General features: G+C 72.3%; 45 protein-coding genes and 3 pseudogenes. 25 read left to right on the plus strand and 23 right to left on the minus strand.

The features are described from left to right. From ACIQ8B_RS15105 to ACIQ8B_RS15120, 4 genes and pseudogenes are all read left to right on the plus strand, one after another. A pseudogene (locus ACIQ8B_RS15105) lies at nt 1-825 on the plus strand (glucose-6-phosphate isomerase); the annotation flags it as partial. 6 nt (nt 826-831) lie between these two features. Continuing rightward, entirely contained in the window at nt 832-1,716 is an 885-nt protein-coding gene (gnd, locus tag ACIQ8B_RS15110; protein ID WP_106411429.1) for a phosphogluconate dehydrogenase (NAD(+)-dependent, decarboxylating), read from the plus strand. 5 nt (nt 1,717-1,721) lie between these two features. Beyond that, nucleotides 1,722-2,324, plus strand: a complete 603-nt coding sequence (locus tag ACIQ8B_RS15115; protein ID WP_403547117.1) for a histidine phosphatase family protein — start codon at nt 1,722-1,724, stop codon at nt 2,322-2,324. Nucleotides 2,325-2,639: 315 nt separating this feature from the next. Continuing rightward, nucleotides 2,640-5,027, plus strand: coding sequence for an ATP-binding cassette domain-containing protein (locus tag ACIQ8B_RS15120; protein ID WP_403547119.1), 2,388 nt, complete (start codon nt 2,640-2,642; stop codon nt 5,025-5,027). 92 nt (nt 5,028-5,119) lie between these two features. Here the strand turns inward: ACIQ8B_RS15120 and ACIQ8B_RS15125 are convergent, their stop codons facing one another. Then, a complete protein-coding gene (locus ACIQ8B_RS15125) occupies nt 5,120-5,569 on the minus strand; it encodes a PPOX class F420-dependent oxidoreductase (RefSeq protein WP_403547121.1) in 450 nt (149 codons plus the stop codon). Between the two features lie 48 nt (nt 5,570-5,617). Here ACIQ8B_RS15125 and ACIQ8B_RS15130 point away from each other — a divergent pair, with 48 nt between their 5' ends. Further along, entirely contained in the window at nt 5,618-6,844 is a 1,227-nt protein-coding gene (locus ACIQ8B_RS15130) for a serine hydrolase (protein WP_290010977.1), read from the plus strand. Nucleotides 6,845-6,880: 36 nt separating this feature from the next. Here ACIQ8B_RS15130 and ribA read toward each other — a convergent pair whose 3' ends face one another. After that, complete coding sequence (gene ribA / locus ACIQ8B_RS15135; protein ID WP_290010978.1) at nt 6,881-7,540, minus strand: GTP cyclohydrolase II; 660 nt, start codon at nt 7,538-7,540, stop codon at nt 6,881-6,883. Between the two features lie 42 nt (nt 7,541-7,582). Between ribA and ACIQ8B_RS15140 the strand changes: the two genes are divergently transcribed. Continuing rightward, complete coding sequence (locus tag ACIQ8B_RS15140; protein WP_403547123.1) at nt 7,583-8,350, plus strand: creatininase family protein; 768 nt, start codon at nt 7,583-7,585, stop codon at nt 8,348-8,350. A gap of 173 nt (nt 8,351-8,523) precedes the next feature. Here the strand turns inward: ACIQ8B_RS15140 and ACIQ8B_RS15145 are convergent. The 5 genes and pseudogenes from ACIQ8B_RS15145 to ACIQ8B_RS15165 form a co-directional block, all read right to left on the minus strand. Further along, a pseudogene (locus ACIQ8B_RS15145) lies at nt 8,524-9,489 on the minus strand (lysylphosphatidylglycerol synthase transmembrane domain-containing protein); the annotation flags it as partial. Further along, entirely contained in the window at nt 9,486-10,532 is a 1,047-nt protein-coding gene (locus ACIQ8B_RS15150) for a class I SAM-dependent methyltransferase (protein ID WP_403547125.1), read from the minus strand. The pseudogene ACIQ8B_RS15145 and the gene ACIQ8B_RS15150, both read right to left, overlap by 4 nt. Continuing rightward, nucleotides 10,529-11,758: a glycosyltransferase family 4 protein gene (locus tag ACIQ8B_RS15155; protein ID WP_403547456.1), complete on the minus strand. Its 1,230-nt coding sequence runs from the start codon at nt 11,756-11,758 to the stop codon at nt 10,529-10,531. Before ACIQ8B_RS15155 ends, ACIQ8B_RS15150 begins: the two co-directional genes overlap by 4 nt. Before the next feature lie 17 nt (nt 11,759-11,775). Continuing rightward, a complete protein-coding gene (locus ACIQ8B_RS15160; RefSeq protein ID WP_403547127.1) occupies nt 11,776-12,174 on the minus strand; it encodes a 6-pyruvoyl trahydropterin synthase family protein in 399 nt (132 codons plus the stop codon). Nucleotides 12,175-12,289: 115 nt separating this feature from the next. Beyond that, nucleotides 12,290-13,285, minus strand: coding sequence for a zinc-binding alcohol dehydrogenase (locus tag ACIQ8B_RS15165; protein WP_403547129.1), 996 nt, complete (start codon nt 13,283-13,285; stop codon nt 12,290-12,292). Between the two features lie 108 nt (nt 13,286-13,393). Between ACIQ8B_RS15165 and ACIQ8B_RS15170 the strand changes: the two genes are divergently transcribed. Continuing rightward, nucleotides 13,394-14,167: a CDP-alcohol phosphatidyltransferase family protein gene (locus ACIQ8B_RS15170; protein WP_403547131.1), complete on the plus strand. Its 774-nt coding sequence runs from the start codon at nt 13,394-13,396 to the stop codon at nt 14,165-14,167. A gap of 226 nt (nt 14,168-14,393) precedes the next feature. On the opposite strand, the gene ACIQ8B_RS15175 is transcribed toward ACIQ8B_RS15170, so the two are convergent. After that, nucleotides 14,394-14,939, minus strand: a complete 546-nt coding sequence (locus tag ACIQ8B_RS15175; protein WP_403547133.1) for a hypothetical protein — start codon at nt 14,937-14,939, stop codon at nt 14,394-14,396. Between the two features lie 233 nt (nt 14,940-15,172). Between ACIQ8B_RS15175 and ACIQ8B_RS15180 the strand changes: the two genes are divergently transcribed. Then, nucleotides 15,173-15,778: an HD domain-containing protein gene (locus tag ACIQ8B_RS15180; protein WP_403547135.1), complete on the plus strand. Its 606-nt coding sequence runs from the start codon at nt 15,173-15,175 to the stop codon at nt 15,776-15,778. A 70-nt stretch (nt 15,779-15,848) separates the two neighbouring features. Here ACIQ8B_RS15180 and betT read toward each other — a convergent pair whose 3' ends face one another. The 3 genes from betT to ACIQ8B_RS15195 form a co-directional block, all read right to left on the minus strand. Next, complete coding sequence (betT, locus tag ACIQ8B_RS15185) at nt 15,849-17,969, minus strand: choline BCCT transporter BetT (protein WP_403547137.1); 2,121 nt, start codon at nt 17,967-17,969, stop codon at nt 15,849-15,851. 171 nt (nt 17,970-18,140) lie between these two features. Further along, nucleotides 18,141-19,712, minus strand: a complete 1,572-nt coding sequence (locus ACIQ8B_RS15190) for a GMC family oxidoreductase (RefSeq protein ID WP_403547139.1) — start codon at nt 19,710-19,712, stop codon at nt 18,141-18,143. Between the two features lie 87 nt (nt 19,713-19,799). Continuing rightward, nucleotides 19,800-21,278: an aldehyde dehydrogenase family protein gene (locus tag ACIQ8B_RS15195; RefSeq protein ID WP_403547141.1), complete on the minus strand. Its 1,479-nt coding sequence runs from the start codon at nt 21,276-21,278 to the stop codon at nt 19,800-19,802. A 794-nt stretch (nt 21,279-22,072) separates the two neighbouring features. Here ACIQ8B_RS15195 and ACIQ8B_RS15200 point away from each other — a divergent pair. Together ACIQ8B_RS15200 and ACIQ8B_RS15205 are read left to right on the plus strand one after the other, a co-directional pair. After that, the gene (locus ACIQ8B_RS15200; RefSeq protein WP_403547143.1) at nt 22,073-24,931 is read left to right on the plus strand and encodes an ABC transporter substrate-binding protein; all 2,859 of its coding nucleotides are present in this window, start codon (nt 22,073-22,075) and stop codon (nt 24,929-24,931) included. 685 nt (nt 24,932-25,616) lie between these two features. Further along, a complete protein-coding gene (locus ACIQ8B_RS15205) occupies nt 25,617-26,531 on the plus strand; it encodes a YceI family protein (protein WP_290010991.1) in 915 nt (304 codons plus the stop codon). Nucleotides 26,532-26,729: 198 nt separating this feature from the next. On the opposite strand, the gene ACIQ8B_RS15210 is transcribed toward ACIQ8B_RS15205, so the two are convergent. Continuing rightward, nucleotides 26,730-27,794 (minus strand): GNAT family N-acetyltransferase, encoded by a 1,065-nt coding sequence (locus ACIQ8B_RS15210; protein ID WP_403547145.1) that lies wholly within the window; start codon nt 27,792-27,794, stop codon nt 26,730-26,732. A 30-nt stretch (nt 27,795-27,824) separates the two neighbouring features. Here ACIQ8B_RS15210 and ACIQ8B_RS15215 point away from each other — a divergent pair, with 30 nt between their 5' ends. Continuing rightward, complete coding sequence (locus ACIQ8B_RS15215; protein WP_403547147.1) at nt 27,825-28,292, plus strand: MarR family winged helix-turn-helix transcriptional regulator; 468 nt, start codon at nt 27,825-27,827, stop codon at nt 28,290-28,292. A 124-nt stretch (nt 28,293-28,416) separates the two neighbouring features. Continuing rightward, on the plus strand, nt 28,417-29,229 hold the full coding sequence (locus ACIQ8B_RS15220) for a M23 family metallopeptidase (protein ID WP_403547149.1): 813 nt from the start codon (nt 28,417-28,419) through the stop codon (nt 29,227-29,229). On the opposite strand, the gene ACIQ8B_RS15225 is transcribed toward ACIQ8B_RS15220, so the two are convergent. Next, nucleotides 29,213-29,542, minus strand: a complete 330-nt coding sequence (locus ACIQ8B_RS15225; RefSeq protein WP_403547151.1) for a hypothetical protein — start codon at nt 29,540-29,542, stop codon at nt 29,213-29,215. The genes ACIQ8B_RS15220 and ACIQ8B_RS15225 overlap by 17 nt on opposite strands. 447 nt (nt 29,543-29,989) lie before the next feature. On the opposite strand from ACIQ8B_RS15225, the gene ACIQ8B_RS15230 reads away from it, so the two are divergent. From ACIQ8B_RS15230 to ACIQ8B_RS15240, 3 genes are all read left to right on the plus strand, one after another. After that, nucleotides 29,990-32,773 carry a glycosyl hydrolase gene (locus tag ACIQ8B_RS15230; RefSeq protein ID WP_403547153.1) on the plus strand — a complete coding sequence of 928 codons (2,784 nt, stop codon included), beginning with the start codon at nt 29,990-29,992 and terminating at the stop codon, nt 32,771-32,773. A gap of 58 nt (nt 32,774-32,831) precedes the next feature. Continuing rightward, a complete protein-coding gene (locus tag ACIQ8B_RS15235; RefSeq protein WP_403547155.1) occupies nt 32,832-33,212 on the plus strand; it encodes a hypothetical protein in 381 nt (126 codons plus the stop codon). An 85-nt stretch (nt 33,213-33,297) separates the two neighbouring features. Further along, nucleotides 33,298-33,960, plus strand: coding sequence for a hypothetical protein (locus ACIQ8B_RS15240; RefSeq protein WP_403547157.1), 663 nt, complete (start codon nt 33,298-33,300; stop codon nt 33,958-33,960). Here ACIQ8B_RS15240 and ACIQ8B_RS15245 read toward each other — a convergent pair. From ACIQ8B_RS15245 to ACIQ8B_RS15255, 3 genes are all read right to left on the minus strand, one after another. Then, the gene (locus tag ACIQ8B_RS15245) at nt 33,918-35,111 is read right to left on the minus strand and encodes a trypsin-like serine protease (RefSeq protein ID WP_403547159.1); all 1,194 of its coding nucleotides are present in this window, start codon (nt 35,109-35,111) and stop codon (nt 33,918-33,920) included. The two genes, ACIQ8B_RS15240 and ACIQ8B_RS15245, sit on opposite strands and share 43 nt — an antisense overlap. A gap of 427 nt (nt 35,112-35,538) precedes the next feature. Then, nucleotides 35,539-35,853 (minus strand): hypothetical protein, encoded by a 315-nt coding sequence (locus tag ACIQ8B_RS15250; protein WP_403547161.1) that lies wholly within the window; start codon nt 35,851-35,853, stop codon nt 35,539-35,541. 62 nt (nt 35,854-35,915) lie between these two features. After that, nucleotides 35,916-37,121 carry an erythromycin esterase family protein gene (locus tag ACIQ8B_RS15255; RefSeq protein ID WP_403547163.1) on the minus strand — a complete coding sequence of 402 codons (1,206 nt, stop codon included), beginning with the start codon at nt 37,119-37,121 and terminating at the stop codon, nt 35,916-35,918. Nucleotides 37,122-37,191: 70 nt separating this feature from the next. Here ACIQ8B_RS15255 and ACIQ8B_RS15260 point away from each other — a divergent pair, with 70 nt between their 5' ends. Beyond that, complete coding sequence (locus tag ACIQ8B_RS15260) at nt 37,192-37,929, plus strand: TioE family transcriptional regulator (protein ID WP_403547165.1); 738 nt, start codon at nt 37,192-37,194, stop codon at nt 37,927-37,929. A 40-nt stretch (nt 37,930-37,969) separates the two neighbouring features. On the opposite strand, the gene ACIQ8B_RS15265 is transcribed toward ACIQ8B_RS15260, so the two are convergent. Further along, nucleotides 37,970-38,992 (minus strand): alpha/beta hydrolase, encoded by a 1,023-nt coding sequence (locus tag ACIQ8B_RS15265; RefSeq protein WP_403547167.1) that lies wholly within the window; start codon nt 38,990-38,992, stop codon nt 37,970-37,972. A 214-nt stretch (nt 38,993-39,206) separates the two neighbouring features. Between ACIQ8B_RS15265 and ACIQ8B_RS15270 the strand changes: the two genes are divergently transcribed. Further along, on the plus strand, nt 39,207-39,371 hold the full coding sequence (locus tag ACIQ8B_RS15270; protein ID WP_403547169.1) for a hypothetical protein: 165 nt from the start codon (nt 39,207-39,209) through the stop codon (nt 39,369-39,371). 62 nt (nt 39,372-39,433) lie between these two features. Here the strand turns inward: ACIQ8B_RS15270 and ACIQ8B_RS15275 are convergent, their stop codons facing one another. Then, nucleotides 39,434-41,056: a phosphodiester glycosidase family protein gene (locus ACIQ8B_RS15275; protein WP_403547171.1), complete on the minus strand. Its 1,623-nt coding sequence runs from the start codon at nt 41,054-41,056 to the stop codon at nt 39,434-39,436. Nucleotides 41,057-41,397: 341 nt separating this feature from the next. Between ACIQ8B_RS15275 and ACIQ8B_RS15280 the strand changes: the two genes are divergently transcribed. From ACIQ8B_RS15280 to ACIQ8B_RS15300, 5 genes are all read left to right on the plus strand, one after another. Then, nucleotides 41,398-41,916, plus strand: coding sequence for a hypothetical protein (locus ACIQ8B_RS15280; RefSeq protein WP_403547172.1), 519 nt, complete (start codon nt 41,398-41,400; stop codon nt 41,914-41,916). Then, nucleotides 41,916-43,307 (plus strand): hypothetical protein, encoded by a 1,392-nt coding sequence (locus ACIQ8B_RS15285; protein ID WP_403547174.1) that lies wholly within the window; start codon nt 41,916-41,918, stop codon nt 43,305-43,307. The genes ACIQ8B_RS15280 and ACIQ8B_RS15285 overlap by 1 nt, the downstream gene beginning before the upstream one ends. Further along, the gene (locus ACIQ8B_RS15290) at nt 43,304-44,734 is read left to right on the plus strand and encodes a VWA domain-containing protein (protein ID WP_290011005.1); all 1,431 of its coding nucleotides are present in this window, start codon (nt 43,304-43,306) and stop codon (nt 44,732-44,734) included. Before ACIQ8B_RS15285 ends, ACIQ8B_RS15290 begins: the two co-directional genes overlap by 4 nt. Before the next feature lie 97 nt (nt 44,735-44,831). Continuing rightward, on the plus strand, nt 44,832-45,956 hold the full coding sequence (locus ACIQ8B_RS15295; protein ID WP_290011006.1) for an AAA family ATPase: 1,125 nt from the start codon (nt 44,832-44,834) through the stop codon (nt 45,954-45,956). Then, nucleotides 45,953-48,880 (plus strand): hypothetical protein, encoded by a 2,928-nt coding sequence (locus ACIQ8B_RS15300; RefSeq protein WP_403547176.1) that lies wholly within the window; start codon nt 45,953-45,955, stop codon nt 48,878-48,880. The genes ACIQ8B_RS15295 and ACIQ8B_RS15300 overlap by 4 nt, the downstream gene beginning before the upstream one ends. A gap of 34 nt (nt 48,881-48,914) precedes the next feature. Here ACIQ8B_RS15300 and ACIQ8B_RS15305 read toward each other — a convergent pair whose 3' ends face one another. After that, nucleotides 48,915-49,415 carry a hemerythrin domain-containing protein gene (locus tag ACIQ8B_RS15305; protein ID WP_403547178.1) on the minus strand — a complete coding sequence of 167 codons (501 nt, stop codon included), beginning with the start codon at nt 49,413-49,415 and terminating at the stop codon, nt 48,915-48,917. A gap of 120 nt (nt 49,416-49,535) precedes the next feature. Continuing rightward, a complete protein-coding gene (locus ACIQ8B_RS15310) occupies nt 49,536-50,393 on the minus strand; it encodes a helix-turn-helix transcriptional regulator (RefSeq protein ID WP_403547180.1) in 858 nt (285 codons plus the stop codon). 127 nt (nt 50,394-50,520) lie between these two features. Here ACIQ8B_RS15310 and ACIQ8B_RS15315 point away from each other — a divergent pair, with 127 nt between their 5' ends. Next, a complete protein-coding gene (locus ACIQ8B_RS15315) occupies nt 50,521-50,730 on the plus strand; it encodes a 4-oxalocrotonate tautomerase family protein (RefSeq protein ID WP_290011010.1) in 210 nt (69 codons plus the stop codon). Between the two features lie 294 nt (nt 50,731-51,024). On the opposite strand, the gene fusA is transcribed toward ACIQ8B_RS15315, so the two are convergent. Beyond that, nucleotides 51,025-53,073 carry an elongation factor G gene (gene fusA, locus ACIQ8B_RS15320; RefSeq protein ID WP_403547182.1) on the minus strand — a complete coding sequence of 683 codons (2,049 nt, stop codon included), beginning with the start codon at nt 53,071-53,073 and terminating at the stop codon, nt 51,025-51,027. 435 nt (nt 53,074-53,508) lie between these two features. Here fusA and ACIQ8B_RS15325 point away from each other — a divergent pair, with 435 nt between their 5' ends. Beyond that, nucleotides 53,509-54,918 carry an MFS transporter gene (locus ACIQ8B_RS15325; protein WP_403547183.1) on the plus strand — a complete coding sequence of 470 codons (1,410 nt, stop codon included), beginning with the start codon at nt 53,509-53,511 and terminating at the stop codon, nt 54,916-54,918. Between the two features lie 485 nt (nt 54,919-55,403). On the opposite strand, the gene ACIQ8B_RS15330 is transcribed toward ACIQ8B_RS15325, so the two are convergent. Together ACIQ8B_RS15330 and ACIQ8B_RS15335 are read right to left on the minus strand one after the other, a co-directional pair. Continuing rightward, nucleotides 55,404-55,508 (minus strand): hypothetical protein, encoded by a 105-nt coding sequence (locus ACIQ8B_RS15330; RefSeq protein ID WP_403547185.1) that lies wholly within the window; start codon nt 55,506-55,508, stop codon nt 55,404-55,406. Nucleotides 55,509-55,579: 71 nt separating this feature from the next. Beyond that, nucleotides 55,580-55,660, minus strand: a pseudogene (locus ACIQ8B_RS15335) (hypothetical protein); the annotation flags it as partial. Nucleotides 55,661-56,048: 388 nt separating this feature from the next. Between ACIQ8B_RS15335 and ACIQ8B_RS15340 the strand changes: the two are divergent. Then, nucleotides 56,049-56,516 carry a hypothetical protein gene (locus tag ACIQ8B_RS15340; RefSeq protein WP_403547187.1) on the plus strand — a complete coding sequence of 156 codons (468 nt, stop codon included), beginning with the start codon at nt 56,049-56,051 and terminating at the stop codon, nt 56,514-56,516. Nucleotides 56,517-56,702: the final 186 nt, after the last annotated feature.

Genomic DNA, 56,702 nt, shown 5'->3' on the forward strand with positions numbered 1-56,702 from the left:
TCGTACGACTCGGCGATCGGGCTGTCGTTGATGATCGCGATCGGTCCGGACCGGTTCCGGGAGATGCTGGACGGCTTCCGGATCGTCGACGAGCATTTCCGCACCGCCCCGCCGGAGGCCAACGCACCGCTGCTGCTCGGTCTGCTGGGGGTCTGGTACAACAACTTCCACGACGCGCAGTCGCACGCGGTGCTGCCGTACTCGCACTACCTGTCGAAGTTCACCGCCTATCTCCAGCAGCTCGACATGGAGTCCAACGGCAAGTCGGTGGACCGCCAGGGCCGCCCCGTGACCTGGCAGACGGGTCCGGTCGTGTGGGGCACGCCGGGCACCAACGGGCAGCACGCCTACTACCAGTTGATCCACCAGGGCACCAAGCTGATCCCCGCCGACCTGATCGGCTTCGTCCGCCCCGTCGCGGAGCTGAGCGACGGGCTGAAGGCGCAGCACGACCTGCTGATGGCCAACCTGTTCGCGCAGGGACAGGCGCTCGCGTTCGGCAAGACCGCCGAGGAGGTGCGCGCCGAGGGTGTGCCCGAGGAGCAGGTGCCGCACCGCACCTTCCGGGGCGACCACCCCACCACGACGATCCTGGCCACCGCGCTGACCCCCTCGGTGCTGGGCCAGCTCGTCGCCCTCTACGAGCACAAGGTGTTCGTGCAGGGCGCCATCTGGAACATCGACTCCTTCGACCAGTGGGGCGTCGAACTCGGCAAGGTGCTCGCCAAGCGCGTGGAGCCCGCGCTCACCGAGGGCGCCGACGTCCCCGGCCTCGACCCGTCCACGGCCGCGCTGGTGGCCGCCTACCGCGAACGCAGGAAGTGAACTGACATGCAGATCGGTCTTGTTGGTCTCGGCAAAATGGGCGGCAACATGCGCCAGCGCCTCCGCAACGCCGGCCACACCGTCATCGGCTTCGACACCAACCCCGAAGTGTCCGACGTGCCGCACCTGTCCGACCTGGTCGGCCAGCTCGAAGGGCCGCGCGCGGTGTGGGTGATGGTCCCGGCCGGCGCCGCCACCCAGAACGTCATCGACCAGCTCGGCAGCCTGCTCAAGCCCGGGGACACCGTCGTGGACGGTGGCAACTCCCGCTGGACGGACGACGAGAAGCACGCCAAGGAGCTGGGCGCCCGGGGCATCGGCTTCGTCGACGCGGGCGTCTCCGGCGGCGTGTGGGGCCTGGAGCACGGCTACGCCCTGATGGTCGGCGGCGACGAGGAGCACGTGGAACGGCTCCAGCCGATCTTCCGCGCCCTCAAGCCGGACGGCCCGTACGGGTACGTCCACGCGGGCAAGGTCGGCGCCGGGCACTTCGCGAAGATGGTCCACAACGGCATCGAGTACGCCATGATGCAGGCCTACGCCGAGGGCTGGGAGCTGCTGGAGAAGGTCGACTCGGTGGACAACGTCCGTGAGGTGTTCCGCTCCTGGCAGGACGGCACCGTCATCCGCTCCTGGCTGCTCGACCTGGCCGTCGGCGCCCTCGACGAGGACGAGCATCTCCACCGCCTGCGCGGCTACGCCGAGGACTCGGGCGAGGGCCGCTGGACGGTGGAGGCGGCCATCGACAACGCCGTGCCGCTGCCCGCGATCACCGCGTCCCTGTTCGCCCGGTTCGCCTCCCGGCAGGAGGACTCGCCGCAGATGAAGATGATCGCCGCGCTGCGCAAACAGTTCGGCGGCCACGCCGTCGAGTCCGCGAAGAAGGCGTAAGGCCCATGGGGGACCTGCTGCTGGCGCGGCACGGCGAGACGGAGTGGAGCAGGGCGGGCCGCCACACCGGCGGCACCGACCTGCCGCTGACGCCCGCCGGTGAGGCCCAGGCCCGATCCCTGGCCCCGCTGCTGGCGGACCGTGCCTTCACCCTGGTCCTCGCCAGCCCGCTGGCCCGCGCCCGCCGCACCGCCGAGCTGGCGGGCCTGGCCGGCGCCGAGCCGGAGCCGGACCTGCGCGAGTGGGACTACGGCGCGTACGAGGGCGTGACCACCGCGGACATCCGCGCCACCCGGCCGGACTGGGACCTGTGGACCGACGGGGTGCCGCCCGGCGAGCGGTTCCCCGGCGAGTCCCCGGATCAGGTCGGCGCCCGCGCCGACCGGGTGCTGGCCCGGGTCGCCGGGGCCCTGGGGCGGGGGGACGTGATGCTGGTCGGCCACGGTCATCTGCTGCGGGTCCTCACCGCCCGCCGCCTGGGCCTCCCCCCGTCCGACGGCCGCCTGTTCCGCCTGGAGACGGGCACCCTGAGCCGTCTGTCCCTGGAGCACGGCTCCCCGGTGATCGCGGAGTGGAACACCCGGCCGCCCGCGCCCGCACAGGGCTGACCGCTCGACCGTCACGGCGCGTCCCGCCGGCCCCTTCCGGCCGGCTGGACGCGCCGTCGCCGTCTCCGGGGCGTGTCGACGGCGCGTCAGCGACCGATCAGGAATCGAGAAGCACAGGCGGGGGCCGTCCGCCTAGGCTGTCGGTGGCGCGCGGCGCCCGGGGCGGGGGGGACCCGCCGGGCCGGCTGTGGACCACGGCCGTGAACGCGCCGCCACGGGCCGGCCGGACGCACCTCGCCGCCGGCCGGGACGAGCCGGGGAACGCCGGCGGGGACCGCGACGACGGCCCCGCCCGACGGATGGAGAACCACGACCATGGTCACGAGCACGGGCCCGCAGCGGCCGGGCGGTCACGTCGCCGACAGCCACGACCTGATCCGCGTGTACGGGGCGCGCGAGAACAACCTCAAGGACGTCAGCGTCGAGCTGCCCAAGCGCCGCCTGACCGTGTTCACCGGCGTGTCCGGCTCGGGCAAGAGCTCGCTGGTCTTCGACACCATCGCCGCCGAGTCGCAGCGGATGATCAACGAGACGTACAGCGCCTTCGTGCAGGGGTTCATGCCCACGCTGGCCCGTCCCGAGGTCGACGTGCTCGAGGGCCTCACCACGGCGATCACCGTCGACCAGCAGCGGATGGGCTCCGACCCGCGCTCCACGGTCGGCACCGCCACCGACGCCAACGCGATGCTGCGCATCCTTTTCAGCCGGCTCGGCAAGCCCTACTTCGGCCCGCCCGGGGCGTTCTCCTTCAACGTGGCCTCGGTGTCGGCGAGCGGCGGCTTCACCGTCGACCGCGGCGCCGAGAAGACCAAGACGGAGAAGGTGACGTTCTCCCGGACCGGTGGCATGTGCACCCGCTGCGAGGGCCGCGGCACCGTCACCGACATCGACCTCACCCAGCTCTACGACGACTCCAAGTCGCTGAGCGAGGACCCCTTCACCATCCCCACCTACACCGGCGGCGGCTGGGTGGTGCGGGTCATCGCCGAGTCGGGCTTCTTCGACCCGGACAAGCCGATCCGGAAGTACACCAGGAAGGAACTCCACGACTTCCTGTACCGCGAGCCCACCAAGGTGAAGATCGGCGGGGTCAACCTCACCTACGAAGGGCTGATCCCCAAGCTGCAGAAGTCGATGCTCAGCAAGGACCGCGAGGCGATGCAGCCGCACATCCGGGCCTTCGTGGACCGGGCGGTCACCTTCACCGACTGCCCCGAGTGCGACGGCACCCGGCTCACCGAGGGCGCCCGCTCCTCGAAGATCGAGGGCATCAGCATCGCCGACGCCTGCGCCATGGAGATCAGGGACCTGGCCGAGTGGGTGCGCGGCCTCGACGAGCCGTCCGTGGCGCCGCTGCTCACCGCGCTGCAGCACACCCTCGACTCGTTCGTGGAGATCGGCCTGGGCTATCTCTCGCTGGACCGGCCGTCGGGCACCCTGTCCGGCGGTGAGGCGCAGCGGGTCAAGATGATCCGGCACCTCGGCTCGTCGCTCACCGACGTCACGTACGTCTTCGACGAGCCCACCATCGGGCTGCACCCGCACGACATCCAGCGGATGAACGACCTGCTGCTGCGGCTGCGCGACAAGGGCAACACGGTGCTCGTGGTCGAGCACAAGCCGGAGGCCATCGCGATCGCCGACCACGTCGTCGACCTGGGTCCCGGCGCCGGCACCGAGGGCGGCACGGTCTGTTTCGAGGGCACCGTCGAGGGGCTGCGGGCCAGCGGCACGATCACCGGCCGCCACCTCGACGACCGCGCCTCTCTCAAGGACACCGTCCGCGAGCCCGCCGGCGCCCTGGAGATCCGCGGCGCCTCGGCGAACAACCTGCGGAACGTCGACGTCGACATCCCGCTCGGCGTGCTCACCGTCGTCACCGGCGTGGCCGGCTCCGGCAAGAGCTCCCTGGTGCACCGCTCGATCCCGTCCGACCAGGGCGTGATCGCGGTCGACCAGACCCCGATCCGCGGCTCCCGGCGCAGCAACCCCGCCACCTACACCGGACTCCTCGAGCCGATCCGCAAGGCGTTCGCCAAGGCCAACGGCGTGAAGCCCGCGCTGTTCAGCGCCAACTCCGAGGGCGCCTGCCCCACCTGCAACGGCGCCGGGGTCGTCTTCACCGACCTGGGCATGATGGCCGGCGTCTCCACCACCTGCGAGGACTGTGGCGGCAAGCGGTTCGACGCGTCAGTGCTGGAGTACCGCTTCGGCGGCCGCGACATCAGCGAGGTGCTCGGGATGTCGGTGACCGACGCGGAGGAGTTCTTCCGCGAGGGCGAGGCGCGGCTGCCGGCCGCCCACAGGATCGTGCAGCGGATGGCGGACGTCGGGCTCGGCTACCTCACCCTCGGCCAGCCGCTCACCACCCTCTCCGGCGGTGAACGCCAGCGCCTCAAGCTCGCCACGCACATGGGCGAGAAGGGCGGGGTGTACGTGCTCGACGAGCCGACCACCGGTCTGCACCTCGCCGACGTCGAACAGCTCCTCCGGCTGCTCGACCGGCTGGTCGACTCCGGCAAGTCGGTGATCGTCATCGAGCACCACCAGGCCGTCATGGCGCACGCCGACTGGATCATCGACCTGGGCCCCGGTGCCGGCCACGACGGCGGACGGGTCGTCTTCGAGGGCACCCCGGCCGAGCTGGTCGCCGCCCGCTCCACGCTGACCGGCGAGCACCTCGCGCAGTACGTCGGCGCCTGAGCGACCGGGTGCGCCGGGGCCTGCCCGGCTCGGGGGTGTCCGGCACATGCGCGCGCCACCGCGGGCATGTGCCGGCTCCCGGGCCCCGGCGCCTACGCCCCGGCGCCGCGGCGCGGGATGCCGTACGCCCGTTCGACGCGCAGCCGCAGCACCAGCCGGCGGTCGCGAACCATCGCCGCCCGGTACCCCTCCCAGTCCTCGTGCTCGCCGTTGACGTCCCGGTACAGCCGGATCAGCTCCTCCACCGTCTCGTCGTACGGCTGCCCGGCGACCGGCGACAGCTCGGCGGTGCCCTCGGCCACCGTGTAGGCCCAGCGGTCCGGGGTGGTGACGTGGTAGGACGCCCGGGGGTCGCGCCGCAGGTTACGGGTCTTCGCCCGGTCCTCGGTGAGGGAGACGCGGATGATCCGCTCGTCGGGGTAGTAGGCGTGCATGACGTTGGACAGCTGGGGCCGTCCGTCGCGTTTCAGCGTGACGAGCACTCCGTCGTGCCCCTCGGAGAGCAGGGCGAGCAGTGCGTTCTGTTCTGCGTCCTGGGTCATGCTTCGATCAACGGCCCGTACCGGGCCGGCGTTCCCCGGAGGTGTGCGATGGCGGTACTGCGGCAGGAGGCCGACCCCGGCGAGGCCGGGCTGGACGCGGACGCGCTGGAACGGCTGGACCGGGAACTGGCCCGCCGGGTCGACGACGGGGAGATGCCCGGCTTCCTGGTGGCCGTCGCCCGTGCGGGGCGCGTGGCGCATCTGACGGCGTACGGGGCGCGGGACGTGGCGGCCGGACTGCCGGTGGAGAGCGACACCCTGTGGCGGATCTACTCCATGACCAAGCCGGTCACCACCGTGGGCGCGCTGATGCTGGTGGAGGACGGGCTGCTGTCCCTGGACGACGAGGTGGGCCGGCACCTCCCGGCGTTCGCGGAGCCGCGCGTGTACGTGGACGGCTCGGGCGAGGAGGTGCGGACGCGTCCGGCGTCCGGCCCGCTGCTGGTGCGGCACCTGATGACGCACACCGCCGGACTGACGTTCGCCTTCTACCACGCCCATCCGGTCGACGCGCTGTACCGCGCGGCCGGGCTGGAGTCGTCGGTGGCACCGGGCACGGACCTCGCCGGGACGACGGACGTGTACGCCGGCCTGCCGTTGCTGTTCGACCCGGGCACGCGGTGGAACTACTCCGTCGCCACGAACGTGCTCGGCCGGATCGTCGAGGTCGTCTCCGGGCGCCCCCTCGACACGTATCTGACCGAGCGTGTCTTCCGGCCGCTCGGCATGACGGACGCCGGGTTCGAGGTGAGCGACGCGCAGGCGGACCGGCTCGCGGAGCTGTACGGCGAGACGGACGCGGGCGGCATCGAGCCGATCGCCGGACTGCCTCTGCGGGGCCGCCCCCGCTTCCTGTCCGGCAGCGGCGGCATGGTGGCCTCCGCCCACGACATGCACCGCTTCATGGAACTGCTGCGCCGCGACGGCGAACTCGACGGCACGCGGCTGCTCCGCCCGGAGACGGTCCGGCTGATGACCCGCAACCACCTCCCGGGCGGCGCCGATCTGCGCGCCGCGGGCGTCCCCCCGCACGACGACCCCGGCAACGAGGGCGTCGGGTTCGGCCTCGGCGTCTCCGTGGTCGTCGACCCGTCGCGCACCCGGGAACCGTCCGGTCCCGGCGCCTACGGCTGGAGCGGGGTGGCCACCACCACCTTCTGGGTCGACCCCGGCCGCGACCTGACCGTGCAGTTCTACACGCAGGTGCGGCCCAGGTCCTCCCACACCGTCTTCCGCGACCTCAAACGGCTGGTGCACGAGGCACTCGCCGGATGACTCCTCGCGGTGGCCGGTCCGCCGGCCGGCGGGGCGTCAGGACAGGTGCGCCACCGCGTCCAGGTGCGGCAGGTGGTGGTCGAGCCGCTCCCGCTTGGTGCGCAGGTAGGTGATGTTGCTCTCGCACGGCTCGATCAGCAGCGGCACCTGCTCCTGGACCTGCACGCCGTGCCGCACCAGCGCCTCCCGCTTGCGCGGGTTGTTGGACATCAGCCGCACCGACCGCACACCCAGGTCCTTGAGCATCCCGGCGGCGACGGCGTAGTCACGGGCGTCGACCGGCAGCCCGAGCGCCAGGTTCGCCTCCACGGTGTCCAGGCCCTCCGCCTGCAGCGCCATCGCGCGCAGCTTGGCGAGCAGCCCGATGCCGCGGCCTTCGTGGCCCCGCAAGTAGACGACGACGCCCGCGCCTTCGGCGACGACCGCGCGCAGCGCCGCGGCCAGCTGGTCCCCGCACTCGCAGTGCTGGGAGCCGAAGGCGTCGCCGGTGAGGCACTCCGAGTGCAGCCGGGTGAGCACCCGGTCCGCTCCCAGGTCGCCGTGAACGAGGGCCACTTGTTCGTCACCGCGGTCGTGGTCCAGGTAACCGACCGCCTGGAACGCCCCGTACACGGTGGGCAGCGGCGCATTCACGACGCGCTCCACACCGGTCCGCCGCTGAGGCTGCGTTCCGAGTACGCCTATTTTTTCTGTCATGATTCCCGAGTTCCTAAGCAGAGACGAAAGGCCGTGACGGACATGGGTGGTTCACACGAGCGATCGGCGGCATACGGCCCGGTGCACGGTCTGTTGCCGGCGGACACTACTGAGGATGTACGGACGCGGGGAGCCGGCGTCTCACGTCAGATCGCGGTACTTCCGGTCGGGAGTTATGAACAGCACGGCCCCTTCCTGCCGCTGGCGACGGACACCCTGGTCGCCTGTGCGATCGCGAGGGCGGTCGCCGACGCCCACCCCGTGCACCTCCTGCCTCCGGTGACGGTGTCCTGCTCGCACGAGCACGCGGCCTGGCCGGGGACGGTGTCCCTCTCCTCCGTGACCCTGCACGCGGTGGTGCGGGACATCGCCGGCTCGCTGCGCCGCTCGGGCGTCGACACCCTGGTCCTGGTCAACGGGCACGGCGGCAACTACGTGCTGGGCAACGTCGTCCAGGAGGCCTCCGCGCGCGGTGAGCGGATGGCGCTCTTCCCCGCCCCCGAGGACTGGGAGGCGGCGCGGGTGCGCGCCGGAGTCGAGACATCGCTGCTGACCGACATGCACGCGGGTGAAATCGAGACGTCCATTCTTCTGCGCACTTCTCCCGAGGTTCTCCGTCCCGGTTACGAAACGTCCGACCACGTCTCGGACGACCGGCGTCATCTGCTCACCACCGGAATGTCCGCCTATACGGATTCCGGTGTCATCGGCCGGCCGTCGCTGGGCACCGCGGAAAAGGGGAAGGAACTTCTCGCGAGCCTGGCGGATTCCTTCGCCGCGTATTTCTCGCTCCTGACCTCCGACGGCTGAGCGGGAATCCGGACGACCGGCCCCGGCCTGTCCGGCCCCGGCGTGTCCGGGGCGAGCGGGCGGGGCCGGGGGACGGCCGGGGGCCGTGGTGCGGGCCGTGCGGGGTCCGCCGCGCGGCGGGCGCGGACCGTCGCGTACCACCGGGTCACCAGCACCGCCGCCCCCGGCAGGCTGGCCACCAGGCTGAGCACGCCGTACACCAGGGCGACCGTCAGCCCTTGTCCCGCGCCGAACCCCGCCGCGCCGAACGCCCAGGCGGCGACGCCCTCGCGCGGCCCCCAGCCGCCCACGTTCAGCGGCAGGCTCATCGCCAGCAGCGCCAGCACCGCCAGCGGCAGCAGCTCCGTCACCGACGCCCCGGCCCCGGCGACGTCCGCGGCGAGGACGAACATGGCGACGTACCCGGCGAGGACCACCACGGACGAGACGAGCACGCCCGGCGCGGTGCTCCGTGAGAACAGGACCTGCCGCGCCTCGGCGAGCATTCCGCGTACGGCCCGCGGCTTCATCAGCCCGGACGGCGCCCGGTCCATCCGCAGGGCCAGCACCACCGCGCACGCCCCCAGCAGGCCGAGCCCGGCCGGCGGGGCGGCCTGCCGCACCTGGTCGTGGACCGGGGACGGCACGGTCAGCAGGACCACTCCCCCGGCGGCGAACAGCGCGAGCTGACCGGCCGTCCGCTCCAGCACCACCGCCCGTATCCCCCGCCCGAGGTCACCGGCGTCCTGGCCGTGCCGGACGGCTCGGTGCACGTCGCCCAGGACGCCGCCGGGCAGCGCCGCGTTGAGGAACAGGGACCGGTAGTAGTCCGCCACGGCCGCGCCGAACGGCAGCCTGATGCCGATGCCGCGCGCCACGAGCGCCCAGCGCCAGGCGCTGAACGCGGTGGTCAGCAGCCCGATGCCGAGGGCGGCGGCCAGCGCGGGCCCGTCGATGCGCCGCACCCCGTCCACGAAGGCGCCGGTGCCGAGCCGCCAGAACAGCACGGCGAGGATGAGCACACCGGTGAGGGAGCCCAGGCGGGTGCGTACGGCGGGGCTGCCGAGCCGCCGGAGCGGGCGGCGGGCGCCGCGCCCGGCCGCCGACGGCCCCGTCGAGGGCTCCTCCGCCTCGGCCGTCTCCCCCGTGTGCGTGCTCATGCGCCGCCGTCCACCGGCCGGCACAGGGCGAGCAGGTCGGTGTGGTGCACGACCACCCGCAACTCCCCTGCCGCGCAGGCTTCGAGCCGCTCGGTCAGGTAGGCGTCGGCACGCTTCGCCATGTCCGGCCGTTCCTCGACCGCCGCTCCGACCCAGCCGCGCAGCCACTGCCCGGTCAGCGCGGCCTGCTCCGGGCCGAGCCGCCACGGGCTGGGATTCAGCCGTACGGTCGCGCCGTGCCCGGTGAACGCCTCGGCGGCGACGGTGACCGCGTCCGGGCCGAGGAGGCCGCCGCGGCGCTGGTGGGCGTTGAACGCCTCGGTGATCTCCGCGTCCATCGGGTGCGGCTCCGTCAGCTCCACGCGTCCGGCCACCGACAAGGTGAGCAGCGCCGGACATCCGGCTCCCGCGCAGGCGGCGGCCAGCGCGCCGACCTCCTCGCGGGTGAGGACGTCGAGCAGGGCGGACGCCGTCACCAGGGAGGCACCGGACAGCGCGTCGGAGGTGAGCCGGGCGACGTCGCCGCGCCGGGTCTCGACGGTCACGTGGCTGCCGTCGGCGGCGGAGCGCGGGGAGGCGACGGCCGCGAAGTGCAGCAGACAGGGGTCGCGGTCGTGCAGCACCCAGTGCTGGGTGCCGTCCAGACGGGGCGCCAGCCAGCGGCCCATGGAGCCGGTGCCGCAGCCGATGTCGTGCACGACGAGACCGCCGCCGGCCCGTCCGGGCAGGTTGGCGAGCCGGATGCGCAGCGGGTCCAGCAGGTCGCACGAGCGGGCGGCGGCGTCGGCCGGTTCGCGCAGCTGGAGCCACTCGGGCGCGTAGCGGGGCGGCTCCTCCTCGCCGGTGCCCCGCAGCCGCACGGTGGCCCGCTCGCCGGGGCGGGGTCCGGCGGGTCCGGCGCCGGGGATGACCGACGCGCCGTCCGTGGAGCCGCTGGGTGCCATGTCGTCCCCTGGTGCCGCGGGTGCCGCGTCGGTGACATCCCGGGGTCCGGGCTGGGCCGGGACCGCGGCGGCGGGCTGGGTGGTGGTCGGTCGTGTCATGCCGCCTCCCCGGACGCGGTGGGGAGCCGGCGCAGGACTCCCGCGAGGCTCCGCGCGGTGCCGGCCCAGCCGCCGAGCGCGGCCCGCCGCCCGCGGGCGGCCGTCTTCAGCCGCCGTCGCACGTCGGCCTCGCCGAACCAGCCGCGCAGTTCGGCGGCGATCGCGGCCGGGTTCTCCGGCGGGACGAGGATGCCGGGCACCCCGCCGTCGGGGGCGCGGCCGACGGCCTCGGGCAGCCCGCCGACGTCGGTCGCCAGTACCGGGATGCCGCGGGCGAGGGCCTCGGTGACGGCCATGCCGTAGGTCTCCGCGTAGGAGGTGAGGACCATCAGGTCGGCGGTGGCGTACACGGCGTCGAGTGCGGCGCCGGACTTCGGGCCGGTCAGCTCCAGCCGGTCCTCCAAGCCGTGTCGGCGGATGAGGCCGCGCAGGTGGGTCACGTACTCGGGGTCGTGGACGAGGCCGCCGACCAGGGAGCAGGTCCACGGCAGGTCGGTCACCGCGGCCAGCGCCTCCACCAGCCGGTGCTGGCCCTTGCGCGGGGTCACCGCGGCGACGCACAGCAGGTGCGAGACGCCGTCGGTGCCGGGCGCGAGGGGCGCGATGTCGGCGCCGGGGGCGGCGACATGGACCCGCTCGGGGGCAAGCCCGTGGTGGGAGACGAGCCGGCGCACCGCCCACTCGCTGGTGGCGACGACGGCGGGCACGGCCCGCAGCACCGCGCGTTCGCGGGCGTCCAGTTCGGCGGCGACGGCCGCGTCCAGGCCGGTCTCGTCGCCGAGCGGCAGGTGGACGAGCACCGCCATGCGCAGGCGTCCCTCCTCCGCCTCGGGGACGATGATCTCCGGCACCCCGCAGGCGACCAGCCCGTCGAGCAGGACGACCGCGCCGTCGGGGAGGGCGCGCAGGGTGCGGGCGAGTTCGGCGCGGGCGGCGGCGTCGGGGCGGGGCCAGTCACCGGCCACCGGGTGCCGGTGCGCCTGCCAGCCGAAGCCGGGCAGGTCCAGGCACACGCGCCGGTCGTAGGCGTTGCCGCCGCTGGGGGCGGACGGGTCGTCGACCCCGCCCGGCATGACGAAGTGCACGGAGCGCAGGGACATGGGGATGATCCCGCCGTTCCTCCGGAAGGACGCCTGCACGGGCACGTGGTCCAGGCGGCCGGCGCCGCTGCGGCCTGCCGTCCTGGTGGTCGTGTCGCGCGTCCTGCCGGTCGTCGTCCCGGTCATGTCGAAGGCCGTGTCGGTCACAGCGCACGCTCGTAACTCGCCCAGGCGATGTGCGACTCGTGCAGGGTGACGGCGATCCGCGCGATGTCCTTGGCCCCCTCCCCGAGCGCTCCCTTGTGGATGCGTTCGGCGAGCCGGTCGGCTATGACCTTGGCCAGGTACTCGGTGGACGTGTTCACCCCGGCGAAGTCGGGTTCGTTGTCGAGGTTGCGGTAGTTCAGCTCGCCGACGACGGCCCCGAGTTCCTGTGTGGCCAGGCCGATGTCGACGACGATGTTGTCCTCGTCCAGCTGTTCACGCCGGAAGGTGGCGTCCACGAGGAACGTGGCTCCGTGCAGGCGCTGGGCCGGTCCGAAGACCTCGCCGCGGAAGCTGTGGGCGATCATGATGTGATCGCGGACGGTGATGCTGAACAACGGACGACCCTCCAGGTGCGGCGCGTCTGTTCCCCGCCGGTCTGAGAGGCGGGGATGTCGAGTAGTACGGCTGGCTTCCTTCCCGTGTTCAGCGCGTGTCGCGTCTTTTCTCAGGTCAGGCGTGTGCGCCGGGTCCGGGGTCGCCGTAGCGCACCCGGTGGCACAGTGCGGGGACGTCGCCGGAGGCGAGGCGGGGCATGACGTCGGGCAGTTCCTCGAAGGGCGACTCACCGGTGACGAGGGCGTCGAGGGCAGGGTCGGCGAGCAGGTCGAGGGCGAGGGCGAGACGGTCCCCGTAGCCGCGGTGCGCGCGGGCCGGGGAGACGGTGCCGACCTGGCTGCCCCGGACGGTCAGCCGCCGGGAGTGGAACGCCTCGCCCAGCGGCACGCTCACCTTCCGGTCGCCGTACCAGCTGAGCTCGACGACGGTGCCCTCGGGCCGGAGCAGTTCCAGCGCGCGGGCGAGTCCCTGTTCGGTGGCGCTGGCGTGCACCACCAGGTCGCACTCCCCGTCGGCGTCCGCGGGCAGGGCGAAGTCCACGCCGAGGGCCTCGGCGGTCTTCGCCCGCGCCGGGTCGGCGTCGACGAGCTGGACGCGCACGCCGGGGAAGCGGGCGAGCAGCGCGGCCACCGAGCAGCCGACCATCCCGCCGCCGACCACGGCGATCCGGTCGCCGACCAGGGGCGCCGCGTCCCACAGGGCGTTGACGGCGGTCTCCACGGTGCCGGCGAGCACCGCCCGCCCGGCCGGCACCGACGCGGGCACCGGCGTCACGGCCGCCGCAGGCACCACGTACCGCGTCTGGTGCGGGTACAGGCAGAACACCGTCCGCCCGGTGAGCGACCCGGGCCCCTCCTCGACCACGCCGACACTCAGGTAGCCGTACTTCACCGGCGCCGGGAAGTCACCCTCCTGGAACGGCGCCCGCATCGCGGTGTGCTGGCTCTCCGGCACACCCCCGCGGAACACGAGCGTCTCCGTGCCACGGCTCACCCCCGAGTACAGGGCGCGCACCAGAACCTCGTCCGGGCCCGGCTCCGGCAGGTCCACGTCACGGATCTCCCCCCGGCCAGGCGAGTCGAGCCAGAACGCACGTGCGACGCGGTTCATCGAAGTCCTCCTGAACGATCGGGATCCTGCGCGCGTACCGAGTGGTGCACAGGCCGCGCACAAGGTAGCGGCGCTGATCGACTCTGTCACACGGCCGGAGGGTGTTCGGTGGCCCTGAACAACACGTACGACGCGAGGCTCGTCCAGCAGGAGACCGCCCTGGGGGCGGGCGTACAGATCCTGCTGCTGGCCCTGATCGGCACCACGATCGGCATGAGCCCCGCGGGGTGGGTCACGGGCCTCGTGTTCGCGATCGCCACCTGGGCGGTGCTGTCCCGGGCCCTGCACCGGGCGGGGTCGCGCACCTTCGGGCCGGCGAACCGGGTCACCCTCGGCCGGGCCACCCTCGTCGGCGGGGTGACCGCGCTGGTGGCGGACTCCTTCCAGGACACACCTCCTGTCTCCCTCCTCGTCGGCCTGACGGCCGTCGCCCTCGTCCTCGACGGCGTCGACGGCAAGGTCGCCCGCAGGACCGGCACCTCCACCCCGCTGGGCGCCCGCTTCGACATGGAGGTCGACGCCTTCCTGATCCTGGTGCTCAGCGTGTACGTGTCGATGGCGACGGGCCCCTGGGTGCTGCTGATCGGCGCCATGCGCTACGTGTTCGTCGCCGCGGCCCGCATCTGGCCCTGGCTGACCGCGCCGCTCCCTCCCAGCGCGGCCCGCAAGACGGTGGCCGCGCTCCAAGGCGTCCTGCTGCTGGTGGCGGCCTCCGCGCTCCTTCCTCACCTGGTGAACACCGGCATCGTGGCGCTGGCCCTCGGCCTGCTGGTGTGGTCGTTCGGCCGTGACGTGCTGTGGCTGTTCCGCACGCGCCGGGCGACGCGGACGGCCCCGGCGACGGCCATGCACAGGGCGCCGCGCGAACTCGTGGCGGGCTGAGGCCACCCGAGCTGACGTCAGTCCGGTGACGTCACCGAGCAGGCGTCACCGAGCCGAGGTCACCGAGCCGGCGGCACCTGGCCGACCTCACCGAGCTGACGTCACCGGCCGACCTCATCGAGCTGACGTCACCGGCCGGCCTCACCGTGCTGACGTCGTCGGCCGCCCCCCTCAGCCGACGGCCCTCGACCGCACGCCCGCCAGCCGGCGCCCGCGAGCCGCCCGGCTACTCGATCCCCGTGGCGTCCAGCAGCCGTACCAGCTCCTTCCGCCCGTACCCGAGCCGTCTCGACCGGTGGGCGGCCGTCAGCACCAGGTGCGCCACCTCCTCGGGGGCGTCACCGTCCCGTCCCTCGGCATCGAGCCACTTCCCCGGTCTGCCGGCCACCTCCAGGCTGTTCATCACCACCCCGTGGTCGCGGCGGACCTCTGCGACCGTGCCGGCGACGGCGTCCAGCAGCGTCTTCCCGGGACGCTCGCACTCCAGGGCGAAGTGCCCATGGTCCGCGGGCACGCACCCTTCGGGCGGCCTCGCGCGCAGCCCCGCGTACCGCTCGTCCCCGAAGCCGCAGCCTCCGTCCTCCTCGTGCACCAGCACGAAGCGATGACTTCCCGGCCGGACCGGGGGCGGCGGGGGCGTGTACTCCCACCCCGCGTCCTCGTACAACTGCCGCTTCACCTCCTCCTCGTCGGCGTGGGTCACGGTGAAGCCGTTGGTCTCGTTGCGCCCGGTGACCGTGCCGTCCGCGTTCCGCATGAGCTGCAGGCTCATGGTGTCTCCCCCGTCGTCGGTGTCCCACGGAGGCGACGACCGCCCCCGTCACCCCGTCGAACGGCCCGCACGGCCGCCACGTGCCCGCTTCGCGCCTTATCACCGGATCGCGTGAAAAGGGCAGCGGCGGGAACTCCTCCGCCCTCTCGTGAACTCCTCCCCCGCTCGGGATCTCTTCCGCCCGCTCGGAAACTCCCCCACCCGCTCCCACCTGCGGTTGTTACGCTCCTCGGGTGAGGATTCCGGGACCCGAAGAGATCCGCGCGCTGCACGAGAAGCACGCGCCGACGGCCGAGGCGTTCGCCTCCGTCCACCGTCACTGCGAGATCGTCTGGAGCGTCGCCGAGCAGCTGCTGGCGTCGCCGCGCCTCGCCCACCTCGACGCCGGACTGGTCCGGGCCGGCTGCCTCCTGCACGACATCGGCGTCTACCGCCTCTACGGCGAGGACGGACGGCTGGACCACGAGAACTACATCCGGCACGGCCTGCTCGGCCAGGAGATCCTGGAGAGCGAGGGCTTCCCCGCTGCCCTGTGCCGCTTCTGCTCCCACCACACCGGGGTCGGACTGACCCGGGAAGACGTCGTGAGCCAGAACCTCCCCGTCCCGCCCGCCGACTACCTGGCGGAGACGGCGGAGGAGCGGCTGGTGATGTACGCGGACAAGTTCCACTCCAAGTCGCGCCCCACGCGGTTCCTCTCCCCCGATGCCTACGCCGCCCAGGTCCGCCGCTTCGGCGAGGAGAAGGTGACCGCCTTCCAGGCCCTGCGCGACGAGTTCGGCGACCCGGACCTCGCCCGTCTCACCCCGCACGTGGAACGGCCGCCCGTCAGCAGTTGACGGGCGGCCGTACAGAACGTCCGGGCGGGGCGGGCGAGGCGGCCCGGAGCGAGCCGCCCCGCCCGGTTCCTCACTCCTCCGGCAGGTGCGCGTCCGGTGCGTCCGGGCGGTGGTCGGGGAGGTTGGAGCGGGTGGACGCCTCGTGGCGCAACCGCAGGAACTCCAGGTACCGCTCGTACTGGTCGAGGCTGTCGGCGATGAGCTGCTCCTTGGCGTATCCCATCACGTCGTAGTCCTGGTTGCCCTCGGCGAGCCGCACCTCGAACCGCACATAGGTGTCGTGCTCGCCGACCGACCGGGTGGCGAAGGCGGGGGTGGGCCGCTCCACGGGCCAGACCTCGTAGACGAACACCTCGCCGTCGCCGACCGGCACGCGCAGGCCGACGTGGGTGAGGCCGTTCTCCTCGACGGTTCCCTCCACGACCTCCGCCTCGGCTCCCTGCTGCCGCAGTTCGTGCGCCACCTCCTGGAAGGCGGGCCGGGCCACCTGGTCCACGAACCGCGCCGCCGCGCGCCGGCCGGGGAACGCCATCGCGCGCGCCAGCCGGTGCCGCCAGTTCGGCGCGCCCGGCAGGCCGTGGTGCGTGCGTCCGGAGAGCGAGCCGGGCAGCGTGCTGACGCGGGCCTCGACCTTCATCCTCTCGGTGCGCAGGGCCAGATAGAGCCCCGCCATGATCAGGAACATCACGAAGGAGAAGGGCAGGCCCATGATGATGGTGGCGTTGGTGAGCGCCTGCACACCGCCCACGATGAGCATCGCGAGGGTGAGCAGGCCGGTCGCCACCGCCCAGAAGATGCGCAGGTACGTCGGCGCGTCGGTCATCGGGGTGGGCAGGTCGGCGCTGAGGTTGCCCATCACCAGGGCACCGGAGTCGGCCGAGGTGACGTACAGCAGCAGGCCGACGAAGGTGGCGAGTCCGGCGCTGAACATGAAGCCGGGGAACTGGTCGAGCAGGCTGTAGAAGCCCTGCTCGGGAACGTTCATGGCGGTTTCGCCGAACTCGGCGTTGCCGTCGCGCACCAGGAACAGGGCGCTGTTGCCGAAGATCGCCAGGAAGAGCCCGGTGAAGAGGAACGGGATGACCAGCGTCGCCGCGACGAACTCGCGCAGGGTGCGGCCTCGGGAGATGCGCGCCAGGAACAGCCCGACGAACGGCGCCCAGGCGACCCACCAGGCCCAGAAGAACAGCGTCCACGCGTCGAGCCACTCGGTGGGCTGGTCGTAGGCGAAGGTGTTGAGGGTCATCGACGGGAAGCCGCTGACGTAGTCGCCGACGTTCTGGACGACGGCGTTGAGCAGCCGGAACGGCTGGCCGACGACGAGGATGTAGAACATCAGCAGGGCGGCGAGCAGGATGTTGAGCTGCGACAGGCGGCGGATGCCCTTGTCGACGCCGGACACCGCGGACACGGTCGCCATGCCCACCGCGATGACGATGAGGGCGATCTGCGCGGCCAGTCCTTCGGGGATGCCGAAGAGCGCCTTGAGGCCGTAGTTGAGCTGCACCACGCCGATGCCGAGGGTCACGCCGATGCCGAAGACCGTGCCGATGATGGCCGCGAGGTCGACGGTGTCGCCGATCCGGCCGTGGATGCGGCGTCCGATGATCGGGTAGAGCGCGGAGCGGATGGCGAGCGGCAGCCGGTACCGGAAGGAGAAGTAGCCGAGCGCCATGCCCATCAGCGCGTACATGCCCCAGCCGGTGATGCCGTAGTGGAACAGCGTCCACACGACCGCCTGCCGGGCGGCCTCGAGCGTCTCCGGGTCGCCCTCGGGCGGCGCGAGGTAGTGGCTGACGGGTCCGGACACCGAGAAGAACATCAGGTCGATGCCGATGCCCGCCGCGAACAGCATCGAGCCCCAGGTGAAGAGGCCGTAGTCGGGCTTGGAGTGCTTGGGGCCGAGCTTGACGGTGCCGTACTTGGACGCGGCGATGAAGATGACGAACACCAGGTAGAGGGTCGCCGCGAGGAAGTAGTACCAGCCGAACCAGTGGGAGATCTTGCCGACCGCGACACCGATGACATGCTCCGCGCCCGACGGGGTGATGATCGCCCACAGGGAGATCGCGAGGACGAGGAGCGCCGCCCCGAAGAAGACGACGGGCTTGATCCGCACCGGGCCCGTCGGGGCGTCCGCGAGCGGCAGCTCCTCCGGGCTTCCGGGACTCTTGTCTCCAATGGTCGACACGTCGCACTCCTTCTCGGCCTCGGCTGCCTGCCGCCGCACCCGATGCCCGGTCCGCGGCGCGGGCGCCCGGATGATTTCCGGCCACCGAGGCGCACATACCCAACCGGCCCGCCGTCACCACGGCGCGTCCGGCCGAGAGGTTCTCACTGGTCGCGGAGGGCCGCGGGCCGGTCACCGCGTCGTTTCCCGGCCGGACGGTCCGCGGCGCCCGGTGAGGAGGTCGGCGGCGCGTTCGGCGGCGAGCAGCACCGTCACCATGGGGTTGATGGTGGGCATCGTCGGGAACACCGAGGCGTCGACGATGCGCACGCCCTCGGCGCCGCGCAGCCGCAGTTCCGGGTCGCACACGGCCGTCGGGTCGTCGGCCGCGCCCATCCGGCAGGTGCCCGCCGGGTGGTACACGGTGTGCGCGACGCGGCGGCCGTACTCCGACAGGCCGGCGTCGGAGGTGACGGACGGGCCGGGCGCGACCTCGCGGACCAGCCAGTCCTTCAGCGGATCGGTGGCGGCGACCTCGCGGGCCAGCTTGAGCCCTTCGACGACGGTGCGCTCGTCGTGGCCCTCGGGGTCGGTGAAGTAGCGGAAGTCCAGGGCGGGATGCTCGGACGGGTCCGCGCTGCGCAGCCACATGCGGCCGGTGGAGCGGGCACGCGGCACGTTCGGCGTCATGCACACCCCGTGCTCGGGAACCGGGTAGCCGAGCCGTTCGGTGTTGACGGTGAACGGCACCTGGTAGAAGTGGAACATCAGGTCGGGGCGCGGCTGTCCCTTGTCCATGCGCAGGAAGAGACCGGCGTCGGAGTCCATCGCGGAGTTGGGCGGCAGCGGGCCGCGGGTCTCCCAGACGATCACCGACTCGGGGTGGTCCAGCAGGTTCTCCCCCACGCCCGGCAGGTCGACGCCGACCTCGATGCCGAGGCGGCGCAGGTCGTCGGCCGGGCCGATGCCGGACAGCATCAGCAGCCGCGGGGTGTCGATCGCCCCGGCGCACAGCAGCAGTTCACGATGGGCGCGTACGGTGGCGGGCTCGCCGTCGGCGCCGCGCACCGCGACCCGGGTCAGCCGTCCCGCCTCGTCGGTGAGCAGCCGGTGCGCCCATGTCTCCAGCATCAGCGTGAGGTTGGGACGGTCGAGGACGGGGTGCAGATAGGCGACGGAGGCGGAGGAGCGCAGGTTGCCCTCCGGCTCGTAGGCGAGGGAGAAGAAGCCGGCGCCGTCGGCGAAGGGCTCGGCGTTGAAGTCGTCGATGACGGGGACGCCGGTGGCGCGGGCGGCGGCGGTGACGAAGTCCTTGGCGATGGGGTTCCGGTCGGCCTCCGCCACCGGCACGATCTTGGTCTGCAGCCGGTCGCGGTACGGCAGGATCGTGTCCGGGTCCCAGCCGGTGCAGCCGGCGGCCACCCAGTCGTCGAGGTCCTGCGGCAGCGGCAGGAAGCTGATCAGGGTGTTGTGGGAGGAGCAGCCGCCGAGGACGCGGGCCCGCGAGTGCAGGATGTGCGAGTTGCCACGCGGTTGTTCGACGGTGGTGTAGCCGTAGTCGAACTCCGAGCCGAGCAGGTTGATCCAGTTGCGCAGGCGCAGGATGCGGTCGTCGCCCACGTCGGTGGGGCCGCCCTCGATGACGCAGACGCGGCAGTCGGGGTCCTCGCTGAGACGGGCGGCGAGCACGCATCCGGCGGTACCGCCGCCGACGATGACGTAGTCGTAGTCCGACTCCGCGCCGTGAGGGGTGGTGGAGGCCATGGGCTGCCTTTCTTCGGAGCCGTCGGGTGAGGGGGCAGGAGGCGGCGTGCTGCGGCTCGGGCGGGCCGGGAAGCCGGTGTTGACGGCTCAGCCGCCGCTGCTGCCCTTGAACCAGCCGGAGGGCCCCGGGTTGAGGTTCTGGTAGATGTGCTTGGCCTCCTGGTACTCGCGCAGGCCCGTGGGCCCGAGCTCACGCCCGACGCCGGAGCGCCCGAAGCCGCCCCATTCGGCCTGCGGTACGTAGGGGTGGAAGTCGTTGATCCACACGGTGCCGTGCCGCAGCCGCTGCGCGACGCGCTGCGCGCGGCCGGCCTCGGAGGTCCAGACCCCGCCGGCCAGTCCGTAGCGGGTGTCGTTGGCGAGTTCCACGGCCTCGTCCTCGGTGCGGAACCGTTCGACGGTGACGACCGGCCCGAACACCTCCTCCTGCACGATGCGCATGGAGCGGTCGCAGTCGGCGAAGATCGTCGGCAGCAGGAAGTAACCGCGGCTCAGGGCGGGGTCGTCGGGGCGGGTGCCGCCGGTGACGAGCCGGGCCCCCTCCTCCTTGCCGATGGCGATGTAGCGCTCGACCTTCTCCCGGTGCCCGGCGGAGCTGAGCGGTCCGCTCTCGGTGCCCTCCTCCAGGCCGTTGCCGAGCCGGATATGACGGGCGCGCTCGGCGAAGGCCTCGACGAAGCGGTCGTGCAGCGAGTCCTCCACCAGCAGGCGGGACCCGGCGGAGCAGACCTGCCCGGCGTGCAGGAAGGCGGCGTCCAGCGCGTAGTCGACGGCGGCCTCGAAGTCGGCGTCGGCGAACACGATGTGGGGGTTCTTGCCGCCGAGTTCGAGGGCGATGTTCTTCGGCCCCTCGGCCGCGGCCGCCATGATGGCGCGCCCGGTGGCCAGACCGCCGGTGAAGGACACCAGGTCGACCTCGGGGTGGGAGGTCATGGCCGCGCCGACGGTCGCGCCCGAGCCGAGCACCAGGTTGGCGACACCGCGCGGGGCGCCCGCCTCCTCGATCAGCCGGAACAGGACGATCGTGGTGAGCGGGGTGGTCTCGCTGGGCTTGAGGACGATGGTGTTGCCGGCCGCCAGCGCGGGCGCCACCTTCCACGAGGCCTGCAGCAGCGGGTAGTTCCAGGGCGCGATGAGCGCGCAGACTCCGACCGGCTGGTAGACGACCCGGCTGAGGACGCCGGGCCCGACGTCCACGACCCGCCCGCCGTCCTTGCCGGCCAGCTCCGCGAAGTAGCGGAAGGCGTTCGCCACGTCCTCCACGTCGAAGCGGCCCTCGGTCAGCGTCTTGCCGGTGTCGAGGGTCTCGGTGCGGGCGATCTCGTCGATGTCGCGCAGCAGCAGGTCGTGCACCCGCATCAGCAGGTCGGCACGGCGCCGGGTGGGGGCGTTCGCCCAGTCCTCCTCGTCGAAGGCACGGCGGGCGGCCCGCACCGCCCGGTCCACGTCGGTGGCATCCGCCTCGTCGACGGTGGTGACGACGGAGGCGTCGTACGGATTGATCACCTCCCGCCGCTCTCCGCCGGCGGCGCTCGTCCACTCCCCGTCGATGTACAGCTCACCCATGGCGGGCGCCTCCTTCGCATCCGACCGGTACCGGCTCGGGCTGCCGGCCGGCAGCACGCCCATGGTGCGGGGGGACGCGTCGGGGCGCGCGGTGATCGTCGCGGACGGGTGGCGGGGTGAGCCGGGCGGGTGACGGAAGGGCCGGCGCCGGCCCCGGAGGCCGGGGCCGGCCCTGAGGCTCCACGCCTTCCGCGCAGGTCCTCGGCGGCGACCATGAGCAAGGCCACGCTCGGGGCGCCTTCGCTTTCCCTCATGGAGCGCGGTGCGCACCCCGCTCCCCGCGCCGCGCGTCTGGCCGGAACGCAGCGACCGGCCCCGCGCACATCGCGCACCCGCGGGGCGAGCACTCCCCTTGCGTCGGACCGGCTCGCTCACGAGTGGAAACGTCCTCCCCCGCCCGGCGGACCGCTGTTCCCCTGGCCCCGCCCTGACCGGAAAAGACCACCGTGATCCTCGGACACACCGGGAAGGCGCAGGATGCGGCCACCCACGCGGAGAATCCGGTCGGGACGTTGGACGCTCGGTGACCAGCGGTCTCCTTCACCCCGCCCCTCGCCGCACAGAACCTCGCGCGGCCGGGGGTGTCGATCCATGGTCGGGGCGGCCGCACGGCAGGGGCGTCCCCGGCCGGCGCCCGGCCCGGAACCGATCACCCCTTCAGCAGCACCAGTTGTCCGAGGCAAGCGTTATCCTCGCTAGGCGCTTGTGACACGTGTGTCGTACGACAGCGGGGGGTGTCCATGCTCGGCCGGGATCAGATGTTCCCACAGGACTGTCCGGGAGGTCACCCGGGCATGTCGACAGGGGCGGGGATCGACGTCCAGCGGCAACTGGAGTCGCTGATCCAGGACTTCCGGACGGGCGACCCCCCGATGCCGGTGATCGTGCTGCACGCGGAGGACGCCGCCGACGACGACCGCGTGACGGAGCTGGTCGACGAGCTGCGCGAAGGCCAGCAGAGTCACGGCACGCGCCTGGCCGTCGCCCCCACCGAGCCGCCGCCGGGCGACCTCGATCCCAGCGCCCAGGCCGTACGGCTTCTGCGCGACCTCGGTGACAGCCGGAAGTGGGGCGACCGTTCCGCGTCCTACCGCCCTTACTCCTTCCCCCGCCTGGGTCTCGTCCGGGCCCTCCAGGACGCCACCGACGACCCGGACATGCGCGAGCACTGGCCGACCGCCCCGGTGGGCACGCCGGACGGCAACGCCCAGCGTGAGCAGGCCCAGACACAGCTGCTCCGCATCCTCGCCCGGCAGCGCTGGCGCCCTCGCAGGCCCGCGCGCCGCAACCGGCAGGCGCTGCTCAACGACGTGCAGCAGTTCCTCCCCGCGGGCATCCTGGGCGCACTCACCTCCCTGCTCACCCGTCCCGAGTGGTACGTCGCCGTCCTCGCGGGCACCGGTCTGATGATCCTGCTGGCCGCGCTGAATCACGTGCCCGGGCGCGCTCCCCTCTTCCTGTGGCTGCGCAGGGAGAGCCGGTGGTTCCTGACCACGACGTTCCTCCAGTCCGCCGCCCGTCGGCAGTCGACCAGCGTGCGGCTGTTACGGCCCCTGCGCTCCTGGCATGCCATCGCGGCCCGCGCCTACGACGTCGCCGAAGCCATGCGCGGGGGCGGCCCCTTCCCCCTCCAGCTGTACGTGCTGGCGCTCTTCGAGGACCTGCGGGACAACCACCGGCGCGCGAGCTGGGACCTGCGCGGCCTGAAGCGGCCCCGGCCACCGGTGCTCGTCCTGCGCCGGGTGAGCCGCGAGAACGGGGGCATCGAGCTGATCAGGGCGGTCAGCGACGTCCGCAGCCGGCGCAGCGAACTGGACCCCCTGCTGATCGTGGCGGGTGTGGCCGCTGACGAGGCGCCGCTGCTCGACCGGGGCACCGGCACACCCCCCAACGGTCAGTACCCCAGCTCCCAGCTCCGCTCCGCCCCCTCCCGCCTGCAGCAACGTCTGCGGCACTGGTACGACGAATGGGCCGGGAACCTGCGCGCCGACCAGTCGCCGAGCCGGACCAACGCCCTGCCCTGGGTGCTGCGCATAGCGCTCCCCCATGACGAGCTGGTCCAGCTGCGGCAGGCGGACTGGCGGTGTGTGCGGGCCCGGCACCGCCCGCCCGTGGCGCAGGTGGTGTGGTCGGCGTACAGCCTGGCCCTGGTCCTCGCCCTGGCCGCCACCGTCGGCGTCGTGCACGCCCGCGACCTGCACCGCACGTACTGCTCGGCGGGCCTGCTGACCGCCGACCGCGACACCGAGCTGCGCCCGGCGCCGGGCGGCGGCACGGAATGCGTCGGCATATCGACCGGCGGCGTGCGCTTCGGCGCCCACCTCAAGGGCGGGGCCGACTCGGAGAGCGGGCGGCTGCGCGACCTGGAGAACCTGGTGCACGCCGAGAACGACAAGGTGACGCGCGACCACCCGCGTGCCTATGTCACGGTGGTGTACGCGGGTCCGCTCAGCTCGGCCACGGTGGACCCGTCCCTGGTCAAGGGCGCGGAGGAGCTGGCCGGCGTGTACCTCGCCCAGCGCGTCGTCAACGAGAACTACCGCGTCAAGCTACGCGTGCTGCTCGCCAACGGCGGCGCGGACATGGGACACCAGCTCTTCACCGCCACGGCGATCGCGCGGTACGCCGAGCGCGATCCCACGGTCGTCGGCGTCGTCGGCTTCGGACGCGACCTGCAGAGCAGCCCCGCCGTGACGCGGCGACTGCACGCGGCGGGCCTGCCCGTCGTCTCGGGCACCAACTCGGCGACGTATCTGCCGGAGGACTTCTCCAACTGGTTCAGCCTCGCGGCCCCCGACGAGCACCAGGCGGAGGCGCTCGGCCTCGTCGCACAGCAGCTCCGCGGCAAGGACGCGTCCCCGCACGCCCTCGTCCTGGCCCGCGACACCAAGGCGTCGCAGGACCGGTACACCAGCGAACAGGCTTATTACGGAAGGGAGATGCTGCGCGACAGGGGTTTCCGACTGCTGCCCTCGCGGACCTACCGGGTGGCGAACGGCAAGCCCGAACTGCGGCTGCACGCGGAGAGCATCTGCCGCGGTGAGGACGTCCCGTCGGTCATCTACTTCGCGGGACGGGTCGAGGACATCGGCCCGCTGATGACCCAGCTGGGCGTCGAACCGGGCTGCGCCAATCGGGAGATCTCGATCCTCACCGGGGACGACCTGAGCAAGGCCAAGTTCTCCGGTACGGGCGGCCGGGACGGCGTGGCCCCGCGCATCACGCTCTACCACGCGGCACTGGCCGAACTGCGGGAGGCGGCGTCCGGGACCGCCTTCTACCAGGACGCGGGCGAACACCTTCCCTGGCTCGAACCGGGCGAGGCCACCTACGACGCCCCCGGCTTCGCCAGCGGTCAGACGGCCCTCTCCCACGACGCCACCCGAGCCCTGTACTGGGCGGCGAGCCTCGGTGACGTACGCCAGAGCCGGGCGGCGACCTGGGTCAACCTGAGGAGCGTCAAGCTCGAGGGGATGGCCACCGGCACGATCGACTTCACCGGCGCCCCCCTCTACGGCGAACGCCACGGTCACAGCATCGTCCTCGCCCGCGTCCGCAGAACGCCGGAAGGGCTCTCGAAGGCGGAGGTGCTGTGCAGCAGGCCGGCGGGCAGCGCGGAGCCGCTGACGGTGCGGGAATGCTCGATCGAGTGAGCGGGCCGGCGGTTGTCGCGCTGTCCGCGTGAGGAGGTCCGAACCGGTCCGCGGCGGTTCGGACCTCCTCCGCGCATCGGCGTCCACCGTCTCCGCGGGGAGGGCGGGTGACCGGGCGATGTCCTGTTCCAGGGCTTCTGCCACCTCTCCCGCCGGCTGCCGCGCGGCCAGGCGGAAGGAGCGGCTGGTGCCGTACACGGACAGGTTCCCCACAGGTCCGGCCGCGCTCCCGGCCGTCGGTGTCCGGCTCCCCCGACACGTACGCCGTCCCGTCGCCGCACACTCGCCACCCTGCGGGCCGTCTCCTGCGCGGGCAGACGAAGCCGGTCGGCACAGCGGTCCGGGCCTCGTACCGTGAGGGCCTCGTGACGGGACTGCGGACCGCGTGTGAGCTCTTCGCGATTCCCTGTGGCATTCGCCACAGCACCGAAGCAAAACAGGCGCAGTCGACGGCCGCTGCACGGTCCCCCGAAAGGCCAGGACGATGGAGTTTCGCATTTCAGCACGTGACAAGGGCATGCGGCGCCCGAACTCGACGACGATCACTCCATGTCACGTGATCTATGGTTGTTCAACCATTGACTTCATCGCGCTTGCAACCCACCCCCGCGGCTCTCGGCGGCCGCGGGCACGTGCATCGGTGCGGGGCTCGCGGCGGTGACACGCACGAAGGAAGGCGAACCGCATGGCCCTCGGACTGCTCCGGCGTCGGCGTTCCCGCAACGCCCCCGGCACCTCACCGGACATCTCGCTGCCCCTTCCGGCCGGCGCCGGCGCATACGGCTGCGAGATCGTCGATCCTGTGGGACAGCCCTTGGGCGGCGCCGATGTCACGGTGACCGCCCTGGACAGCCACCGGGTCGTCGCCCACGGCACCACTGATCCGTACGGCCTGTTCATGGCGGCGCTCCCGCCCGGCTCCTACAGCGTGCTGGTCTCGGCGGAGGGACTCACCCCGGTCCGCAACACCGTCGACATCGCCGCCGGTGCCGTACCACCCCCGGCACGCATCGCGCTGCTGCCCGCACGTCAACTGGAACTGCCGCCGCCCGGCACCTGGTTGTTCGACCCGCCGCACACCGCGATCCGCTTCATCGCCAAGCACGTGGGCATGGCGCACGTGCACGGACGCTTCACCCGCTTCACCGGGGGCATCCGCGTCGCGCCCGACATGGGCGACTCCCAGGTCTCGGTGCGCATCGACGCCTCCAGCATCGCCACCGGCAACAAGACCCGGGACAATCACCTGCGCTCCGCCGACTTCCTCGACGTCGAGCAGTACCCGTACATCGACTTCGTCAGCACCCGGTTCACCTACCGGGGCGGTTCCCGGTGGACGCTGAACGGCACGCTCACCATGCACGGCACCAGCCGCTCCGTGGGCCTGGACACGACGTACCTCGGCATGGTGAACGGCGGCTACGAACAGGAGTTGCGCTGCGCGGCCCTGGCGAAGGCGGAGCTGCACCGCGAGGACTTCACGCTCAACTGGCGCTCGATGCTGGCCCGCGGCATCGCGGTCGTCGGCCCGACCGTACAACTGGAGCTGGACGTCCAGGCGATGTACCGCACCCACGAGACCCCCACGCCCCCGGAGTGAGCTGTCGTCGCCCGGCGGGCGGGGCCCCTCACGGCCTCTCACCGCTCCGGGCAGCGCTCCGTCAGTGAGGGCGCCATGGGCCTGCGCAACGCGTCCCGGCTCGCCACCGTCGCCGTCACGGGACGCCACGGGACGCCGCCCCGCACCGGTCAGCGTCACCCCGCTCACCCGTGCGGGGCGGCGCGATCCGGTGCCCGCTCAGACGGCGACGGCCTTCGCCAGATCCACCGCTCCGTCGTCCCGCGCGCCGGAAAGCGTGACGTAGCCCTGCCGGCGGTAGAGGGCGAGGTTGCGGTGGCTGGTGGCGCCGGTGGTCAGGACGACACGGCGGCACCCCTCGGCTGCCGACTCGGCGAGGCTCAGCAGCCACCGTCCCACGCCGAGTCCCCGCAGGTCGGGCACGACGGCGAGGCGTCCGATGTGCAGGTCGTCGCCGGCTCGGCGGGTGCGGACCATCCCGAGCAGCCGTCCGTCGCGCCACAGTCCCGTGACGTCCCAGTCGGCCAGCCACGCGCGCACATCGTCCGGGGTCTCGTGCAGCGCGGGGATGTCGAGCGTGTCGTTGACCAGCGCCTCCTCCATCCAGCAGCAGCGCTGCAGCACGGTCACCTCGGCGGCGTCGTCCGGACCGAGACGCCGGGCGTAGGAACCGGGGAGCGGGCCGGTCACGGAGCCGGTCCGTTCGCGCTCGCGCATCGGGGTGAGGGCGTGGGCGACCCGCACCAGTTCCGCCAGCAGCCCTTCGGCCGCCTCGGCGTGGCGCGCCTCGGGGGCGAACCGGTCGTCCCGCATCGCGTCGCCGATCCGTATCGCGACGGTCGACCCCAGCGGGACCAGGCGCAGCGTGGTCACCACCTGCTTGGCGTGCTGGACCGCGCGGGTTCCGGCCGAGGTGTGACCGTAGCTGACGAAGCCGGCGGGCTTCCAGGCCCATTCCGGGCCGAGGTAGTCGAGCGCGTTCTTCAGCGTGGCCGGCATGCCGTAGTTGTACTCCGGCGTGACGAAGACGAACCCGTCCGCCTCGTCGACGATCCGGCTCCACCGGCGGGTGTGCTCGTGGTGGTGGACGCCGGTCGACGGGTGCTCCTCCTCGTCCAGGAAGGGCAGGTCCAGATCGCCGACGGCCAGGGGCACGAGGTCCACGCCGAGCCCCTCGACGACCGGGGCGAGGGTGTCGGTGAGCCATCCGCCGACGGCGGGGCCGAGCGCGCCGGGCCGGGTGCTGCACGTCAGGACGAGGATGCGAAGCCGCTTCGTTGTCATGGAAACGAAACTAGCCGCTAGATTGATTACATGTCAACGAAAAACGAGGAATCCGCGGTCCGGTGGCTCACGGCCGAGGAGGAACGCGCCTGGCGCGCCTACCGCCGCATGGTGATCGCGGTGCAGACCCGCACCGTGCAGGACCTCGCCGCACACGGCCTGTCCGAGCCGGACTACGAGGTGCTCAGCACCCTGTCCGAACGCCCCCACGGGACCAGCACCCTGCGCGAACAGGCCACGAAGATGGGGTGGTCCCGCAGCCGCCTGTCCCGGCACGCGACCCGCATGGAGGCGCGCGACCTCATCCGCCGCGCACCCGACCCCACCGACGGCAGGGGCTGCCTCCTGGTGCTGACGGAGACGGGCTGGGACACGCTCCGGGAAGCCGCGCCGACCCATCTCGACTCCGTACGACGGCACTTCGTCGACCGGCTCGATCCGGAGGAACTGGCGGCGCTCGGCCGGATCGCGGAGAAGATCGCCGACGAGGAGCCGTGAGGCGCATCCGCCCCGCATCGCACGGATCGACACTCTGTCGTGAACGCATCAACTACGGCATCCTGGTCGCCGTCCCTGTCCGCTGACATCGCCGCGCGACGCACGTCGCAGTTCGGAGACAGCCTTGCGATCGATCCGCATCGCCCTGGTCGGCCTCGTGGCCCTCGTGGGCAGCCTGCTCGTGGCGACACCCGCGCAGGCGGCGCCCCTCTTCAAGGCGCCTTTCGCCTGCGGCCAGAAGTGGACGTACAGCCACCACTCGGCCGAGGTCCGGCAGGCGCTCGACTTCGTCCGCAGCGACGGCGGCGCGACCAGCGGCGCGCCGGTGCTCGCGTCGGCCGCCGGCACCGCCACCCGGCACTACCAGGCGAACGGTGCCGGCAACTACATCGTGATCGACCACGGTGGCGGCTGGAAGACCTACTACTTCCACCTGAACGCCTTCTCCGTCGCCCATGGCGCCTACGTGGGTCAGGGCCAGCAGATCGGCACCACCGGCAGCACCGGCAACAGCTCCGGCGCCCACATCCACTACGAACAGCTCCTCAACGGCGTCGGACAGAGGATCACCCTCAACGGAGCCGCCCTCGCCTACCCAGGCTCCTACGGCAGTCACCACCTGACCAGCGACAACGGCTGCGGCATCGGCCGCTACTGGGTCGACACCTTCGCCAACGCCACGGGCTACGCCCAGCCGAACACCAACGACGCGCAGGGCGTGCTGAACGCGGGCACCAACTACGTGTACTGCAAGGTGTGGGGCCAGGAGATCCGCGGCGCGAACGGCACGTACAACCACTGGTGGCTGAAGACGGACCTCGACGTCACCTACGCGGGCAAGAACGGGCGCGGGGCGTACGTGTCCGCGTACTACTTGTCCCGGTGGGGGAACGACGAGGCGCGGGACAACGGCGGGGCGGTCATTCCGAACTGCTGACGCCCACCGGGGTGTCGCGGTGTCGCTCCTGGGTGCGGATCGGGCGCCGGTGCTCCGACGCGCATTCCGTCAGAGGCGCCCCGGGACCGTCCCGGATCAGGCAGCCCCGCACCCGGCCGGGCGCATCAGCGCCCATGGCGTCGGCGGGCCCCTCGGCGAGCGTGCGGTGCACGGCGTCGAGGCAGGCGGCGATCGACGGATGGTCCGGCTCGTCACGGGCCACGCCGTCCGGCAGCGACCAGCGGCCGACGCCCTTCGCGCCCGCGTAGCGCCCGGACCCGGGACCCGCCTCGTCACCGGTCGGCCACGGCACCACTGCGGCACCCCGGTGTCGTGGCGACCGGTCTCAGACAGCCGCGCCCGGACCGCGTCCGCGGGTCCGGGCAGAACCCCGCCGGGCAGAAACGCCCCCGACCGGACCTCGCCCTCCTCCTCGTCGGCCTCGATGTGCTGATGCCCCACTCCCCCGCACAGCCGCCGGCTCGGCCGCCCACGCCGTGACCGGTCCCGCGCGGATCGCCGGTACCGGTGACGGCTTGGGACGGGCCGAGCCCGTCGTCACCGGGGGTCCTGTCCCGTTGGACGCACCCACCGCACACGCCACGGCACAACTCACCACCGTCGTCGAAGACATGACGGAGTACGGGCCCGACACAGCCTGTTGCGTTCAAGCCATTGACACGTGCATTACATCGGCTTTACGTTCCGGCCATCTGAGAGCGCTCTCAGAGACTCCCCCAGTCACAACTTGAGGTGACGCATGCCATCCCCACGCACCAGACCGGCAACCGTTCTGCTGCTGGCCTCGGCCCTCGCCGTCGTCGGCCTGGGCCCGGCCGCCACCCCCGCGGCCGCCGCCACCGTCCCCGTAGGCGCGGGCAGTTACTCCGACACCCGGCCGCCCGGAACGTCCGGCCCCACGACCAACACGGGTACGCCGGTCACGCCCAAGGTGACCGCCGCCGCACGGAACCGCCCTGTGCCCACCAACGACTGGTGGTCCTCCCTCGCCTTCCAGCGCTACGGCGACAACCCGTACTCGACCCCCATGTACGGGCACCCCCTCACCTACCAGGCCACCGCCGGCGGACTCGACGTCGGGTACCCGACGACCCCCACGATCACCGGTGACGGCCGCCAGTACGAGTTCGCCCACAAGCGCGACCTGACCATCGGACTGACCGGCCTCAACTCCCCCGACACCAAGGCCGACGACTGGTCCGACTGGACGGTCACCCCCTACTGGTCCGACGGAACCCGGACCCTGCGCACCACCATCGGGCACGGCTCGCCCTTCGTGTACGCCAAGGGCTCCGGCGGCAACGCACAGATCACCACCGCGGGCGCGCCCAGCGTCTTCGCCGACCAGGGCAACGTCCTCGGCATCACCGTCGCCGGACACCACTACGCCCTCTTCGCCCCGACCGGCAGCGACTGGAACGTCTCCGGCTCCACCGTCACCGCGGGTCTCGGCGGCAAGGACTACTTCTCCGTCGCCGTGCTGCCGAACACCGGCGCGCTGGCGACGTTCAAGAAGTACGCCTACAGCTTCGTCACCGACTCCAAGGTGACCTGGAACTACAGCGGCGGAACCGTCAGGGCGACCTACACGCTCACCACCGAGGCGAAGGAGGGCACCGAGCGCGGCACGCTCCAGGCCCTCTACCGTCACCAGTGGCTGCACACCACGGACCCGCTCACCTCGTACACCTACGTGTCGCCGCGCGGCACCATGAAGGTCCGCGAGTCGGCGTCCTTCACCACCACGCAGAAGGCGGCGGCGGTACTGCCCGCCCTGCCCAAGTCGAACGGCGTGGACGCCGCCCGGCTGCGCGGCTACCTGAACGACGTGGTGAACGCCTCCGACCCCTTCTCCGGCGCGGTCGACACCTACTGGACCGGCAAGGCGCTCGGCCGTCTCGCCCAACTCGTGCCCGTGGCCGACCAGATCGGTGAGACCGGTATCCGCGACCGCATGCTGAACCTGATGAAGGGCAGGCTGCAGGACTGGTTCACGGCGGGCGGCGCCAACGAGTTCAGCTACGACAGGAACTGGAAGACCCTCACCGGTTACCCCGCCTCCTACGGCAGCGACACCGAGCTGAACGACCACCACTTCCACTACGGGTACTACGTCTACGCGGCCGCGATCATCGCCCAGTACGACCCGGCCTGGGCCGCGGACTCGGCATGGGGCGGCATGGTCAAGACGCTCGTCCGGGACACCGCGAACCCGAACCGCACCGACTCCGCGTTCCCCTTCCTGCGCGGCTTCGACGTGTACGCGGGCCACGGCTGGGCCTCCGGACACCAGGGCTTCGCCGCCGGCAACAACCAGGAGTCGTCGTCCGAGTCCACCAACCTCAGCGCGGCCCTCGTCCTGTGGGGCTCCGCGACCGGTGACACCTTGCTGCGCGACCTCGGCGCCTTCCTGCTGACCACGGAGTCGGAGTCGATCGCCCAGTACTGGTTCGACGCCGATGAGCAGGTCTTCCCGTCCTCGTTCGGCCACGACACGGCGGGCATGGTGTGGGGCAGCGGCGCCGCGTACTCCACCTGGTGGACCGCGAACCCCGAGGAGATCCACGGCATCAACGTCCTTCCGGTGACCGGCGGTTCGCTGCACCTCGGCGGCGAGAAGGCGGCGATCCGTCGCAACCTCGCCGAGATGGAACGGGAGAACGGCGGCCCCGCCGTCGAGTGGCGCGACCTCCTCTGGGAGTTCGAGTCCTTCGCCGACCCGGCTTCGGCCAAGGCCAAGTGGGACGCCGGCCACGCCGGTTACACCCCGGAGGAGGGCGAGTCGAAGGCGCACACCTACCACTGGATCAACACCCTGGCCGCCGTCGGCGCCCCGGACGCCACGGTGACGGGTGACATCCCGACCTCCGCGGTGTTCACCAAGGGCACGACCCGGACGTACGTGGCCCACAACCACGGTGCGGCGGCCCGTACGGTGACCTTCTCCGACGGCAAGAAGCTGTCCGTACCGGCCCGTTCCACGGCGACCGGCACGGGCACCGGCTCCTCCGACCCGGACCCCGATCCCGACCCGGAGCCGCCGACCGGCAACACCTTCCAGCTGCGCGCCGGTGGTGTCCTCACCACGGCGTCCGGCGGTACGGCGGGCAGCGACACCATCCCCTCCGCGAACGGCGCCAACCACGACGGCACCCCGTACCAGCCCCTCGTCTACGAGGTGCGCGGCGTCAACGGCACGCTGTCCTCGGGCGGTCAGACCGCCTTCCGGCTCCAGGTCGACGCGGGCACGGCGGTCGGCCTCGGCCAGCAGGCGCGGGTGAGCTACGACTTCACCGGTGACGGCGCGTTCGACCGGACGGAGACGTACCACTACTTCGCGACCGACCCGGTGCCGGGCTGGGAGGAGTACACCCAGGCCCGCGGCCTCAAGTCGTCCACGGGCGCCCTGAGCGACCTCAGGGGCGGCACGGTACGCCTGGAGGTGTGGAGCGCCATCGGCAACGGCCCGGCGAAGCTGCAGACGGGCACGGACAAGTCCGTGCTGGTCATTCCGTACAGCTGAGCCGCTGTGAGGTGGCGGTGGGGACCGGCGGACGGCCGGTCCCCACCGGACGGACCTGATGGCACAGGTCGTCCGTGACGCCTTCTGGCAGTTGGAGAGCGATTCCCACCGCCCTGTGTACAGCGCCCCGTCCGCCGTGCCCGAGCAGCGCACGGCGAGCATGCTCCCCTCCCGCCGGATCAAGCTGTCGGAGCTGCTGGACGCCGGCCTGATCAGCGCGGGCACCGTCCTCACCCCCGCGTGGGAGGAGTACGGGCAGGTGGCCGTCGTCGACGACGAGGGCCGCATCCGGCTCGACGGGCAGATCCACGACACCCCGTCCGGAGCCGCCAACACGGCCGGAGCGGGGACCAGCGGCTGGACCTTCTGGCTGGCCGACACCCCTGAGGGACAGGTGACGCCGGCCGACCTGCGCGCCGCCTTGTCCGAAGAGGACTGAAACCTCACGCATACACGTCGACGGGGCCGACGTTTGGCCTGCGCGGTGTTCGACGCAGGCGTCGCCCTCTCCCCGAAGGTCACCCATGCCGCTGCCCGACCGTCTGTCCGGCGCGCCCGATTTCCGCATCAAGCTGCCGCAGGACGGTGCCGAGGCACGCGGGCGTTTGCTGACCCGGTACGGCGACGACGGGACGGACAAGTTCCTGTTGCGGAAGGGTTCCCCCGTGACCGCCGAGGAGTGGCCGGGACTCGGCCACCACGCACGCCGGTTCCGGGCGGAACTGCGGGTGAGCGGCGCGCTCGTGGACGCCCCGGCCGGCCCCGGGGCGCGCTGGGTGGCGGCCCGGGACATCGGGCGCAACTCCTCCTCGGCCGCCGCCGCGTTGGTGTACGGCTACGACGCGTACACCGCTGACACCGCCGGGAATCGCATCCTGCGCGCCGCCGGCGAGCGGCTGCTGCGGCTGCCGGGCGTCCCCGGCCCCGTCCGGCGGCGCCTGGCCCACCAGCGGTCCGGCTCGCCGGCACCCTGCCGCTGGTGCGGGGACAGGAACTGCCGCGCTGACAGCCGTCCCGCCTCGGCTCCCACCACCAGCCCGCGCTGCGGCTCGCCGAGGCCGCCGCGACGGAAGCCGGCGTCCTCCCGGCCTTCACGGCCGCCGAGGACGCCGGGCGGGCCCTGGCACGGGCCGCGAGGACGGATCTACCTGTTGATCCAGATGCCGAAGTCCCGCGTGGCCGTGTAGAAGTCCTGGAAGCCCAGGCGCGCCCCCGCACTACGGGTCACCGTGCCCTTGGCGATCGCGCCGCCGGCGGCCGAGGCGGTGTAGATCGGGCCGCCGCTGTCACCGCTGCGGGCCGCCTCCCGGCCGTCCATCTGCTCCGCCTCCACCAGGTCTTCGGAGTCGTTGTAGAAGAAGAGGACCTTCATGTTGCAGACCGGGCCGCCCGTGGCCCGTGCGCTGGTGACTCCGGACTGGCACAGGTACTCACCCGGGAAGACGTGGTCCCAGCCGTCGACCCGCACGCCCGCGTTGCTGTCGGGTCCCCCGGTGTACATGAAGTTGTCGGAGTTCGTGGGGATGAGCATCACGTCGTGGGCGTCACTGGACTTGGTGGAGGTGCCGATGTAGGTGCCCTGCGGGTTGGTGAACCGATTGCCGCTCCGACCACAGTGCTCAGCGGTGAGCAGGTAGGTCGCGCTTGCGTCACGCACACCGAACCCGGCCGTGCACGCCCCGCCGTTGAAGTTTATCTGTGCTCCGCCCGACCACGGCGCACTGTCGTTCACACGCGAGCGTTCCTGGAGAGGCTCCTCGCTGATCGTCTTCACGGACACGCCGGCGATCCGGTCGACCGTGCTGTGGTCCTGCGCGACGGAGGCGGTGCGTGCTGCGCGGGTGGTGTCCTGTGCCAGGACCAGTCCGCTGCCGTCAGTGGGGATCTTGACGCTGTGACCGAGCGAGGGGTCCTTCTCCAGCCGGGCTTGTAACAGCTCGGAGGCGTCCTTGAGTTCGGCCAGCGAGTGGTCCGCGGCGACGATGTGCACGGGGGCGGTTCTGCGGGCCCGCTCCGCAGCCCGCTGTACGGGCTCGGGCAGGTCGCCCTTCCACCACAGGGTGACGTGGTCTTCCTGAAGGCCGATGCCCGTGTAGCCCTCGTAGTGGCCCCGCTCCTGGGCCTTGGCCAGGATGCTCGCAGCGGCGACGAGGGGTCGCTGCTCGTTCATCTTCCGCAGGTTGTCGGCGCCGACAGCCTGTGAGATCGGGACGCTCTTCTCGCTGTTACCGTCGCGCTGCTGCCCGGCGCTGGCGCCCGGGGCGAGGGTGCCGACGAGCGTCATCGCCGCGGCCAGGGCCGAACCCGCAGCCCACAGGCTGGTTCTGCCGTATCTCATGAGTGTGCCTTTCCTCTTGGCGTAGCAGTCTGTGATCAGACGGCACAAGCATCCTCATGCGCCCCGATTTACGTTCGATCTACAAATGATTAATACCAACCAGATACTCGGGGGTCGGAAGTGAAACACGGAGTCGCACGCGCAGCCGGGTGCGGTGCCGGAAGGGCCACCTTCTCGACGAACTCCGTGAAGACGTACCGCTCGACGTCCACGCACGGCTGGACGCCGACCGGACCGTCGAACCGAGTGCCGTACCGGCTCCGGTGCGACCGGCAGGGAGCCCGGCTCCACCGCAGCGTGCTCTCCACCGCCGTCGGCCGGATGACGGCCGGACCCCACGCCCGTCATGCCGGCTTCCTGCGCACCTGAAGGACGGACTGCCGCACTCGGGCCGCGACACCCCAAGTGGGCGCCCTCGCCAACACCTTCACCCAGCCGCTGTCGTCCACGCGGCGCCCGGCCCGCCCGGCTTCTCGCGGTCTCCGGCTGGCCTGGCCGCATTCAGGCGCTTGTTGGAGGCGGACTGCTGGGGCAGGTAGCGGAACAGGGGCCCCAGCCGGGCATGTGCGAAGCGGATCCAGTGGCGAGCCGAGGGGAAACCGAGCAGGACCTGGGCGGCCGCGAGGCACACCAGTTCGGCGTCCGTCAGTTTCGGGGGTCGCCCGATCCGGCGACGGGGAGCCACATGGTCGTCGATGAACACGTACAGTGCCGCCGGAAGGGCGTCCAGGTTCGTCTTCACACACTGACCAACGGGCGCCCTTCGCCATGGTCGCGGCCGGCACAAACATCGGGCTCACTCATCTAGCCGTGCGGGACGTCCTTGACGTACACGATGCCGTCGATGCGAGGCAGGTGGGACGGGTCCAGCGGGGCGTAGCCGAAGTACGGGGACACACGTGGAACGACGGGTACGGCGCGTGCCGCGGCGGTGAGTCGCGCGGAGCCGATCACGAAGTGGGCCCCGGGCAGGGCGTGCAGGACGCCCTCCACCGTGTCCGCGGGCGGGGCGTCGACGCCCTGGTGCCTCATCGTGCCCAGGGCGGTCGCCAGATGGGCGTACTCATCACCGAGATGCGCGCTCACCAGAGCCCCGGCGCTCCACCACTCCACCTTCGGATGACCCCACATGCTCATCGCGCTCTTGTCGCGCTGCAGGTGGCTGTTGTGGGCGTGGACGAGCACCGGTCCGCGTGCGGCGAGGGCGAGGAGGTTCCCGGCCATCATGCCGTCCCGCGTGGCGAGCAGGCGGGCCATGCGGGCGGACGATGTGTCCGCCATCCAGGAGTGGTAGCGCAGCAGGCCGACGGCGGTGCGTCCGTACAGGTGCGCGCGGTCCCGGCCGGCCGGTGACGACACCGCGGCGAGGTGCGGTGCCTGCGTCTCCAGCAGGGCGGTCAAGTCGTCGGCAAGCAGCCGCAGTTCGTGTGCCTCCTGCGTGCGGCCGATGGACTGGGACGGGTCCATCATGGCCGCCTGATCGGTCCACCGCGCGTCGGCGCCGAGGAGCCCGTCGAGTTCGTCCGCCGTGCAGGGCAGCAGGTCCTCGTCGATGTGGGCCGCCAGGTAGGCGTGGAGCGAGGCAAGGGCCTGGCGCGGGCTTTCGGCGCCTGTGATCTCCAGCGGGCCGTCCACGCCTGCGAACCGGACCTGCTCCGCTGCGGGGCGATCCACGTTGAACTCACGCATCCAGCGCACCAGTTCGCGGTTCGCCTGCGAGCTGCCCCATCCGTGGCTGAAGCCTCGCTCCATGACGTCGTCGAGGGAGCCCTCGCCCGAGGTGACATACGCGTCCACGGTCAACGCCTTCAGACAGCCGCTCTCGAGCGCGATGGTCCGATAGCCCTCCTGTTCCACGAGTTGCTGGAAGAGCGTGTTGCGCAGGTCGAGGAGGGTCTCCTCGCCGTGTGTGGGCTCGCCGAGGGCGAGCAGGCGGGGGCGGGTCGGCAGCAGTTCGATGAGTGCCGAGGCCTCGACGGGGCGGGCGCAGTCCTTGATGCCGGTTTCCATGCGTTCAACGGTATCGTTGAACTTTCGGTTGAAGGTTTGCTCGCTGTTTCCCCTCTGTATTCTCGAAACTGTGGGTCACAACCTTCAAACGAGTGGCAAGCTGAGGCCGGTGGACCTGGCGCGTCGGCACGGACTGTCCACCCAGGCGGTCAGGAACTACGAGGAGGCCGGGATCCTCCCGGCCGCCGACCGGACGGCCCACGGCTACCGCGTCTACGCTCCGCTGCACGAGCGGGCGTTGAACGCGTTCCTCGCCCTCGTGCCGGGGCACGGGCACGCGACGGCGACGGCGGTCATGCAGGCCGTGAACCGGGACGCCGTCGACGAGGCCCTCCACCTCATCGACGAGAGTCACACCCGGCTGCTTCACGACCGGCGCACGTTGCGAGCCGTGGAGAACGCGCTGCGCGGGCTCGCCTCGGACACGGCGTCCACGGATTCGGCCATCGGGCACCACCGGTCCGGGCCGATGTTCATCGGCCCCCTGGCCGAGGAGCTGGGCGTCCGTCCGGCGACCCTGCGCAAGTGGGAGGACGCCGGACTCGTACGTCCGCGGCGCGACCCGGTGACCGGATACCGGGTGTACGATCCGGCCGACGTGCGGGACGCGCACCTGGTGCGTCAGCTCAGACGCGGCGGTCACCCGCTCGAGCGGATCGCCCCGCTGATCACTCAGGTGCGGACAGCCGGCGGCCTGGAACCCCTCGAGGGTGCTCTACGCGACTGGCACGGCCGGCTGTCCGGCCGCGGACGGGCGATGCTGCGCGGGGCCGCCGCGCTGGACGCGTATCTGCGGGAGCGTGGGTGAGTCCGCCCCTGTGCGGCGGGAGCGGCCCCCCTCTGGCGTGTCAGCTCTTCACGCCCAGTGCGCCCAGCAGCATCGGCAGGGAAGCGTGCAGCTCGCGTTCCCAGTAACGCCACGTATGGGTGCCGGCGCCGTAGAAGTTGGTGGTCAGGCGCTTGGCTCCTATGCGCTTCAACTCGGCGGCGAGGGCATGGTTCTGACGGTTGAAGTCCGCCTCGAGGGCGCTGGACGCACCCGGTGTGTCCAGCGGGCCCGCCGTGCCGTCGCCACAGGACAGGTAGACGGGCAGCGACTTGAGGCGCTTCGCCAGGTGGAACGGGTCGTGGGCCTGCCAGATGCGGCGCTGGGCGACCGGGTCGCCCCACACCCGGAGGGGGTCGTTGCCCTGGCCGGCGAACAGGCCCAGGATGCGGTCGACCGACTCGTCGTTGAGAAGGGGGTGCGCGGAACCCGAGTAGGCGGCGGTCGCCTTGAACATGCCGGGGTGTCGGGCGGCGTACAGCAGGGCGCCCTGGCCGCCCATCGACAGTCCGGCGACGACGCGGTTGCGGCCGGCGCCCCAGTCGCGTTCGAGGAGGTGACGGAGTTCGACCGTGTGGAAGGTCTCCCAGGCGGGGTCGCCGCCCTCACCGTGGTTCCACCAGTCGCTGTACCAGCCGTTCCAGCCGGCCTCGGGCATGACCACGAGCACGTCGCGCAGGCTGTCGGTCTCGGCGACGTCCGTCATCGCGGTCCAGGACGTGTAATTGCCGCAGCAGCCGTGCAACAGCCAGAAGGTCGGCCAGTGCTGACGTCGGTCGTCCGGGTTCCAGCCGTCGGGGGTCAGCAGACGGACCTTGACGGTCCGGCCGCCGAGCGCCGTCGAACGGACCGACAGGTCAACCTGCCGCTCTGCCACCTGAGTGACCGCCACGACCTCGGCACCGTGCCGCCCCGTCTCCCCCTGGGCAGGGGAACGCTCCTCGACGGCGCCCGCAGGGGCCGGGGCGGCGAGCGTCGGTGTGGCCGGTACGAGCGCGAGGATCAGGGCGGCGAGGACGAGACGGACACGGGCTCGGAAGGTCACGGCGGCTCCCTGCGGTGCGGTTCGTCGCTGGATCAACGGTGGGCGGAACGTATTCACCTTGCTCTCGGGCAGCATCCACCACAGGAGTCGGTGTGCGACAGTCCAGGAGTCGGCCGTTCTCGAGAGCGGTGCCGCCCCGCTGTGCCGTGCTCGGCGCGAGGATCCCCGAGCGACGAGCACGAAGGACGCCGACCTCTCGCCCTCCCCTGATCTGATGCGCCACGAGTACCCCGAGTACTGGGCGTACGGCCTCTGCTGCGTCCCGGACCCGGCGGGCCGTCTGCCGGCCGGCGACGGGGACGAGGACATCGACTTCCCCACGCTCGAGGTGCGGCCGGCACCGCCGTCCGGATCGTCGGCCCGGACACTTGCCGAGTGAGCTGTCCCGAACGACACCGCGGCCACGGTACGCTCCGCACACCTCGGCCGTGTGCCGGCGTGTCACCGCTTCCGAGGCAGGACCAACAACGCGTCCCCTACCGGCCGTTCGCCCGCCGCGTCGGACGGGGTGTTGATCACCTGTCCGTTGGCCACCATCGTCGTGGAGCCGCCGCCGTCGAGGTTGACGGCGTCCCGCAGGCCCAGCGACCGGGCCACCTTCGCGCTCTCGGTGATGCTCAGCCCGAGCGAGTCCGTGCCGCGGCCGTCCGCGGTGACCAGGACGGTGCGGCCGGCCGCGTCCGTCCCGGCGAGGGTGCGGGGATTGCGCTTGTGGACCCAGCCGTAGTACCAGCTGGGGTCACCCGGGTGCACCATGCCGTCGGTGGCCGGGGTGACGTGCAGGCGTCCGTCGCGGACCAGTTCGGGTCCCGCGTTGACGATGTCCGTACCGGGGGACGGCGTCACTCGGCGGCCTCGGTCGTCGCGGAGGGTCGTCTCGAGGCGCAGACGCTCGCCGGGGCGGGCCAGGGCCGTCAGGGCGGCCACGTGCCGGCCGGTCGCCTGGATCGAGCTGCCGCCGCGCGGGAGGGGGCCGCCGCGGACGGAACGCAGCTCCAGCACGCGGCCCCGGCTGTCCAGGACGGCTTCCGCGCCCTCGCCCTTCGGGGTGTTCGCGCCGTACTCCGGTGTGAACGCGACGAGTTGGTCGGGATTGGTGCAGGTGACGTCGTGCAGGGGCAGGGCGGTCGGGCTGTCGCCCTCGCTGCCGCCGCAGTTGCGGATCAGGCCGGGTACACGGTTGACGCCGTCGAGCGGCAGGGAGGTGCCGCGGGCGGTGACCCGTCCCTGCCAGGTGAGGCGGGTGATCTGCGCGCTCCGGCCGTCGTCGTGGACGACGAAGCCGGGGCGCCCGCTGACCGGTTCGCTCAGCAGGCGTCCGTCGTACACGCCGACGCCCGCCGGGTCGCCGGGCGCGCCGGATCGGGGGTCGAGGACGAAGAAGCCCGCGTTGACCGCGGCGACGGCACCGGCGTCGGCGGCGAGGGCGCTGACGGTCTCGCGGTTCTCGACGTCGGGGCCGTGGGTGGCGTCCAGGGTGCCGCGGAAGGTGCGCGGGTCGATGGTGAGGACGTCGATGCGCCAGGGGCCTCGGTCCGTGGTCGTACCGTCCCAGCCGGTGTAGGTGACCGAGCCGGTGTGACCGGCGTTGATCACGCGGGTGCGTTCCGCTGTCGCGGCGGACCGGGAGGAGAAGCTGCCGATGCGCACGCGCCAGCCGAGCGTTCCGCCCGCGAAGTCCGTCGTCCTCGGTGTCGTCACCTGTTCGGCCCGCGCGTCGAAGCCGTCGCCTCGCAGGTCGGCGGCGAGTTCGTCGGCGCTGGCCTTGTCCTTGAGGGTGGTCGGCGGCGCGTCGGGGTCAGGTGAGGTGTCGCCGCCGGGGATGGTCGCCTCGACGGTCCAGTGGTGTGCCGGGTCCACGGCGCCGCGCACGATGCGGGTGAGCGTCAGGCCGGGCTGCAAGGTCTGTGTGGTGCGGGTCTCGGCGAGGCCGGCCGGGCCCAGCGGGAGGGCCGCGCGGGCGCCGGCGGCCTGGTTGCCGGTGGACGCCTGGGCCGGAAGGCCGGTCACCGCCAGGACGACGCCGAGGGCGACGGCCGCCCCGCCCAGTCTCTTCTTCTTCATCCTTGACCGCCCTCTCGCGCGTCGAGCCTGCCCGCGTCACTCGTGGAGCGAAGCCCCGGTCGGGAACATGCGTCACTTTCTCGCCTTGTGCTGACGTCGTCACGAACAGTCACTTAACGCACGCTGGACAAGTATCGACCTGTGGGAACGTGCGTCAAGAAGGCGTGCTGTCCTGCCAGTCGAGGGGCGCGGCCCGCCCCGGTGAGCGCGCCGGCCACACCATCGGGTGACGGTGACGTCCACAGCTCCGCACTTGTCCACAGCCCGGAGTCGTTGTCAGTGGCCGTCGATAGATTTCCCCGTGTTCCGCCGGTCTGGCGAGGACATCCCCTTTCGCATGCATGGGAGATGGTGCGTTGTCACTCTGGGAGAGGTCGAGCACGGTGCGGGTGGTGCCGTCCGCGCGGCCGCGGAAGCTCGCCAAGGTGCCGTTCGTCGAGCTGGCGGACGGGCGGTTGCAGGGTGTGGTGTCCAGCGGCTCCGACATCGGGCGGGTGTACGTGTCGTCGGTGGAGGCGGGGACGTACGCGTTCTCGTGCAGCACGAACAACAACCGGCCCTGCGGCGGGGCGCGCGGCGCCTTCTGCAACCACATACGGGCGCTGATCGGGGAGGCCGTGCTGCAGTACGGCGCGGACCGCGTGGCCCGGTACCTGAAGGTGGACGTCGCCGGTGAGCAGGCGGACACCCACGGTCTGACCACGGCCATGACGGCGACGCGTCCCGCTCAGGGGGACAGGTCGGCGGCGGCCCAGGTGTTCAGCCGGTTCCTGCGCCATCTGGCCTACCTGGAGTTCGCGCCGACGACTGCTCCCCTGCCGGAGATGCACTGGTTCCCGGCGACCGGGGCGGTGGCGTGATGCGGGCGGATCTGCTGACCGACGCCGTCGACGGGCTGGACGAGGCTCTGGCCGTCGTGGACGGGTTCGACCAGGTGCTCGTCGGCGGACTGCTGCGCCCGCAGCCGGCGCAGGCGGGCGGACTGGCCGGGCTGGCCGACGCCGTCGCCGGGTCGCCGCTGGCCGGGCGGGTCGCCGAGGCGGCGGAGAAGACCGCGGCGGGGGCCGCGGACGAGGACCACTTCACGGCGCTGGCCGCCGCGCGCACCGCGCTGCTGGGTTCCGTGCACGACGCGCTCGTCGCGCGGGTCGAGGAGGCGGTCGGGCGGCCGCGCGGCGAGGAGTCCGCCGCTCCGGCCGCGGGCGCCGAGCATCCGGTGAACCTGCTGGTGGCGGCGCGCGGCTGGCTGTGCGATCTGGCGCGGGCCGGCTGGCAGGGCATCGACCACGAACTGGTCGGCGGCGCCGCTCCCGTGGTGTCCGCGATGCTGCCCGAGCCGGCGCTGCGGCGGCTCACCGCGCTGCTCGACGGGTTCGCCGCGGAGCTCGCCGCGTCCTGCCCCGGCGCCACGCTGGAGCGGATCCCGGTGCGCCGGTGGGCCGACCTGTGGTCGCGGGCGATGCTGCTGACGCTGCCCGGCGCGGACCGGGCGACCGCCGTCACGGAGGCCACCGGCCGTCTGCTGCCGCTCGGTGTCGATCTGCACGAGCACGCCACCGCGGTGCAGGCGCAGGTGCACGCGGTGTTCGAGCCGTCGGAGGGAGGGACGCCCCGCCTGGTGCGGGCCAGTGTGTTCGCGCCCAAGCCGGACACCGTCGTCGGCGCGGGGCTGTGGCAGCTGCTGCGGCCGCACATGTCGCTGCTGGCCGCCGTGAGCGAGGGCCGCGCCATGGAGCTCGACTCCATGCCGGTCACCGCCGAGGGCGATCTGATCTGGGACGATGCCCGCGCCACGCCGGGTGAGCCCGCGGAGGTCTTCACCACCGCGCGGGTGGCGCTGCCCACGGCGGTCTCCGCCCCTGTGGCGCCGGTGGACCGGCATCCGGCGCGGATCGCCGTGCCCGTGCTGCTCGAGGGGTACGCCGTCGAGGAGGAGGAGGACGGGATCGCCTTCCGGGTCGCCGGGGAGCGGCTCGCCGTCGACGCCGGCCGGGTGCCTGCCGCCGGTCCGCTGACCGCCGAGGCCGTGGCCTCGTCCGCCGCGTGTCTCGGTCTGCTGCGCTGGGACGCCGGGGCGTTCCTGCTCCAGCCGCTGGCCATCGAGCGGACGGTACGGAAGAAGCCCGTCGCCGTGCACGCGGGCGCCTGGGCCGGCGGCACGGCCGACAAGGCGGGCGTACGGGCCGAGAAGGCGGCCACCGACGCCGTCACCGTGCTGCGCGAGCGCGCGGGAAGGCTGCTGCGGAAATGAGCGAGGAGAACACCGGCGCACTGGGGGACGTCCCGGCCCCCGACTCCGACGAGAACCGCCGGCAGGTCCTGTACTGGCGGCTGCTGGCCCGCCTCTTCGACCCGGAGGAGCAGGCGTCGCTGGAGTCGGCGAGTGTCGCCGTGGTCGAGGACATCGGTCTGCCGGTGGCGCTGCTCGATCCGGCCGCGTCGGTCGACTCGGTGGTGCAGCGGCACCCCGAGCTGGCCGCCGAGTTCGACGGGCTGATGACGCCGGAGCCGGACGCGGACGGTGCGCGGGACCGGGCCGCCGAGGTGCGGCGGGCGGCGCTCGCGTCGAAGGTGCTGCTCAACGTCTTCTCGACCGGCAGCGGTACGGTCACCGCCGAGCAGTTGGCCCGCTGGCAGTCGGACGCCGGATGGCTGGAGCGGGCGCTGGGCTGCCGGCCCGGTGACCTGCGCGGCGGCCGCGGTGGCAGTCGGGCGGGCGCCGGCGGAGGCGTCAGCCCGACCGGCACCGGTGTCGGCTCGCCCGCGCCCGACCTGAGCAGGCTGATCCCCGAGATCGGTCCGGAGCTGGGCTCCATCGAGGCCGGTCTCGTGCAGCGGATGCATCTGCGGGAGGTGCTGGCCGACCCGGCGCTCGCCTCGCGCCTGACGCCGAGCATGTCGCTGATCGAGCAGTTGCTGCGGGACAAGAACAACCTCTCCGGGGTCGCCCTCGCCAACGCCAAGGCGCTGATCCGGCGCTATGTCGACGAGGTCACCGAGGTGCTGCGCACGCAGGTGGAGAAGGCCACGGTCGGTGAGCTGGACCGGTCCGTCCCGCCCAAGCGGGTGTTCCGCAACCTCGACCTGGACCGCACCATCTGGAAGAACCTCACCAACTGGGACCCTGAGCAGGAGCGGCTCTACGTCGACCGGCTCTACTACCGGCACACCAGCCGCAAGACGACCCCGCAGCGGCTGATCGTCGTGGTGGACCAGTCGGGGTCCATGGTCGACTCGATGGTCAACTGCACCATCCTGGCGTCGATCTTCGCCGGCCTGCCGAAGGTGGACGTGCACCTGATCGCGTACGACACGCAGGCTCTGGACCTGACGCCCTGGGCGCACGACCCGTTCGAGACGCTGCTGCGCACCCAGCTGGGCGGCGGCACGGACGGCACGGTCGCCATGGCGCTCGCCCAGCCCAAGATCGCCGAGCCACGCAACACCGTCGTGGTGTGGATCTCCGACTTCTACGAATGGCGCACGGAGGAGCTGTTCGAGAGCATGGCCGCCATCCACCGCTCCGGGGCGAAGTTCATCCCGGTGGGATCGGTGACCAGCTCCGGCCGCGGCAGCGTCAACCCCTGGTTCCGGGAGAAGTTCAAGGACCTGGGCACGCCGGTGATATCGGGCCACATCAAGAAGCTCGTGCACGAGCTGAAGACGTTCCTGACGTGACCGTCGCCTTCCCGGCATCTCGCTCTCTCGGCTTCTCCCCCTCTTGACTTCTCACCCTCTCGACTTCTCGTTCTTCACTGCGAAAGGCTCATCCCTCATGTCCGAACTGCTGCGCGCCCCCGCCGAGATCAAGTACGCCGAGGAGCTCGACTGGCTGGAGTCGATCGACGACAACCCCAAGCCGTTCTCGTGGCGCCTCTCGCCGAAGATGGTGCGGTTGTTCATCCTCGGCTCCGAGCGGGCCGACGGGCTGGACCGTGAGATCTCGCAGAAGTGGTTCGGCGACCGCAGCTTCGTGGAGCGGTCGATCGTCACCCTCGCCTCCGACCGTGGTCTGCTGCTCATCGGTGATCCCGGCACGGGCAAGAGCTGGCTGGCCGAGCTGCTGTCCGCGGCGATCTGCCGCAACTCCACGCTGGTGGTCCAGGGCACGGCCGGCACCACCGAGGACCACATCAAGTACTCGTGGAACGTGTCGATGGTGATCGCCAAGGGGCAGTCGCGGGAGTCGATGATCCCCTCTCCGATCATGACCGCGATGGAGGCCGGCGCCATCGGCCGCTTCGAGGAGCTGACCCGGTCCACCAGTGACGTGCAGGACGCGCTCATCTCGATCCTGTCCGAGAAGTACATCTCCGTTCCCGAGCTGGAGAGCGGGGGCGGTGACGACAACATCGTGTTCGCCAAGCCCGGCTTCTCGATCATCGCCACCGCCAACAGCCGTGACCGGGGCGTCAACGACCTGTCGTCCGCGCTGAAGCGCCGCTTCAACTTCGTCCGCATCCCGGTGGTGACAAACAAGAAGAGCGAGGCGGAGATCGTCCGCTTCCGCACCGAGGAGCTGCTGCGCCGGCACGCGATCGACCTGGACGTGCCGCCGACGCTGCTCGACGTGCTGCTGCAGAGCTTCGCCGACCTGCGGGCCTCCGCCGCGGCGGCCGGCAGCGACGACGAGAAGCTGGAGTCCGCGCTGTCGACGGCCGAGCAGATCGGGGTCCTGGAGGACGCGGTGCTGCACAGCAACTTCTTCGGCGAGCGCGCCCTGACCGCCCGTACCCTGGCGTCGTCGCTGGTGGGCTCGCTGACCCGGCGCGAGCCGGAGGACCTGGCCATCCTCAACAAGTATCTGCACGGGGTCGTCGAGCCGCGCAGCAAGGAAGAGGGCGGGGTCTGGCCCGAGTTCCTCGAGGGCGGCCGCGACGCGATCGCCACCCTGTCGTGAGCGGGCACCAGGAGAGCGGTGTGTTCACCGCACTGCGTACGCAGTTGCAGGAGGCGGCGACCGAGTTCGCGGGCGGACCGGACGCGCTGGAGGGCATCCTTCTCGGCATGGTCGACGACGTCGACCGGGCGGTGCGGGAGCCGCTGGAGATCTTCCCGGTCTGCCACCACTCCCCCGCCTCCGCCCTGGCCATGGCCCGCCGTCTGCGGGAGAAGCAGCCCAAGGTGGTGTACCTGGAGCTGTGCGAGGACATGGCGCCGCTGCTGACCGAGCTGCGCAACTGCCGGCTCCCCGTGGCCGTGCAGGCGTTCGCCGGCGAGATCGACGGCTTCCCCCAGGAGTGGGCCCCGCTGTCGGTGGTCGCGCCGATCACGGAAGCGTCCGCCGAGTACCAGGCCATCGCCTACGCCCTGGACACCCCGGGCGTCGAACTGGTCCTGGTGGACCGCTCCTCCGACCACGTGTTCCAGTGGGACCGCGCCGGCACCACGGACGGCGAGGGGACTTCGGCCGACGCGGAGGATGCGCCGAAGTCCGAGGAGGCCGCGCTGCACGGCGAGGCGGTCGGCGTCGAGATCGGCGACCTGCGCCCCCGCTTCGCCGAGCTGGAGAAGCATCTGCTGCGCCACGGGAGGGTGCGGCACTGGTCGGAGTGGTGGCACCAGTACGTCGAGGTGCCGCTCGGGGACAGCGACCACGACACCTACCGCCAGGTCATGTTCCTCATCGGCAGCCTGTTCCGGCGGCTGGCGCCGGGCGACGGCGACCGGGTCCGGGTGGACGAGGACCGCGAGCGCTACATGTGGACGCGGATGCGCGAGCACATGGCGGCGACGGGCACGGACCCGGAGGACTGCCTGTACGTGTGCGGGGCGTTCCACGCGGCGAGCCGGGTGGAGGAGTTCGGCGTGCGCGGACGCTCGGACGGGTTCACCATCTCCCCGCGCACGGCGACCACCTGGCAGTACGGGCTGATCCCGTCGAGTCACGCGGCGATCGAGGCGCAGTTCGGCCTGGCGCCCGGCTCGGTGTCGATCGCGGCGACGCAGTGGCAGAAGAGCCTGCAGCGGACGCGGATACAGCCGTACCGGCTGGAGGGTCAGGCGGGGGCACGGAAGTCCCGCGCGAAGAAGGCGGCGGCCGGCGCCGCACCGGCCGCCCCGGCGCCGGCCACGGACCGGCTGTCCGGGTTCCTGCGCCGGCCTCCCGTGCTGGACGGCCTGGACGAGGCGGAACTGCTCGGCTGGTCCGTGGACATCGTGCGGGCGGCCCGCCGCAACGGCTACCTCGCCTCCACCGCGGACGCCATCGCGGTCTTCGAGACGTCGATCCTGCTCGCGGGGATGCGGGACCGGGCCAAGCCGACGCCGTACGACTTCCAGGACGCGGCGGTCACCTGCATCGAGAAGGACAGCGTGCCCGGGCGGCGGGACGTGCGGCGGCTCGTCGACATCATGATGGGCGGCGACCGGGTCGGGCAGGTGGGTTACGAGGCGCTGCCGCCGCTCGCCCGTGACGTGTACGACCGGCTGGAACCGCTGGAGCTCAAGCTGCAGCAGCGCGGTGTGCAGCGGGCGTTGCTGGACATGGCCGGCCGGCCGGAGCTGGAGGCGTGCTCGGACGTGCTGTGGATGCTGCGGCGGCTGATGCCGGCGGCCGCGGCCCGGCCGATCATGGGTGAGCGGCGGCTCGGTGAGCGGTCGATCCAGGAGTCCTGGGACCTGGCCCTCGGCACCCATCAGCGTGCGCTCATCGAGCTCGGCTACGAGGGCGTCAGCGTCGAGCAGGTGCTGGAGCAGCGGCTGCGGCGCGAGGCGTACGGGCCGCGGGCGACCACGGCAGGCGTGCTGGCGGCCGTCGAGGACACCCTGCTGTACCTGCGCAGCGGGCGTCTGGCGGAGGAGCTGGGCACCCACGCGCTGAAGGTGCTGTCCGCGGAACGCACGGTCGACGGGGCGCCGGAGGTGCTGCGCCGGGCGCGGACGCTGCTGGCGTACTACCGCACGAGCCAACCGGAACTGCCGTCGTGGATCGAGTCGTTCGTCAGGACGGGGTACGCCCACTACTGCACGCTGTTGCCGACGGCGTTCCGGGACGAGGACGCGACGGTGGGGCAGGTCGCGGCGATGCTGGGCTTCCTGTTCAGCATGGAGAGCCTGGCCCTGTCGCTGGGCTGCGACCGTACACAGCTGGAGCTGGCGGTCGCCCAGTCGCACCCGGAGGACCCGTCGAAGACGGCCCTGCTGTGGGCGGCACAGGTGCAGCTCGGCACCCTGTCACGCGCCGAACTGCGCTCCAAGTGCGACGCGTTGCTGGACAACCCGCTGGTGGTGCCCTCCTACCCGCGCTACCTCAACGGCTTCGTGCACGCGCTGGAGCCGGTGCCGGGGCTGGCGGACGTGGTGGTGGAGGCGGTGTCGAACGCGTTCGGCCGCCTGCCGGACACGGTGCTGCTCCCGTGGCTGCCGCTGCTGATCACCACCCTGCGCAAGGGCGCCGCGGACCTGGCCCCGCTGCTGATCCGCGAAGCGGGCCGCGTCTTCCCGGGCCGGCTGCCTGCACTGGACGCGTGGGTGCCGCCGTGGCGGCAGCCGCAGGAGGACCCCTTCAGTGCCCGCGCCCGGCGCGCGGCCGCCGCCCCGGCGCCCCTGGGCGCCTCACTGCTGGCCGCCCACCCGGCGGCGTGCGACGCGGTGGCGGGGCTGCTGGGGTGCGAGGACGGCTGGCAGCGGCACGGCACGCCCGCCTCACCGGGCGCGGCACTGCTGGCCGCGTACCCGGCGGCGTGCGACGCGGTGAGTGAGTTGCTGGGCTGTGACGCCGGCTGGGCGTCGGCCGGCGATTCCGGTTCGCCGGCCGGCGCCCTGACGGTCACCCACCCCGCCGCGGCTGAAGCACTGGAGGCTCTGCTCGCCGGTGCGTGACGGTGAGGTGAGGCGGAGGTGAGGCCGGTTGCTCTCAGGGAGCCGGCCTCACCTGTCCCTCGAACCGGAAGACCGTGTCGGCCCAGTCGGTGTCGTCGACTCCGTCGTCCAGCGCCGCGCCGATCACCCGTTCCTCGTAGCTGAAGTGGCTTTCCATGATCGCCGCCAGTCCGTCGAGCTCACGGCCGATCGCCTCCAGGTCCGGACCGGACGCTTCGACGGCCCTGGCGGCGAGTTCACGCACCTGGGACAGGATCGAAGCGATCATTCCGTGATCCTGGACGAGGTTCGCGACGGTCGCCTCGAGATCCGGGCGCTCGCGCAGCAACCGGGAGAACATCCCGTCGTCCTCGCCCTGATGGTGCGACGTCAACGCGTCGCAAAAGGCCAGGCAGTGGGTGACAAGTGTGTCGTCGCTCAACTGCCGGCGTCCGAGATCCGCCTTGATGTCGTTCAGCCGGCGGCGCAGTTCCTGATGTGCTTGTGACAGTTGCAGGCTCAAAGCGACCGCACGGTCGCTGTGGTGGGAGGCCACGTAGGGCAGTCCCTTCGGTTCCGCACCTCCATGCCTGACGCAGACCGCCACCGGCACGCGATGCTGCTCCGATCCGATCACGCATCGCGAGGCCGCGGCAAGGGACATATGCGACGCGCCTCAGGAGACCTCCTGCGTGCCCACCACCGCCAGCAGGTCGAGCAGGCCGGCGCTGTCCGTGCCCACGGCTGGGGTGAACCACAGCAGGCGCTGCCGGCCGTCCTCGCTGAACAGGTTGAGACAGTCGACCTCGACGACGCCGAGTGCGGGGTGCCGGATCCGTTTGCGGTCGTCGCGACGGAACGCCACCTCGTGGGCGGCCCACAGCGCGGCGAACTCCGGCGAGGCCCGCTGCAACGTGTGGACCAGCGACGTGACCTCGGTGTCCTTGGCGTCCCGGCGGGCGGCGGCCGCGCGGAGGTCGGCGACGAAGGCGCGGGACTGGCCCGCGTGGTCGGCCTCGGGGTAGAGCAGTCTCGACTCGGGCTCGGTGAACCACCGGTGGACGAAGCTGGCGCGGGGGCCGCGGAGGCCGGAGTGGTCGCCGAGCAGGGCCACCGCGAGCGGGTTCTGCACCAGCGTGACGTGTAGATCGGTGATGACCTGGGCGGGCGTCGACGGCATCCGCTGGAGCAGGTCGAGCATGCCGGGGTGGACGTGTGCGGCGGGGCCGGCCGGGGCGGGCACGGGCCGGTCCGCCAGGCGGTACAGGTAGTCGCGTTCGTCGGCGGTCAGCCGCAGCGCCCGGGCCAGAGCGGCCAGCATCTGCTCCGACGGCTGCGAACCGGCTCCGCGTTCCAGCTCGTTGTAGTAGTCGACCGACGCCCCGGCGAGCTGGGCGACCTCCTCCCGGCGCAGTCCCGGCACCCGTCGCCGGGGTCCTGCGGGCAGGCCCACGTCGGACGGGCGGATGCGGTCCCGCCGTGACCGCAGGAACGCCCCGAGCTCGATGTACTTCGCCGCACCCATGCGTCCCATTCTCGGGCCGCGCGCCTCGCCGACCCAGGGGACGGCATCCCCTGGCTGGGCGGGCCGGCACCCCGCACTGTGGAGGCACACCGGCCCGCGCACCGCCGCGGGCCCCGAGCGTCAGGAGTGACCCGTCATGCCGTTCGCCCACTTCAAGGTCCCCGCCGGCACCCTCACCGCGGAGGACAAGCGGACGATCGTCGAGCGCACCACGGAGCTGTACGCCGAGATCTACGGTGAACGCGCCCGCGCCACCACCGTCGTGCTGGTCGACGAGGTCGCCGACGGCGGCTGGGGCGTGGGCGGTCACGTCCTCACCGCCGCCCTGCTCAACGGCGGCACCTGAACCGGTGCCCCGCGTACAGATGTGCGCCGCCGTCCGCGCCCGCTCCGCATGCCCGCGGATCATGTCCGCGCACCGGCGTCCCGAGCCCTCGGTCGTGCGGGCCGGGGTGGCGTGGTCGACGTGGGCCGGCGCGGCCACCGCCTGCGGGACGCAGGAGTCGAGGCCGAGCCGGCCGAGCGGGGCCGCGACGGCCTCGAGGTCGCCGGGCCGCCCAGGCCCTGCTGGGGTGCGGCGTCACGGGGCTGGACAACGGGCGGCCTCCCCCGGCCGGGAGAGGCCGCCGAGTCGTGCCGCCTACCGCGCGGTCACCCCGGCAGGTGCCGGGGCGTAGCCGGTGGGCCGGCTGGTGAAGGTGCCGCGGCCCTGGGTGCGGCTGCGCAGCCGGGTCGCGTAGCCGAAGAGTTCGGCCAGCGGCACGGTCGCCGTGACGACCGCCGCGCCCGCCCGGGTGGCCGAACCGGTCACCCGGCCGCGCCGCGCGGCCAGGTCACCGAGCACGGAACCCACCGCGTCCTGCGGCACGGTGACCGTGACCTCGGCGACCGGTTCCAGCAGCACCATCGCGCACGCCCGCAGTGCGTCCCGCAGTCCGAGCCGGCCCGCGGTGCGGAAGGCGGTGTCGGAGGAGTCCTTGACGTGCGTCGAGCCGTCGGTGAGCGTCACCCGAAGACCCGTCACCGGGTGTCCGCCGAGCGGTCCCCCGGCGAGCGCGTCCCGGCAGCCGGCCTCGACGGCACGGACGTACTCCTGCGGTACCCGGCCGCCGACGACCGTCGACCGGAACGCGAAGCCGCTCCCGGTGCCGTCGAGCGGCTCGACGTCGAGCACCACGTGCGCGAACTGTCCGGCCCCGCCGTCCTGTTTGACGTGCCGGTACACGAACCCGGACACGCCGCGGCCCACGGTCTCCCGGTGGCTGACGCGGGGCCGGCCGACGGCGACGCCCAGCCCGTGGTCACGCCGGATCCGTTCCACCGCGACCTCCAGGTGCAGTTCGCCCATGCCGGACAGCACCGTCTGGCCCGTCTCCGCGTCGGTGCGCACGACCAGCGAGGGGTCCTCCTCGGCGAGCCGGGCCAGCCCCGACGCCAGACGCCCGGTGTCCGTGCTCCGCAGCGCCTCGACGGCGACCGAGACGACGGGTTCGGCGGTGCCGGGCGGCTCCAGCACCAGCGGGGCGTCCGGTGCGCACAGCGTGGCGCCGGCGCGGGCGGCCTTCAGCCCGGCCACGGCCACGATGTCGCCGGCGACCGCACGGTCCAGGCGCGCGTGCCGGTCGGCGCGGACGCGCAGGATGCGGCCGACGCGCTCGGCGCGGCCGGCGGTGGCGTCCCACACGGTGTCCCCCTGTTCGATCGTTCCGGAATAGACGCGCAGGTAGGTGAGGCGTCCGGTGGCGGTGGCGTTCACCTTGAACGCGAGCGCCGCGAGCGGTGCCGCCGGGTCGGCGGGCCGTTCCTGCTCGGCGCCGTCGTGCGTGCCGCGCACCGGTGGCACGTCCAGCGGTGAGGGCAGGTAGGCGAGGACGGCGTCCAGCAGCGGTTCGATCCCGCGGTTGCGGTAGGCGGAGCCGCACAGCACGACCACGGCCTCACCGCGTGCGGTCAGGTCCCGCAGGGCCGCCGTGAGCGTCCCGGTGCGGAGCGCGCCCGTGTCGCAGAACTCCTCCAGCGCGGCCGGGTGCAGTTCCGCGACGGCCTCCTCCAGCAGCCGGCGCCGTCGCAGCGCCTCCTCGCGCAGGACGTCCGGCACGGGTGCCGGATCGCGGGCCTCGCCCTCGTCGTCCCAGGTCAGGGCACGCATGCCGAGCAGGTCGACGACCCCGGCGAAGGCGTCCTCGGCCCCGATCGGCAGGTGCACGGCGAGCGGGACCGGGTGCAGCCGCCGCCGGATGGAGGCGACGGCTGCGTCGAGGTCGGCCCCGGCGCGGTCCATCTTGTTGACGAACGCGATGCGCGGGACGCCGTGCCGGTCCGCCTGCCGCCACACCGACTCGCTCTGCGGTTCCACCCCGGCGACCGCGTCGAACACGGCGACCGCGCCGTCGAGGACGCGCAGGGAGCGCTCGACCTCGTCGGCGAAGTCGATGTGGCCCGGGGTGTCGATGAGGTTGATCCGGTGACCGTTCCAGGAGCAGGTCACGGCGGCGGAGAAGATGGTGATGCCCCGGTCGCGCTCCTGCGGGTCGAAGTCGGTGACGGTGGTGCCGTCGTGCACCTCGCCACGCTTGTGGGTGGTGCCGGTGGCGTACAGGATCCGCTCGGTGACGGTGGTCTTGCCGGCGTCGACATGGGCGAGGATGCCGAGGTTGCGGACGACGGCGAGTGGGTCGGTGGTGCGCATGGCCCGTGGCCTTTCGGATGGAACCGGAAAAGGGCAGCGCGATTCCCCCCGGCGCACGGCGCCGAGCACCCCTCGTGGACGGGTTCGGTCCGACGTGCGTCAGGGCATCCGGTGCCGGCCGCGCAGCGGGCACCGGGCGGCCGGAGACACGAGGATCACCACGGACCGGCGGGACCGGGAGCGGGGAACGACGGCGACAGCGGTGTGGTCACGCACGGCCGGGCTCCCTTCCCTGGTCGGATCTCCACGCGCGCGGGCCGCCGACCGGGGACGGCGCGCGCCTGCCCGCCGAGTGTAGGAAGGCCGACGGTCGCCGGGCCATGCATTTTCGGCAGCAGGTCACAGCGAATTCGTCTCACATGATGGAACATCATTCCTGAGCCGTGAGACCTTCTGAGAATGTGGAGCGATCGTTCCCCGTGGAAAGACCGTGAAATGCCCGCATCAACCACCAGTCCGGCCCCGACTCCCGTCAACTCGCGGTCGCGCGTACTCGTCGCCAGCCTCGTCGGCACGACGATCGAGTTCTACGACTTCTACATCTACGCGACCGCCGCCGTACTGGTCTTCCCCACACTCTTCTTCCCGAGCAGCGACCCCACCACGGCGCTGCTGTCGTCCTTCGCGGTGTTCGGCGCCGCGATGGTCGCCCGGCCGATCGGCGCGGTGGTCTTCGGCCACCTCGGCGACCGCCTCGGCCGCAAGGGAACGCTCGTGGCCTCCCTGCTCACCATGGGCATCGCCACGTTCCTCATCGGTGTCCTGCCCACCTACGCGCAGGCCGGCTGGGTGGCCACCGCGCTGCTGGTGCTGATGCGGCTGGCACAGGGCTTCGCGCTCGGCGGCGAGTGGAGCGGCGCGGCCCTGATCGCCACCGAGAACGCCCCGAAGGGCAAACGCGCCCTGTACGGCACCTTCCCGCAGCTGGGCGCCCCACTGGGCTTCATCATCGGCAACGGCCTGTTCCTGATCATCGGCGTACTGCTGCCGTCCTCGGCCGGCGCCGACCCGTCCCAGCCGTCGGAGGCCTTCCTGAGCTGGGGCTGGCGCCTTCCGTTCCTGTTCTCCGCGGTGATGGTCGCGATCGGCCTGTGGGTGCGGATGCGCCTGGTCGAGGCGCCGGTGTTCGCCAAGACGCGTGAGGCCGGCCTGGTGCGGAAGCTGCCGCTGGCCACGGTCTTCCGGAACCACTGGAAGCAGCTCGTCCTCGGCACGTTCTTCATGCTGGCGACGTACGTCCTCTTCTACCTGATGACGACGTTCTCGCTGAGCTACGGACGGGCGGCCAAGGACGCGGACGTGCCGGGCCTGGGCTACGGCTATTCGACGTTCGTGCTGATGATGATCTTCGGGGTGCTGTTCTTCGCGGCGTTCACGCTGATCTCCGGCCCGCTCGCGGACCGCTACGGCCGACGCGCCACGCTGATCGCGGTCACGGCCGGGATCCTGGTCTTCGGCCTGGTCTGGGTGCCGCTGATCGGCCTGGGCACGGTCGGCGTGGTGCTGTGGCTGGTGTTCGGCTTCACGCTGATGGGCATGACGTTCGGCCCGATGGGCGCGCTGCTGCCGGAGCTGTTCCCGACGAGCGTGCGCTACACGGGCTCCGGCATCTCCTACAACGTCAGCTCGATCCTCGGCGCGGCGGTCGCCCCGTTCATCGCGGTGGCCCTGTGGGAGGCCGGCGACGGCTCCCCGTGGCTGGTCGGCGTCTACCTCTCGGCGATGGCCCTGCTGACGCTGGTGGCGCTGGTGATCGGGCGGGAGACGAAGGACGTGGGGCTGGAGGAGGGCGAGGCTCCCGAGACTCCGGCCCGCGAGGAGGCGGCTGTCACTGCGGCCCCCTGAGCGCCCTGGATCGGTGAGGCCCTCCGCGTCCGTCGCTCGGACGCGGAGGGCCTTCCGCGTGCGGTCCGCCCCGTGCGCGTCAGCATCCGGGGAGGGCGACTGCTGTGACCGGATCAGAGACCCCTGGTCACGACTCCCTGCGGCTCGCCGTTGACCGTCACCGCGGGGTCGGCCTCCACCACGCGCACGGACATGTCGATCGGTGCGGGGCGGGCGTCGGCCGTCTCGGCCGCCGAGAGGTGCCGGACGGGGGAGGATCCGTCGGCGAACGGGCGGACGGTGCGGGCCAGAAGGCGGGTCAGCTCGTCGTCGAGGCCGTGCTGCAGGGGGGGTGCCGTCGGGGCCGAAGGAGTCTATCTCACGCTCGGCGAGCACCACGCCGGTCCCCACGTGGGTGGCGGTGAAGCGCAGGATGCCGCTCTCGTTGCAGCGGAACTTGATCTCGATCCTGTTCCGGCGGGTGTCCTGCCCGCGGGTCGGGGGCCTCACCTCGACATCGGCCGCCGCAGCACCGACTCCCCGCTCACGAAGCTGCTCGTCGGCAGGGGCTTCCGAGCGAAGATCTCCTGCCGTGCGAGGCGAGCCGCCACCCGCCCGGAAGCCCGCCGGCCTCCAGGACCGCGTCCGCCCGCTCGATGAACTCCGGCTTCGGAACGCGCCGCCCCAGCTCCACCGAGGCGACCATGTCCTCGCCGTAACTGAGCTTCACACCCGACTCCGTCCGCGTCAGCCCCCTGCTCATCCGCAGCACCCGCAACTGCTGCCCGGAACACCGCAGGATGCCCGTCTCACCCTCACTGCCCTGAGCCGTCACCGGTGACCTCACCTCACCCACCCGCACAGCGGCACCCCCCGTACCGCGTACGACGCCCCGCCCTCCCCCCGCACAGCCCCCGCCTGTACACGCACCCGCGCCAGGGAGCAGCCACAACCGGCGGGGCGGCGTGCGCTCGGACGCGACCGCGCCCTCGGTACAGGACCCGGGCGGGACAGCCGAGCGCTCCTGATGCCCAGCCAACTCGACGCGTTCCCCGACGACTTGCCCGGTGACGCAAGTGGTTCACTTGCTGTCGGTCCCCGTGCCGGGATCGCCTCTCCGTGTACCCCGTAGACCGAAGGAAGCCGCTTCGATGACCGCGCCCACTCCCCCGCCGCCTCCTCCCTCCACCCCGCCGGCTCCCCCCGCCGCTCATCGCCCTCCCTCCCGGTGGGTCGCGCCGGTGGTGGCCGCCGTCGTCGCCGCCGGTGCGGGCCTGGGCGTCGGCTGGCTCCTGTGGTCCGGGCCGGACAGCGCGGCCTCCGGGACCGGCGTCGACGACGCGGCGGCCGACGCGGCGGGCGCCTGCCAGGCGTGGCAGCGGGTTCCGGCGTTCAGCACGCTGGCCAGCGGCGACAAGGACGCCGCGCACCACTTCAACCGCGCCATCAGCGCCGCCTATCTGGCCCAGACGGCCGCCGAACTGGACGACCGCTACAAGGCTCTGAACGAGGCCTTCCAAGACGTCCACGGCCACCTGCGGACCTTCAAGGTGGAGGGCGCCGAAGCGGAGACGGCCCACGAGAAGGTGACCACCCTCTGCGCCGATCTGGACGGCTGAAGGACGAACGCCGCACCCCGCCCCGCGTCCCGCCGCGGGCATCCGGCCGTCGTCCCCGCTCAGTCCGGGGACACGCACCTGGCCCTCCCGCGCCCCCGCCGCAACGCCGTACGTACGAGCCGGGGGGCGGGCCCGCCACGGCGCCCGCGTGTGCGTGTTCGCGCAGCGGGGCCAGGGCCTGTGAGG

This window comes from Streptomyces sp. NPDC096105 (assembly GCF_044763335.1).
Classification (GTDB): domain Bacteria; phylum Actinomycetota; class Actinomycetes; order Streptomycetales; family Streptomycetaceae; genus Streptomyces.

What these genes read in the sequence shown, in the direction of transcription:
- gnd (WP_106411429.1), top strand. Translation starts at nt 832, where the DNA reads ATGCAGATCGGTCTTGTTGGTCTCGGCAAAATGGGCGGCAACATGCGC.
- ACIQ8B_RS15115 (WP_403547117.1), top strand. Translation starts at nt 1,722, where the DNA reads ATGGGGGACCTGCTGCTGGCGCGGCACGGCGAGACGGAGTGGAGCAGG.
- ACIQ8B_RS15120 (WP_403547119.1), top strand. Translation starts at nt 2,640, where the DNA reads ATGGTCACGAGCACGGGCCCGCAGCGGCCGGGCGGTCACGTCGCCGAC.
- ACIQ8B_RS15125 (WP_403547121.1), bottom strand. Translation starts at nt 5,569, where the DNA reads ATGACCCAGGACGCAGAACAGAACGCACTGCTCGCCCTGCTCTCCGAG.
- ACIQ8B_RS15130 (WP_290010977.1), top strand. Translation starts at nt 5,618, where the DNA reads ATGGCGGTACTGCGGCAGGAGGCCGACCCCGGCGAGGCCGGGCTGGAC.
- ribA (WP_290010978.1), bottom strand. Translation starts at nt 7,540, where the DNA reads ATGACAGAAAAAATAGGCGTACTCGGAACGCAGCCTCAGCGGCGGACC.
- ACIQ8B_RS15140 (WP_403547123.1), top strand. Translation starts at nt 7,583, where the DNA reads ATGGGTGGTTCACACGAGCGATCGGCGGCATACGGCCCGGTGCACGGT.
- ACIQ8B_RS15150 (WP_403547125.1), bottom strand. Translation starts at nt 10,532, where the DNA reads ATGACACGACCGACCACCACCCAGCCCGCCGCCGCGGTCCCGGCCCAG.
- ACIQ8B_RS15155 (WP_403547456.1), bottom strand. Translation starts at nt 11,758, where the DNA reads ATGACCGGGACGACGACCGGCAGGACGCGCGACACGACCACCAGGACG.
- ACIQ8B_RS15165 (WP_403547129.1), bottom strand. Translation starts at nt 13,285, where the DNA reads ATGAACCGCGTCGCACGTGCGTTCTGGCTCGACTCGCCTGGCCGGGGG.
- ACIQ8B_RS15175 (WP_403547133.1), bottom strand. Translation starts at nt 14,939, where the DNA reads ATGAGCCTGCAGCTCATGCGGAACGCGGACGGCACGGTCACCGGGCGC.
- ACIQ8B_RS15190 (WP_403547139.1), bottom strand. Translation starts at nt 19,712, where the DNA reads ATGGCCTCCACCACCCCTCACGGCGCGGAGTCGGACTACGACTACGTC.
- ACIQ8B_RS15195 (WP_403547141.1), bottom strand. Translation starts at nt 21,278, where the DNA reads ATGGGTGAGCTGTACATCGACGGGGAGTGGACGAGCGCCGCCGGCGGA.
- ACIQ8B_RS15200 (WP_403547143.1), top strand. Translation starts at nt 22,073, where the DNA reads ATGTCGACAGGGGCGGGGATCGACGTCCAGCGGCAACTGGAGTCGCTG.
- ACIQ8B_RS15205 (WP_290010991.1), top strand. Translation starts at nt 25,617, where the DNA reads ATGGCCCTCGGACTGCTCCGGCGTCGGCGTTCCCGCAACGCCCCCGGC.
- ACIQ8B_RS15210 (WP_403547145.1), bottom strand. Translation starts at nt 27,794, where the DNA reads ATGACAACGAAGCGGCTTCGCATCCTCGTCCTGACGTGCAGCACCCGG.
- ACIQ8B_RS15215 (WP_403547147.1), top strand. Translation starts at nt 27,825, where the DNA reads ATGTCAACGAAAAACGAGGAATCCGCGGTCCGGTGGCTCACGGCCGAG.
- ACIQ8B_RS15230 (WP_403547153.1), top strand. Translation starts at nt 29,990, where the DNA reads ATGCCATCCCCACGCACCAGACCGGCAACCGTTCTGCTGCTGGCCTCG.
- ACIQ8B_RS15235 (WP_403547155.1), top strand. Translation starts at nt 32,832, where the DNA reads ATGGCACAGGTCGTCCGTGACGCCTTCTGGCAGTTGGAGAGCGATTCC.
- ACIQ8B_RS15240 (WP_403547157.1), top strand. Translation starts at nt 33,298, where the DNA reads ATGCCGCTGCCCGACCGTCTGTCCGGCGCGCCCGATTTCCGCATCAAG.
- ACIQ8B_RS15245 (WP_403547159.1), bottom strand. Translation starts at nt 35,111, where the DNA reads ATGAGATACGGCAGAACCAGCCTGTGGGCTGCGGGTTCGGCCCTGGCC.
- ACIQ8B_RS15255 (WP_403547163.1), bottom strand. Translation starts at nt 37,121, where the DNA reads ATGGAAACCGGCATCAAGGACTGCGCCCGCCCCGTCGAGGCCTCGGCA.
- ACIQ8B_RS15270 (WP_403547169.1), top strand. Translation starts at nt 39,207, where the DNA reads ATGCGCCACGAGTACCCCGAGTACTGGGCGTACGGCCTCTGCTGCGTC.
- ACIQ8B_RS15275 (WP_403547171.1), bottom strand. Translation starts at nt 41,056, where the DNA reads ATGAAGAAGAAGAGACTGGGCGGGGCGGCCGTCGCCCTCGGCGTCGTC.
- ACIQ8B_RS15280 (WP_403547172.1), top strand. Translation starts at nt 41,398, where the DNA reads ATGGGAGATGGTGCGTTGTCACTCTGGGAGAGGTCGAGCACGGTGCGG.
- ACIQ8B_RS15285 (WP_403547174.1), top strand. Translation starts at nt 41,916, where the DNA reads ATGCGGGCGGATCTGCTGACCGACGCCGTCGACGGGCTGGACGAGGCT.
- ACIQ8B_RS15290 (WP_290011005.1), top strand. Translation starts at nt 43,304, where the DNA reads ATGAGCGAGGAGAACACCGGCGCACTGGGGGACGTCCCGGCCCCCGAC.
- ACIQ8B_RS15295 (WP_290011006.1), top strand. Translation starts at nt 44,832, where the DNA reads ATGTCCGAACTGCTGCGCGCCCCCGCCGAGATCAAGTACGCCGAGGAG.
- ACIQ8B_RS15310 (WP_403547180.1), bottom strand. Translation starts at nt 50,393, where the DNA reads ATGGGACGCATGGGTGCGGCGAAGTACATCGAGCTCGGGGCGTTCCTG.
- ACIQ8B_RS15315 (WP_290011010.1), top strand. Translation starts at nt 50,521, where the DNA reads ATGCCGTTCGCCCACTTCAAGGTCCCCGCCGGCACCCTCACCGCGGAG.
- fusA (WP_403547182.1), bottom strand. Translation starts at nt 53,073, where the DNA reads ATGCGCACCACCGACCCACTCGCCGTCGTCCGCAACCTCGGCATCCTC.
- ACIQ8B_RS15325 (WP_403547183.1), top strand. Translation starts at nt 53,509, where the DNA reads ATGCCCGCATCAACCACCAGTCCGGCCCCGACTCCCGTCAACTCGCGG.
- ACIQ8B_RS15340 (WP_403547187.1), top strand. Translation starts at nt 56,049, where the DNA reads ATGACCGCGCCCACTCCCCCGCCGCCTCCTCCCTCCACCCCGCCGGCT.